This window comes from Mycobacterium sp. NGS15, assembly GCF_059813245.1.
Window position 1 is genome coordinate 1 of the sequence record NZ_JCALEF010000007.1, and the last position, 57,671, is coordinate 57,671.

Sequence of the window (57,671 nt, forward strand, 5' to 3'; positions counted from 1 at the left end):
TCTTCTACACAGACGCATCGCACGCGCGAAGGGGCTCCTCGCGCACACCGCACAGCCCATCACTGAAATCAGTGCAGCACTCGGGTTTCCCAGCGCAGAACACTTCACCACCGCATTCGAACAGCGCGTCGGCACCACCCCCGCCGACTACCGCAGGGGTACCGAAGCTCACGCTTGACCGATGTCCAGCTGTTCGAACGTCCCGCTCTCGCCAGGCACGAAGCGGAAGAACGTACGGAAGTCACCCCACGTATCACTGTGAAACTGTCCTGTGACGGTGCGCCCGTCCTGGCTCACCTTCTCGATCTCCGTGAAGTACTCGTTGCCGATCTCGGCGCTGAACGCGGCGAAATCTCGCGGCGCACCGTCGTCGGTCAGTCCGGGCCGGTCCACGAAAGCCGCCAGCCACCCCGGGCTATCGGCGTGCTGCCAGGCCGCGAGCGCGGCCCGCACCGCGGGATCGGCCACCTGCCCCAAATCGTCTGTAGGTGATGGCATACAACAACCTCCTTTATTGAAATCGATACTCAGTGAACAAAATTCAGCCGCTGGTCAGCGCGTCACGGATGGCTGACTGAGTGTGCGGCAGCCAAATCGCCTGGATGGGTGCCTGCGGCGGGTCGACGATCTCGATGACCATGACCTGACCCGCCAGGCAAGGGCCCGCGGGGGCGGTGACGAATGCGATGCCCTCGTTGTCCAGGACAGCAGTCACCGGCGGCGTGCCCTGGACGGGGTTGATCGTAAACGAGGGCTCAAACCCCGCCGAGCGGCACGTGCCGAGGATGAAGTCGGTGTAGTGGGAGACCCCCGGCGGCGACCAGACGATGATCTGCTCATTGCGCAGATCTCTCATCGAGACTGAATCACGTTCTGCCAGATGATGATCCCGGAGTACCGCAACACGCAAGGGGTGATATCCGATTACCCGTGAGGCGAGGCTCTTGGGTATCTCAATCCCACGCCGCAGCGCAATATCGGCTGAACCACTGAGCACCGTGGGCTCAAGAGCACTCGGGAACATCTGCAACGCAGTAATCGAAACATTGGGCAGTACCGACCGAACAGGCACAAGAAGCTGGTGCACTTCTTCGGCCGTGATCGCCGGGGTGTGTGCGACGACGAACGGCTGCGGCTCCTCGGCAGCGGTGTTCTGAACCTGGCGCACCAAGGTCTGCGCGGCCGCCAGCAGCACAACGGAACCGTCCCGCAGGGTCTCCCCTGCCGGAGTCAACTCGATATGACGTCCGCTGCGGTCGAACAGCCTGGCACCGACCTGTTTTTCGAGGTTTGTCATCGACTGACTGACAGCCTGCTGCGTCAGACGAAGCTGCTGCGCCGCCCGGGTAAAACCCGAATACTCCGCCACGCAAAGGAATTGCTGGAGGCGCCGAAGATCTATCGGGTCGTCCGTGATCTCAGTTGACTGCACAGCCATAAGTAGCACTATATGCCCAAGTAAAAGTTGTGGATCTTGAAGAATTTTTTGTTTCCCACTTGTCGGAAGCGGATCTAGCGTGGAGTCGTCAGTGCTTTACTGACATTCCAGTCGAGAAAAGTGAAAGGGGCATGCATGCCTGAGAAGATCGATGAGGTCGATCAGCTCGTCAAGCAGCTCGCCGAGACGTTTGGACGCCCGATCCGGTCGCCGATCCTGCATTGGCCGGACGAGTACGGTCTGGAGTACGAGTCGGTGTCCTTCCCCTCCGAGGACGGGGTTCCGCTGGATGCCTGGTTCATCCCGTGTAAGGGCTCCAAGAAGATCGCGATCGCCAACCACCCGATCTGGCACAACCGCTACGGGCTGCCCGCGCACCTGGAGCCGTGGAAGCAGATCGGTGCTGCCGGAGGCAATGACTTCGAAGTCAACTTCATGGCCGACTACAAGAACCTGCATGATGCCGGATACAACGTGCTCACCTACGACATGCGTAACTTCGGGCACAGCGGTATCGGCAACGGTGGCGTTGGCAGCAACGGCATCTTCGAGTCCCGTGACGTGATCGGTTCGATCCAGTACGTGCGCTCGCGCCCGGACACCAAGGACATGACCGTTGTGTTGTTCAGCCGCTGCTGCGGTATGAACGCCACCTTCATCGCCCATGACCGTAGGCCTGAGGTTTTCGAAGGCATCCCGGCCATCGTGTCTCCGCAGCCGGTTTCACTACGCCCGTTCTACGAGCGCATCACCGAAATCCTCGGGATCACAGATCGTTTGGACGATATCGAGCGCGAGATCCAGCTGATCACCAGCTTCAAACTCGATGACATGTCGCCGATTCCCTATGCCAAGAGCATGACCATCCCGACCTTCCTGGTCCAGGTCCGCAACGATGCACTGACCCGGGAAAGCGACGTTCAGGCGATCTTCGACAACATCCCGATCAGCGACAAGAAGCTGTTCTGGATCGAGGATTCGACGAGACGGTGGGACGGCTACAACTACTTCCCCAAAAACCCGGAACAACTCATCGACTGGTTCGACACTCACACCTCGTGAGCTCGGTGTGGGGACTGCCTGCCGCCTCACGGCCGGGTGGTCCCCACACCTTCCAAATTTTTGCGTTCGACGGCGGACATTCTCCAGGTGGCGGAAAGGCAGCGCATGGCAATGCGTTTCGACATAAAGACTGCCAATCACAACACCACCTGGCCCGAAATCCTGGCGGTGTGGCGGGAAGCCGACGGTATCGAGAAGTTCCACACCGGTTGGCTGTTCGACCACTTCTATCCGATCACATCCCCCACACAGTCGGCGCCCGATCTCAGTGGGCCCTGCCTAGAGGGCTGGATGATGCTGGCTGCACTTGCACGGGAGACCACCCGGCTGCGTCTGGGAACCCTGGTCACTGGCGTTCACTACCGCCATCCCGCCGTTCTCGCGAACATGGCCGCCACGGCCGATATCATCTCCGGTGGCCGACTCGAGCTGGGCCTCGGAGCGGGCTGGAATGAGGACGAATCAAACGCCTACGGCATAGAACTCGGCTCGCTGACGGAACGGTTCGACCGTTTCGATGAGGCTTGCCGGGTCGTCATTGGTCTGCTGTCCCAGCAGACCACCAGCTTCCGCGGCCAGTACTACACCGTCACCGACGCGTACTGCGAACCCAAGGGGCCACAGCGTCCTCATCCGCCGATTCTCATCGGCGGCAACGGAGAGAAGCGGACGCTGCCTCTTGTCGCGCGGTATGCGCAGCATTGGAACTTCCCCAATGGCACACCCCTTGAGTTCGCGCACAAACGCGACGTGCTGCATGCGCATTGCATGGAGCTGGGGCGCGATCCCGCGGAGATCCTGACCTCGGCCCATGTGTGGCTCACATCGGGTTCTCCTGGCGACATCTCGCGCCTCACCGATGAGATCGCCGCATTCGGCGCGGCCGGCCTGGATGCCGCCGTCATCTACTTACCACTACCGCTGGACCCGTCGGTGCTCACACCTTTGGCAGAGGCGCTATCCGGCATCGACTAGCCCTGTCACCGGGCACTGCTCGATGTCTCACGTTCCGAGGTACTTCACACGTACGAAAGGACTCACCATGGTGAAGATTCCCGATTCGATTCAGACCGTGCAGCCATACCGCCCCACGGAGCGGCCCTTGGCCGGGAAAGTGGCCGTGGTGACCGGCGCCTCTGCGAATATGGGTGCCGCGCTTGCCCGAACGCTCGCCCACGACGGGGCCCGGGTAGTGGTGCACTATCGCAGCGATAACAAGAAGGACAAGGCAGCCGAGGTAGTCAGCCAGATCCAAGAGGCCGGCGGCGAGGCGGTGAGCTATCAGGCCGACCTGGCGGTGCCTGCAAACTGCACCACACTGATCGACTTCACTTTCGAGGCGTTCGGACAATGGGACGTCCTCATCAATACCGCCGGGATGATCGTCCGGAAACCTCTGGCCGACATCACCGAAGATGAATATGACGCCGTCTTCGACACCAACGCCAAGACGGTGTTCTTCATGATGCGCGAGGCCGCGCGCCGCATGGCCGATGACGGCCGGATCCTGAGCTTTATCACCGCGATGGTCGGCGCACTGGCTCCCACGTACAGCGCCTACGCCGGATCCAAGGCCCCCGTCGAACACTTCACCAAGGCACTCGCCAAAGAGGTAGGTGGCCGCGGAATCACCGTCAACTGCATTGCACCCGGCCCCTTGCAGACGAGCTTCTTCTACCCGGCGGAATCCGATGCGAACATCGACTGGCTGCAGTCGATGAGCATCAACGGACAGATCGGGCGAGGTGACGACATCCTGCCCGTAGCAAGACTATTGGTGCTCCCCGAAAGCCGCTGGACAACCGCGCAGACTCTCTATGTCAACGGCGGGATTCTCTCGACCATCAACTAGACCGTGTATAGAGACCACCTTCGTCCGCCACAACAACCAGAAACGAACCGAGCTATTCATGCCCAATGAGACCGTCAAGCATCGTGCACTGATCATCTTGTCGTCCGCACGACAGTTACCGCTGTCTTCTCCCCCATCAACACCGTCCATTCCGATCGGGTTCTTTCACGTCGAGCTGGCGCAGGTGCTCGCCGAGTTTGAGAACGACTACGAGTTCACTCTCGCTACCCCGGACGGTGAAGTGCCGCAGATCGACACCAACGGTTTCTCCATCCCGTGGCACGCCACCGACACGATGACTGATGTCTATGCGGATTCGGTGCAGCAGTTCAACGATCCCAATTTCAACATCGACGCCTACCGGCACAAATATGCCGGCCTGGTCGAACGGCGGGAGCACGAACTACAGCTCCTCGAGCGCCATCTCGGACAGCTGCCCATCACCGATCCACTGCCCTCCACCGACGCCGAAGTCCTAGCGTTCCGCCCCGAGCTGGTACGTCGGGTACAAGCCTTGCAACCTAAGCCATATGCCTCGTTGCCGGAGCTGATCCGCAAACACCGCGACCCCTCCGACGATTTCAGCTTGGCTGATTTCGACTTCATCCACGCTCCGGGGGGCCACGCGCCGATGGTCGACTTTCACAAGAACCGCTGGCTTGGTGAAGTGCTGCACCTGGCGCGGGAGAGCGGCGTGTACATCTCCCTGATCTGCCACGCGCCGATCGCCCTGACCTCGACGAATTGGCGCATCGACGAAACCGGTAGACCAATTCAGGTGCAATACAACCCTTTCCTGGCCGCCGAAGTCACCACCGTCGGCAGAGAAGGTGAAACCGGCATGCTGGACCAGGGATACGTCCACATCCCACCGGGCCCCACCCGGCTGGAGTATTTCGTCGACGAGGGCCTACGCGAAGCCGGGTTTACGGTGCGGACAGCCCCAGTCCCGACCGACCTCATCCTGCTGTCCGATACAGAAGTTGGGCTAGTAACCGGCAACGGACCACAAACAGTCGACATTCAGGCCGCCAACATCCGCGCCGCCGTCACCACATAGGCGGCGCACGCACGGATCATCTGCTGCTATTCCACGGCCGATAGCGACGAGCCCGTCATGGGATCTGCGGACAAGGCGCCACGGCAGCGACTCAAGGTCGCGTGAAGCTGGCGTTGCTGCTCAGGGTCGACATGCTCAGTCATCTGCTCGACAACGGTGGCCACCAGCCTGCGCCCCTCCAGGACGAGCGACGTGGCTGCTTCGGTGAGGACAGTTGCACGCTCGCGGCGAGGCCCGGGTGTCTGGGACCGGACAACCAGCCCGTTCTTCTCCAAACCCTGAAGAAGAACGTTCATGGACTGGCGCGAGACAAACACCCGCCGCGCCAGCTCTGACCCAGTGATGCTGCCGCCCGTGTCGTGCAAAGTCTGCAAACACACGTACTGCGGCACGCTCAGTCCGATCGGGCGCAGCACTTCTTCCATCCGCTGGTGCAGGAGTGCCTGGGTCTGCTTGATCAGGACCCCGAGCTCTTCCGGCAGCGACTGCGGGCGTCGACTATCCATGTCAACAGTTTGACACACGTCTGCATTAGTGTCAGAGTATTGACACTAATGCAGACGTACGAGGAGTGATGAGCATGACCAATGGACCCGACTTTGTGTCCTTTCAAGTCCGTGATCTCGAGGTCTCGGCGGCTTTCTACGGTGAGACCGTTGGGCTGACGCGAATGCCCGCCCCAAACCCAGACGCGGTGGTGTTCTCCACCGGGGGCACAGCATTCGCCGTCCGTAAGCCGCTGCCTGGCGTAGACCTTGATGCAATCGGCCAGCTCGGGGCAGGAGTGGGTGTGTGGTTCCACAATCAGCACGCCATCGGCCTACATGAACGGCTACTCGGCCGGGGTGTTCCGATCGTTCAGGAGCCGTTCGAGGGCCCGTTCGGCACCCAGTTCGCTTTCCGCGACCCCGACGGGTACGTCGTTACCGTCCACGGCAAATCCTGACACCTTGCCGATATACGAAGGGCGGCAAGAAGAGTGGCGGTAAGGGCGAGGCGCGCCTGCACGGAATCTACGACACCGTCGGCCGTGTTTTCCCGAGTTTGCACTTCCGGCCGGATTTACCGGTAGTCTGTCAGGGCGAATGTGTTCTGCATTCGCGAAAGTAAATGAAAGAAGTACAAGAAATATGACGCAAGGAACCGTGAAATGGTTCAACGGGGAAAAGGGCTTCGGCTTCATCTCTCCCGATGACGGCAGTGCGGACGTCTTCGTCCACTACTCCGAGATCCAGGGTGGTGGTTTTCGCTCGCTAGAGGAGAACCAGCGGGTTCAGTTCGAGGTAGGACAGGGCGCCAAGGGCCCCCAGGCCACCGGAGTGACCGCGATCTGATCTTTATCTTTACGGAATCTATGGGTCGGCAAGGGACTATCCTTTGCCGGCCCATAGGTCATTTGCCCTGCTTAACGTTTGCGTAGGCCCCTCCCCGCGACCAGCCGCACCGCAGATTTCTGCGGCGGCGGGAACCCGTCCACGTGCCGGAATCACAGAAGCACACCGGACCGCTTCGCGGATGACGACTCAGCGCTGCTATCGCAGCATGTTCGTAACATCGTTGTTCCAGTCAGCAACTTTCCGGTCGATACGGTCGCACGATGACGTCCCCGGCAACATACGACACATCGGCGCCCGCCCCTGAGGAACAGGGGTACCACAAGGGGCTGAAGAACCGGCAAGTCCAAATGATCGGCATCGGGGGTGCCATCGGCACCGGGCTGTTCATGGGCGCCGGTGGGCGGTTACACAGCGCGGGACCTGGCTTGTTCTTGGTCTATGCGGTCTGCGGCGTGTTCGTGTTCTTCATCCTGCGTGCGCTGGGCGAGCTGATCTTGCACCGGCCGTCCTCCGGGTCCTTCGTGTCGTACGCACGCGAATTCCTGGGCGAGAAGGCGGCATACGTCGCGGGCTGGATGTACTTCTTCAACTGGGCCGCCACGGCCATCGTCGATGTCACCGCCATCGCGCTATACATGCACTACTGGAGCGCCTTCAAAGCCATCCCACAGTGGGCCATCGCGCTCATTGCCCTGATCATCGTGCTCACCATGAACACCATCAGCGTCAAGTTGTTCGGTGAGATGGAGTTCTGGGCCGCCCTGATCAAAGTGGTTGCCATCATGGGGTTCTTGGTCATCGGGACTGTCTTCTTAGCGGGCCGTTTCACGGTGGAGGGCGCCAGCACGGGACCGTCGGTCATTGCGGACAACGGCGGCATGCTGCCCGCCGGCCTGATGGCTTTGGTCATCGTCACCTCGGGGGTGGTCTTCGCGTACTCCGCCGTCGAACTGGTCGGCATAGCCGCCGGCGAGACCGAGAACCCGCATAAGGTGATGCCCCGGGCGATCAACTCGGTCGTGTTCCGGGTCGCGGTCTTCTACGTTGGGTCGCTCATCTTGCTGGCACTGCTGCTGCCCTACGGGACCTATAAGGCCGGTGAGAGCCCGTTCGTCACCTTCTTCTCCCGGATCGGTGTGCCGTACGCCGGCGACGTGATGAACTTCGTGGTGCTGACGGCCGCGCTGTCGAGCCTGAACGCCGGCCTGTACAGCACCGGAAGGATCCTGCGGTCCCTCGCGATGAACGGCAGCGCACCAAAGATCTTGTCACGCATGACTTCCGGTGGCGTACCTTTCATGGGCATCGCGGTCACCGGCGCTCTTACGCTGGTTGGAATATTCATGAACCTGGTCATCCCTGCCGAGGCTTTCGAGACTGCCCTGGATCTGGCGGCATTGGGCATCATCTCGTCCTGGGCCACCATCGTGATCTGTCAGATCCAGCTCTACCGGTGGTCGCAGCGAGGCATCCTGCAGCGGGGCAGTTTCCGGATGCCCGGAGCGCCATATACCGGCTACTTGACGCTCGCATTCCTGGCCGCTGTGGTGGTGCTGATGTGTTACGAGAACTGGTGGAATCTCGTCGCTCTCGTGGTCCTGATCCCGGTGCTGACCGCCGGCTGGTATCTCTGCCGGGGACGCGTGCTGCAGCTCGCGCGCGAGCGTATCGGGCACACCGGCGCCTACCCGGTGATAGCGCACACTCCCCTGCTCGACGACCCACCGGGCGGCCGTGACAGATAGCAGCAACGATCGGGGGCGGTGAGCATCGGCCTGGCCCGGCAGAGTGACTCAGCGACTCCAGGTGTCCTCTAACATTCGGGGCTTGCACGCCTGGAAGGCTCCGATACCGAGCACGGTGATCGCGACAAGCAGGAGGCCGAACGGCGCGTACCAGCCACCGGTCACATCGTGCAGCACGCCGAACAACACCGGGCCCAGACAGGCGACGGCGTAGCCGACCCCCTGGGTAAACCCGGACAGCGCCGCGGAACCCGCGGCCGTGCGGGTACGCAGGTTCACCAGCGTCAGTCCCAGCGGGAAGGTGGACGGCCCGAACCCGAGCATGATCACCCACACCGCGGTGGCGGTCATCGGCAGCCACAACAGACCGGCGAACCCCACAACGAAGCACACCAGGCATGCCACCACCAACGGGAACGGATTGCGCATACGCGCCGCCAACGGCGGAATAGTCAGCGTGCCAATGAATCCCACACCTGAGAAGAGCGCAACCATCACACCGCCGAGCGCGGCGCTACCGCCTGCCGACGTCAGGATGGCCGGGATCCAGGTGAACATCGAATACGTCACCAGGGACGTCATGCCGAACATGCCGGCCATGCCCCACGCCAACGGCGAGCGCCAAACCTGGCCTACCACAGACGAATCCGCATGCGGTTCGGCGGAATGATCAGAGACATCGTGACCGCGGCGCGCAATCACCACCCCGATCCACGGCAGCAGGGCCGCGACCGGAACAAGAACCCAGGCCGCCACTGAGAAGCGCCATCCGTAGGCGTCGGCAAGCGGCACCGCCGTCAATGCCGGAACCGTGGTGCCGATTTGCAAGACTGTGAGATAAGAAGCACTCATCAGCGCCACACGATGCGAGAAGTACCGCTTGACCAACGGTGGGATCACCACGTTGCCGATGCCCATACCGAGCAGCGCCAGGCAGGACAGCACCAGCAGCCCGCCGGTCGAGTTCATCGCCGGCCGGGCGGCCATACCGATAACCGTGGCCACCACCGCGGCCAGCGTCGTGCGCTCCAGACCGAATCGCTCGGTGAGTGCGGGTGTCACCAGCCCCGCGACGGCGAACATGGCCGTCGGCAGCATCCCGAACACGCCGATCACCGCGGAACCGAATCCGATCTCGTGAGAGATCTGGGTCAGCAGTGGGGTCAGCGAGGTGACCGCGGAACGAAGGCACAGCGCGAACAGCAAGATCGCGACCAGCACCATGAGGCGCCCACGGCGCAAGGCGGCAGCCGATACGGCCCGCATCGAATCGTGCGTGCCGGTTCCGGTGTCCTGCGCAGTCGTGGTCAACGTCCATCCCTCTCTATGCCCCGGCAAATCATAGGATGAATGGATGAATAGGTTCAAGGTGATTTCCGCCGCACGCTACGATGAGCCGTCATGCAGCCGGTCCGTCGCCAAACACTGATTGGCCAGGTCACCGAGCAACTCCGCGAGGAGATTCTGTCGGGACGCTGGATTATCGGTGCACGCATTCCCACTGAACCTGAATTGTGCGAGCTCACCGGAACCTCCCGCAACACAATTAGGGAGGCCGTCCAAGCCTTGGTGCACGCCGGGATGCTGGAACGACGCCAGGGCTCCGGCACCTACGTGCTCTCCGTCGGCGGCAGCGGCTCGGCCATCGCCGATTACTTCGCCGCTGCCAAACACCGCGACCTGATCGAACTGCGTCAGACCCTCGAAGTGACCGCCGCCGGACTCGCCGCTCAGCGACGTGACGAGGATGACATCGAGCAACTGCGCGCTCTGCTGCGGCGGCGCAACGAGCTGTGGGCGCCCCGGCATGTCGCGCCCCAGGATGTCGAGGACGCCATCTCCACCGACATCGCGGTACACCGGGCCGTGGTCGCCGCGAGTCATAACGCCCTCTACCTGGAACTTTACGATTCGCTGCTGGGCCTGATGGACCACTACATGCGCGGAAACCCGATTGGTGCGGAGTGCTCGTTCGAGCACGAACACACCACGCTCGTCGAGGGCGTCATCGCCGGCGATATCGAGGCCGCCACGTCCGCCACCGAAAAGCTCTTCACCGAGCTGAGCTTGCGCCGAATACCGCCCGGCCGGAACTTTCGTCACCATCCGCACGACTAGCTGAACGTGAAGATCGTCATCCCGGCAGCAGTCGCGCTGTCATTGCTCGCCGGTTGTTCGGCGCATGAGTCCACGCCTGCCGAGCAGGCCTCCGAGGTCACTATCACCGACCAATGGGCCAAGTCCGCCCCGGACGGTTCCATGACCTCGGTATTCGGCACGGTGCACAACAGCGGTTCCAGCGAGGCGCGCATCGTGTCCGCCACCTCACCGGCCGCCCGATCGGTCGAGCTCCACGAAGTGACCCCCGGTGGACTGATGCGCCCCAAGGAAGGCGGGGTCGCCATTCCCGCCAACGGCGAGCACAAGCTGTCCCCGGGCGGTGATCACGTCATGCTCATGGGGCTGACCGCTCCCCTGCGTCCGGGCCAGGACGTCGTCATCACGCTGGCCTTCCAGGACGGCTCGACCAAACCGCTCACCGCCCAGATCCGCGACTTCGCAGGCGGCAACGAGAACTACCAGCCCTGACCATGACGCGTCGTTCTCTGTCCCGACGGGGACTCATTGTCGGCGGCGGTGCTGCGGCGGCTCTCACGGCGGGCGCCGGGTTATCTGCGTGGTCGGCCCAGTCCCAGGCAGCGCGACCGCAAGGAGCTCCCGCCGTCGAACCGTTCTACGGCGAGCACCAGGCCGGGATCACCACCACACCGCAGTCGCACGCGCTGTTCCTTGCGCTGGATCTGCTCCCCGGCAACAGCACAGACGAACGCACGAGCCGGGAAAACCTGCAGTCCATCCTGCGCCTGTGGACCACCGACTCGGCCAGACTGACCCAGGGCCTGCCCGCACTCGCCGATACCGAGCCGGAATTGGCGACGACGACAGCACGTTTGACGATCACGGCGGGCCTGGGTCCGTCGGTGTTCACCAAGACGGGCCTGACCGACAAATGCCCCTCCTCAGCACGCGATTTCCCGGCGTTCTCCACCGACAAGCTCGACAAGCGCTGGTGCGGAGGCGATCTTCTGCTGCAGATATGCGCGGACGACATGCTTGTGGTGGCACATGCGGCCCGGGTGCTCTTGAAGAACGTGCGCTCGCTGGCCACCGAACGCTGGCGCCAGACCGGATTCCGGACTCCCCGCGCGGAAGATCCGTCGGGAGGCACGATGCGCAATCTCATGGGGCAGGTCGACGGCACTGTGAACCCCAGCGTCCCGGAGCTCGACAGCTTGCTGTGGCACCAAGGTGAGGATCATCAGTGGCTCAGGGGCGGAACACTTCTGGTCCTTCGCCGGATCCGGATGGACCTGGACGGATGGGACCAGCTGGACACCAAGCTGCGTGACCTGGTGATGGGCCGGCGAGCCGACAATGGTGCACCGCTGACGGGCCAGAAGGAGTCCGACGAACCCGACCTCGAGATGACCCGCGGCGGCATCCCGGTCATCCCCGCGACCTCGCATATCGCGCTGGCTCGTCACCGCAATCCGCACGAGAAATTCCTGCGCCGCCCGTACAACTTCGATGACGCACCCCTGCCGGGCACATCGTCGAACTCCGGCCTGATTTTCGCTGCATACCAACGGGATATCGCTGCGCAGTTTGTCCCAGTGCAACGACGGCTGGCCGAACGGGACGAGTTCAACCAGTGGAACACCGCGGTCGGATCGGCCGTTTTCGTCATGCCACCGGGCGCCGCTGAGGGCGGTTATCTCGGACTATCACTGGTGGGTTAGCGCGCCGCGAGTACCTCACGCGCGGCGCGCTCACCGGCCTGCACCGCACCGTTCATGAAGCCCATCCACTCGTCCGCCGTCTCGACCCCCGCCCAGTGAATTGTCCCCACAGGAGCCTTCAGCAGCACCCGCGCCGTGGTCAGTGCCGATGTAGCCAACCCTCCTTCGCAACCGAAGCTGTACGGCTCGTCCCGCCACAATTTCTCCAAATAGTCAATGGGCCGCATGGCTTTCGGCCCGAACAAGGCGGCAAATGATTCGAGTACCTGAACGCGCGGGGCGGCCGCCTCGCCGGTTGTGTAGCACGCCAGTACACCCACTGTTGCATCCGGCGGAGAAGCATCCAGTACACCCGGCGCCGCATCCACATCAGTGAGGGCCGAACCAGACAATCCCGAAGAACGCCAGAACGGCTCGTCATAGATGGCGTTGATCTTGCGCCCGTGTACTGGCCGCCACGCTTCGTGCAGGATCCTTGTCGGTTCTGGGAGTCCGGGGCGAAAGTCGATGTGCTGACAGGCGGCCGGCCCCATGGCGACCACGACCCGACCCGCGTCATACATCGCATCCGTGGTGTGGATTCGGACGCTATCGGCGGCTCGTTCGACCCCAACGACCGCAGATCCCAGCACGACTCTATTCCCCAGCTGCTCTGCCAAGGCGATGGAAAGAGATTGCGCCCCATCGGCAAATCGGAGAACGCCGCCCTGCCCCGACATCAACGGGCCGATGCCGCCCCATGTGTTGAGCAGATGCAAGACGAACAGCAGTGACGTGCTTGAGGGAAAGTACCCGAACAACGATTCGACCACCTGGCGCGCCTGCGCATTGCGCACAGTCTCAGCAAGCCACGAACCAATAGTGCGATGATCCAGGGCAATGGCATCGGATGCGGTCCATGGTGCGCCAATGGGGACCGCCGCTGACAGTTGATCCAATTTTCGCAGCGCCCCTAGCGTTTCCACGACTGCGGCGGGCTCCATCGGTAGAGGTATCCATCGCGATGCCACGGCCAGCAGCCCTTGCAATATCGGCCGCAACGGCCGAGCACCCCAAATTCCGACACCACCGGTCTCGCCAAAATCGAACGCGCCCACCTGCCCACCGAGATAACACAGGAACTTGCCGTCAGCGCCGCTCTCGAACAACCGAACACCGAACCGATCCGCCAGCCTGCGGATATGGCGATGAGAGGGATAGATGAGTGTCGCCCCTTCATCGATAATCGCTGATCCAACTTGACAATTCAGGGTTCTGCCACCCACGCGCGGCTTGGCCTCCAGCACCACAACCGATTCCAGACCTGAGTCGACAAGACTCGTCGCCGTGGTAAGACCCGACAGCCCCGCACCGATCACGATCACGTCGTGTTTCATGTGCGCACACCTCCACTAGCCGTACATTGTACGTTCTACTAGAGCACTGTACGGTGAAAAGATGCAACCCCCTGCTACCGAATCAGTGTGGTTACGCCCAGCCAAGGCGATGCGGGGGCGACCGACGCTCACGCGTGACCAGATCATTTCCGCGGCAGTGCAAATCATGGATTCCGACGGCATCTCCGGCCTCACCATGCGCAAGCTTGCGGCGAAGCTGGAATCAGCGCCGATGACGCTTTACGGACACGTCGCCACCAAAGACGACCTCCTTGAATTCGCCCTCGACGGCGTCTTCGCCGAAGCCCTGCTCGACGGCGGTTCGCGCATCTGGCGGACGCGGCTCGCCGCGATCGCACGCCGCTTGTTCGACACATTCCTGGCCCACCCGTGGGCCCCAGCGCTACTGGGCACCAAACCCCCCATGGGACCAGCAGCGGTGGCTCACTTCGGATCAATACTGGACACCCTGTCGCACGCGGGATTTGAGGGTAAAGCCCTCACCTCAGCGGTCACCGCCGTCTATTACTACGTTCTGGGTGCCGCAACGGCCGAGGCCGCGTGGGTACAGGCGGGCCGGCCGCTGACAGCGTTCACACCAGATGATCTGGAACGACTGGAGTCAGCTGACGGCGGTGACAACGCGGCGATGGTGCAGTTCTATCGCCACCAGACCGCAGCCGAACCGCATAGTCGATTTGATTCGGGCTTACGCCCCGTCCTGGATGGACTGCGCCCGTAGACCGACACCGATCTCGATGAGGCGAGTCGAAATTCCCATGGCCGCGTTACACGGGGCCGTCACATCCGCCTGCCCAGCGCAATCGGCCCCGACCGGACGGCCACACCCAGCCCGCCAGAGGGATCCCTTGCATGTTAGGGTTACCTAAGTTTCAATGGTGAAGTGAGCTTGATGTCAAGACCTGCCGCCACGGAACCCACGGTGAACATCGGCGAGGCGGCGGCCCTCTATGGCCTGGCTCCCTCGACCCTGCGATGGTGGGAGAAGCAGGGCGTCCTGAATTCGCCGATACAACACGGCGGCCGCCGCACGTACACCGAGCGAGATCTGCGGCGCATCGGCATCGCGTACCTCTGCTGCATCACCGGGATGATGCCACTGCGTCAGGCCGCCGTCGTGGTATCACATTCGGCACAACCCGATACCTGGCGCAGCGCAGTCACTGAGCAAGTAACGGACATCTCTGCCCGCATCGAGCAGCTCGGTCGCGCACGCGACTACCTCAACCACTTGCTGTCCTGCCAGAACGAGGACATCGTCGATTGCCCATACCTCGATGGCGAGCTCTGCGTCCGCACTCCCCGCGGCCGGGCCGCCGGCACGAATCTGGTGTCCGCAGCACGCAGCGCCTGTTATGAATCCCCTCCTATCCGTGATGAAAGACCCGCCGAGCTGCGCGGATGTTGCGGTTTCTGCGGCTCCGAACTGACCATCCGCGGAAGGGGACGGCCGCAGCGCTACTGCTCCCCTGCGTGCAAACAGCGCGCCTACCGGCAGCGGCACGGTATGAAATGACGTGTGACCCCGTCCGCGCCTGAATCGCCGGATCCGCTTCCGCAGATCGCCCGGGCCCGCTCCATCCTGTTGTCCGCCCCACCGGCGGGCCGACGCTGGAGCATCGGACTGCGCGCAGGTGCGGCAGTCGCCATTCCTGGCATGCTCGTGGTCGCCGCCGGATATCCACATGCGGCGCTCTATGTCACCTATGGGGCCTTCGCTGTTCTCTACGGAGAAGGGCGCCCGTACCGGGTACGTGCCGCTGTCGTGGCCACTGCCGGGATCGCGCTGCTACTCGTCGCAACGCTCGGCGCCATCGTCGGTGCGCACGCCCCCGGCGGTGTCGCGAACAAGGTGGCAATCATCCTCACCCTGACGGCGGTCGCGGTCCCTGTCGTCTACACCGTGGACGCACTTCGGCTTGGGCCACCGGGCGCTCTGTTCTTCGTCCTGGTGTGTGGCGGCGCCCTCGGCGCGACGGAATGGGGGGTGGATCCGTTCCGGATCCTCGTCTGCGCAAGCTTGGGAGCGGTTGCGGCGGTCATCGTTTCGATGGCGGGCGCCGTGATTGATCGCCACAAACCCGAACGCGTCGCGGTGGAGCGCGCCGTCGATGCGGTCAACAGCTATGCCCAGCCAGGCAACGCGACGGTCGATGCCCGGCATGCCGCGGGACTGGCGATCTCCTCGGCATGGACCGCACTGCACGACGCCGGATTCTCCACGCGCCCGGATTCACCCCTGGTGACAACGATGCTCGATACCCATCGCCGATTCACCGAAACCGCGGTCGGCGCCAAGATGGTGCTCGACCACCTCATCCCGGGCGACCACGTCCTCATGGTCCGACCCAGCATCTGGTACCGGTTACGCCGCTCGGTGCGGTTCCGTTCGCATGCCACCCTCACCGCCGGACGCGTCGGCATTGCCTGCCTCGGCGCCGGAGCCATCAGTGCCGCGGTCGGGCTGACACGGCCACAGTGGGCGATCCTGAGCGCCCTCGTGATCGTCCACATGGGCCCCGACCGGCTGCACGGAACGGTTCGCGGGCTGCAGCGTTTCGCCGGAACGGTGATCGGGCTCGTTCTCTTCGCGGTGCTGTACCAGCTTTCTCTCACCGGATACGCGCTCATCGCCGCCATCGCGACGTTGCAGTTCTGCACCGAGCTGTTCCTGCCACGCAATTACGCCGTCGCCGTCATGTTCGTGACGCCCATCGCACTGCTCTCGGCGGGCGTGGTCACCCTGCAGGGATCGGTCACCTCCATCGTGCGCGACCGCCTGGCGGAGACGTTGATCGGCGTGGCGATCGCTATGGCGTCGATGTACCTGATCGCACCGCATGCCCATCGCCGCACGTTCGCATTTACCGAGGCACGAATCCGACGGGCGGCGCTGGCGCTGGTCACGAGCGCCCGGGCCCGGCCTGCCCATGACGCCGCCTATGCAGAGGCCCGAGACCTGTCCTTTGAACTCGAGGGCGCCATTCGGGCCGGCGTCGATAGCGCACACAATGAGCCCGAATGGCTGCAGTCGCACTGGCCGGCCCACGCCGCACTCATTCACCACGGTTATGACCTGGTGGCCGCCTGTTGGGCCACTCCCCCCGGCGAGATGCTCGCCGATCCCGACCGCTGGGAGCGCTGCTTCGGCAGCAATGGCTGAATGTTGCCCGGCAATCTTGATGCACACTCGTCAAGATCTCGTCAAGTTCTCATGGTCCCACAATAATGTGACGAGCGTCACATCATATGTATACCCTCGGCAAACGCCGGGTGTTGACCCGGATCGCCGGCGCCGGTCCTAGCCATCCGGGTGTCGTTGTGGTTACGGTCGAACGGTACGAAAGCCGATACGAAACCCGAGTTGATACGAAACATGTTGTGGTGATGGTGATTGTTTGTGGTCGATACCGAATTACAGACTGAAAAACGTTGCAGCCCCGTGTGGACCATGAGCCACCCGACACAGTCGGACGCTCGGCACATGTGGCGCATTGCCCGCGATTCCGGCGTGCTGGATGTCAACTCTTCTTACGCATACGTTTTGTGGTGCACCGATTTTCCCTCCACCACTGTCGTCGCACGTATCGGCGGAAAACCCGTCGGATTCGTGACCGGATACCTCAGGCCCTCCGGATCGCTGATGATCTGGCAGGTCGGAGTCGATGAGGCGTACCGCGGAAAGGGTCTGGCCGCCAGCATGCTGGGCTGGCTTGCAGACTCGCTCGCCACGCTACACGGCGAGCCTCTGACCATGGAAACCACTGTCACACAGTCGAATACCGCCTCGCGTGCATTATTCGCCGGATTTGCCCGCCGGCGGGACATGGAACTCACCGAGTCCGCTGGATTCGGTGAGGATCTGTTTCCCGATGCACATGAGGCTGAGCCGCTCCTGCGACTCACTCCGCACGACCTACATAAAGCGCCCAGTAACAGTGCCTAAAGCACTGGGCCGAAAGGGGATACAGAAATGACCGCCACTTTGCCCGCGCAGGAAGCCGGGCTACCGAGGGTCATCAACGAACGCGAATCCGAGGTGCGAAGCTATTGCCGGAGCTGGCCCACCACCTTCGCTTCCGCCTCCGGATCCTGGCTGACCGACACCACCGGTGAGCGTTACCTGGACTTCTTCGCCGGTGCGGGCGCCCTCAACTACGGCCACAACAACCCGGATATCAAGACGGCGCTCATCGACTATCTGACAACCGACGGCGTGGTTCACGGCCTGGACATGGCCACGGTGGCCAAGCAGCATTTCCTCGAGGAATTCGAGCGGACCATCCTGCAACCGCGCGGCATGGACTATAAGGTGCAGTTCCCCGGGCCCACCGGGACCAACGCCGTGGAGGCCGCGCTCAAGCTGGCGCGGAACATCACCGGACGCGAGTCGATCATCAGCTTCACCAATGCGTTCCACGGAATGACATTGGGATCGCTCGCCGTGACCGGTAACTCGATGAAGCGGGCCGGAGCGGGTGTGCCGTTGGTGCACTCCACCCCGATGCCGTACGACAACTACTTCGGTGGTGTCACCGAGGATTTCCAGTGGTTTGAGAAGGTCCTCGACGACGAGGGCGGCGGTCTCAACAAGCCCGCCGCCGTGATCGTCGAGACCGTGCAGGGCGAGGGCGGGGTCAACGTCGCCCGTGCCGAATGGCTGCGCGCGCTATCAAATCTCTGCAGCAAGCGTGAGATCTTCCTGATCGTCGACGACGTCCAGATGGGTTGCGGCCGAACGGGTGCCTTCTTCTCCTTTGAGGACGCGGGCATTCGTCCCGATATCGTGACGCTCTCCAAGTCGATCAGCGGATACGGACTGCCGATGGCGCTGACCCTGATCCGCCCCGATCTGGATCAGTGGGCGCCGGGTGAACACAACGGCACCTTCCGGGGAAACAACCCGGCCTTCGTGACCGCCACCGCGACACTGCAAAAGTATTGGCGTGACGGCACGTTCAGCGAGGATGTACGCCGTAAGGGCGACCGCCTCCATGCCGAGCTGTCCGCATTGGTGGCCGACGACGATTCGGTGACGGTGCGTGGTCGCGGAATGGTCCAGGGCATAGCCTTCGCCGACACCGAGCGTGGCTCGCGTGTCAGCAAGGCCGCATTCCAGCGGGGTCTGCTGGTCGAGACCTCCGGCCCCAAGGACGAAGTGGTCAAACTGCTACCCGCACTGACCACCACCGACGAGCAGCTCGACATCGGCATTGCCACCTTGCGTGAAGCCATCGCCGAGTCCGCCTAGAAGCCGAATCCAACGAGAGAGGAATCACTGTGATCGTCCGTACTACCCAACAGATCACGGGTACCGAACGGGACGTCAGCGGCGAAGGCTGGCATAGCAAACGGATCGTCCTGGCGGACGACGGAGTCGGGTTCTCGTTCCATGAGACCACCATCGACGCGGGAACAGTCCACGTCTTCCACTACCAGCACCACATCGAGGCGGTGTGGCTCACTGCCGGTACCGGCACGCTGACAAACCTCGAGAACGGTGACGTGTTCACATTGGGCCCGGGCAGCATGTATCTGCTCAACGGCAATGAGCGGCATCGACTTTCCGCTGACACCGAGATGCGCATGATGTGCGTGTTCAATCCTCCTGTCACCGGGCAGGAGGTCCACGACGAGTCCGGCGCATACCCGGCGCCCGCACTCTCATGAGCGCCCCCGCGATCACCGATCGCTACCCCAGCCGCCTCGAGACCGAGCAGCCTCCCATCATCAGGACAGAGCCTGTCGTCTGGGGCGCTGCCGATCACGGGCCACTCGCCCCGCCGGCGCTCACTCAGATGTCCGATCAGGGATTCCTGATCCGGCCGAGCACCGTCGACGAGATGACCGTCGCCACCTTGCGCAACGAGATCGACAGAGTCCCCTCACAACTGGGCGATGACCCCAGGATCATCAGGGAAGCCGGATCTCACGAGGTGCGATCCATCTTCGAGGCACACATCCTGAGCTCCGTGGTCATGGACGTCGCGTGTTCGCCGGGAGTACTCGACGTTGCCGAGCAACTATTGGGCGGACCGGTCTACCTCCATCAGTCGCGCATCAATGCGATGCCGGCGTTCAGAGGACGCGGCTTCTATTGGCATTCGGACTTCGAGACCTGGCACACCGAGGACGGGCTTCCCCAGATGCGCACCGTGTCCTGCTCGATCGCGTTGACCGTCAACGTCGCCTACAACGGGACGCTGCAGGTCATGCCGGGCACGCATCGCACCTTCTACCCGTGCGTCGGGGCGACCCCGCACGATAATCATCGGAAATCTTTGGTGGAGCAGGAGATTGGCGTTCCATCCACGCAGACCCTCGCCGAGGCCGCACTCACGAGCGGTATCGAACTGTTCCTCGGGCAGCCGGGCGACGCGCTGTGGTTCGACTGCAACCTCATGCACGGGTCGGGATCGAACATCAGCCCCTATCCGCGCTCGAATGTATTTCTCGTGTTCAACTCGGTGGAAAACGCACCGGAGAGACCCTTCGCCGGGTCGGAGCCACGTCCGGAGTACATCGCGGCGCGGACCTTCACTCCCCTGACCAGCCGCCCGCCGGGCACGCGTTGATGGCGAACGCCGGCCCGCAAGAAGGTGATACGGAACCTCCCCCGGTCCCGCGACCGGACTTCCAGTCACCCGAGGGCCGGCGGATCCTGCACCGGGCCATCGCGGCTTCGGCGATGGGTAACGCCACGGAGTGGTATGACTACGGCGTCTACGCCGCCACCACCACCTTCCTGACGCAGGCCTTCTTCCCCACCCTGGGCACCGCATTCACCATGCTCGGATACGCGATCTCATTCCTGCTGCGGCCCCTGGGCGGAATGATCTGGGGACCGCTGGGTGACAGGCTGGGGCGCAAGAGCGTCATGGCCATCACCATCGTGCTGATGGCGTTGTCCACCACACTCATTGGCGTATTGCCCAGCTGGGCGACAATAGGAATGGCCGCGCCTGCGCTGTTGATCGCACTACGCGTGGTGCAAGGTTTCTCCACAGGTGGGGAATACGGCGGCGCCGCAACGTTTATGGCCGAGTTCGCGCCCGATAAGAAGCGCGGCAAGTACGGCTCCTTCCTCGAGTTCGGCACCTTGGGCGGCTTCGCCACCGGCGCCGCCTTCGTCTTGATCCTCGATGCCACCCTGAGTGCCGAAGCCATGCACTCGTGGGGCTGGCGTGTTCCGTTCCTCGTCGCACTTCCGATGGGCCTCATCGGCTGGTATCTGCGCAGCCGCCTCGATGACCCGCCCTTGTTCAAAGAGATGCAGGAACGGGAGCCCGAGGGCCAAGAGACGGCGTTCGAACGGCTCAGGGATCTGGTGCGCGACTACAAGCGACCCATGATCGTGATGATGCTGCTGGTCATCGCGCTGAATATCACCAACTACACCCTGCTCAGCTATCAGCCCACCTACTTGAAAACCCGGCTCGGGATGACCGAGACGCAGGGCCAAATGGTCATCCTCATCGGCGAGGTCGCCATGATGGCATTCCTGCCCTTCTGCGGCGCGCTGTCGGATCGCGTTGGGCGCAAACCGATGTGGACCTTCTCCCTGACCGGACTGCTGGTGTTCTCGCTGCCCATGTTCTGGCTCATGGGACAGGGATTCGGTTGGGCAATACTAGGTTTTGCGGTTCTCGGATTGCTGTACATACCGCAGCTGTCCACCATCACCGCGACCTTTCCGTGCATGTTTCCCACCCAGGTGCGCTATGCGGGATTCGCAATCTCGTACAACCTGTCCACTGCTGCGTTCGGCGGCACCGCGCCTCTGGTGAACGACCTCATGGTGGACAAGACCGGGTGGGATCTGTTTCCCGCCGCTTATCTCATGCTGGCCTGTGTGGTCGGGCTGTGCGCCCTACCGTTCCTCATCGAGACGGCCGGAGCCTCGATCGCCGGAACGGATATTCCCTGCGCGGATCCCGACGAGGCCGGCCCGGCCCAGCCAGACGACGCCATCGTTCGTGCCTGACCCTGCGAGTACCACTTAGGTTAGGATGGGCTAAGTAACGGCCCGATGTGTCACAACCGGGGCCACGTCGAGCACGAACAAAGGTCAGATCAGCATGGGTAGAGGCTTCCAGGGTGCGGTGCTGCGTGGGCTCGGGGCGCGCGACCACCTGGCCACCGTGGTCGGCACCGCACAGGTCGCGCCGAATTGCGTGCGCATCACCATGTCGGCGCCGACGCTCTTCGACGACCTCTTGCACGCACCCACCGAGTGGCTCCGGTTCTGGTTCCCCGACCCGGCAGGCGAGGCCACCGAACATCAGCGGGCGTACACGATCGTGTCGACGGACACCGACGCGGGCGAGTTCGCCATCGATGTCGTGATCCACGAGCCGGCCGGTCCGGCCTGCCAGTGGGCGACCGCGGTGCAGCCCGGTATGACGATTCCAGTGGTCTCCTTCGGTTCCTCACGCTTCGAAATCCCCGAGGACCTTCCCGCTGGCTTCCTACTCATCGGCGACGCCGCATCCATCCCGGCGATCAACTCCATCCTGGTCGCCTTGCCCGCAGACGTCGACGTCGAGGTGTACCTGGAACGTCACGACCCCAACGATGAACTCATTCCCCTGACCGATCACCCCCGGCGCCGGCTGCACTGGGTGGACCGGGCCGACGAAACGTCGCTGGCCGCCGCCATCGAGGTGCGCGACTGGTCCAACTGGTACGCGTGGGCGGGGCCGGAGGCGGGCTCGCTCAAGCATCTGCGCAAGCGCCTGAAGGAGCAGTTCGGATTCCCGAAGGCCGACGTACACGCCGCGGCGTACTGGACCTTCGGCCGTGCGATGGGAAGTCGCCGGGGAGACACCGCCGCACAACAGGCGCCGATAGCCAACCCCTCCGGCCCACCTCAGGCACCCCAACCCGCGTCCGCTCCGGAAGTCACTGTCCCCCAGGGGCGGTGGCGCTCGCAGGCCGCCGGGGAACTGCTGGCGCCGGTCAAGAAGCAGATGATCGCGAGCGGCGTACTGCAGGCGATCATCACCATGATCGAGCTGGCACCATTCGTCGTTCTGGTGGAACTGACACGGCTACTTCTCGCCGGGGCCGACGAGTCCCGCTTGCGGCACACCGGCATGATCTTCCTGACACTGCTGGTGCTGGGCGCGGCCCTGGGTGCCGCCCTCACTCTCTGGCTGCATGTCGTGGACATACGGTTCAGCGCCGATATCCGGCGTCGTCTCCTGGCGAAACTATCCAGGGTTCCGTTGGGGTGGTTCACTCAGCGCGGATCCGGATCAGTCAAGAAGCTCGTCCAAGACGACACCCTGTCGCTGCACTACTTGATCACCCACGCGATCCCCGACGCCGTGGCCGCCGTGGTCGGCCCGGTGGCGGTGCTCGTTTACCTCTTCGTCGTCGACTGGCGCTTGGCCCTCGTGCTTCTCATTCCCATCCTGGTCCATATCGTCACGACGGCGACCATGATGTTCCAAAGCGGGCCGAAGATCATCGAGGCCTCTCGTTGGAGCGAACGGATGAGCGGAGAATCCGCCGCCTATCTTGAGGGCCAGCCGGTTATCCGAATTTTCGGTGGCGCCGCAGCGTCCTCGTTCAAACGCAAGTTGGACGGGTACCTCACCTTCCTCAACGAATGGCAGCGGCCGTTCATCGGGAAGAAGACATTCATGGACCTGGCCACCCGGCCGACGACCTTCCTCTGGCTCATCGCGGCGGCCGGCACCTTGTTGGTGGTGGCCGGGACCATGGCGCCCACCACCCTGCTGCCGTTCCTGATACTCGGCACCACGTTTGGCACCCGTCTGCTGGGAATCGCGTACGGCCTCGGCGGTATTCGCGGCGGCGTGGAGGCCGCACGGCATATCGCGGTTGCCCTGAGCGAAACCGAACTGACCGAGCAGGCCTCCGAGGGCCGCACCGGGGAGACCTGCGTGTCCTTCGAAGCGGTGACGTTCGGCTACCGACCGGGAGCGCCTGTCATCCACGGCGTCAGCCTGACGCTGCGGCCCGGCACCGTCACCGCCCTCGTCGGCCCGTCCGGCTCCGGAAAGTCGACGCTGGCATCCCTGCTGGCGCGGTTCCACGATGTCGATAACGGCGCGATCCGCATCGACGGCACCGATATCCGTGCGCTCACCGCCGACGAGCTATACGCCAAGGTTGGGTTCGTTTTCCAGGATGTGCAGCTGGTGGCGGGCACCGTCCGCGAGAATATCGCGCTCGCCCGACCCGAAGCCACCGACGACGAGGTCGTATCGGCTGCCCGCGATGCGCAAATCCACGAGCGAATACTGCGTCTGCCCAACGGTTATGACACGGTATTGGATACCAACACCCAGCTCTCCGGGGGCGAGAAGCAGCGGCTGACCATAGCTCGCGCGCTGCTGGCAGACACTCCCATCCTGATTCTGGACGAGGCCACCGCCTTCGCCGATCCCGAATCGGAGTACTTGGTGCAGCAGGCCCTCGGCCGGCTCGTTCACAATCGGACCGTGCTGGTCATCGCGCACCGACTGCACACCATCGCCGATGCCGACCAGATCGTGGTCCTGGACCAGGGCCATGTCGTCGAAACCGGCACTCACGCCCAACTGCTGGCCAACGAGGGACGGTACCGGCGGCTCTGGGACGGTCGCCTCCACGAGCCGTCGACCGTACTCGCCGGGGAGAACATCTGATGCTTGCCAACCTGATCCGACTGATTCCGCCCGGGCATCGCGGCCCCCTCTATGCCTATGCGGTGCTCTCGGTGCTTTCGGTGGCCCTACGCGCGGCGGGCTGTCTGCTCTTGGTCCCGCTGCTCGGCGCCCTGTTCGGCACCACCCCGTCCGCGGCACTGCCGTGGCTCGGCATACTGACCGCAGTCACGGTGGCGGGGTGGATCGTCGACACCGTGCAGGCCCGGATCGGCTACCGCATCGGATTCGCCCTACTGAACGACTCGCAGCACCGGGTGGCCGACCGGCTCACCCATATCCCGCTGGGGTGGTTCACCGCGGATCGCACCGCGATGGCACGCCAGGCGATCTCGTCCGGCGGCCCCGATCTGGTCGGGTTCATCGCAAACCTCCTGACACCTTTGGTGGGCGCGGTGTTACTGCCGGCAGCGATCACCGTCGGGCTGTTCTTCATCTCCTGGAAACTGGGAGTGGCGGCCGCCATCACCCTGCCGCTGCTGCTCGCCGCATTGCTGGCCAGTATCCGCATCGTGCGGGCCGCCGATGCGGCAGATGCCCAGGCGCACAGCGCACTTACCGAACGCATCCTGGAATTCGCGCGCACTCAGGCCGCCCTGCGGGCAAGCCGTCGTGTCAGCCCTGCCCGCAGCCAGGCCGGCGAGGCCGTGGCCGCTGCCCGCGGTGCAACCATGCGGCTCTTGCTGTTCCAGATCCCGGGTCAACTGCTGTTCACCATCGTCAGCCAGATCGCCCTCATCCTGCTGGCAGGAACCGCGACGGTGCTGGCGCTACGCGGTGAGATCGGGGCTCCCGAGGCGGTCGCGCTCATGGTGGTCGTGGTGCGGTTCCTGGAACCGTTCACCGTGCTGGCGGGCCTGGCCGGTGCCGTCGAGAACTCTCGCGGTGTGTTCGAGCGCCTCCACTCGATCATCACCACCGAGGCCGCCGACCGGCCCGGGGACGCCGTCGCGTCCGCCAAGGCCCCGGCCCCACGTATCGAATTCCGCGGTGTCGACTTCCGTTACGACGGCGCACGAGACCAAGTACTCAAGGGCATTGACTTCACCCTGGAGCCGGGGACCACGACCGCAATCGTCGGGCCATCCGGATCCGGGAAGAGCACCATCCTCTCGCTTATCGCCGGACTGCAACAGCCGGAGAGCGGCCACATCCTGGTCGACGGAACCGATGTCGCGACATTGGATACCGCCGCCCGCCGCGCCCTCGTGAGCATGGTGTTCCAGCATCCCTATCTGTTCGATGGACCGATCCGCGACAACGTCCTTGCCGGACACCCGACGGCGACAGACGAGGAGGCGCGCCGGGCCATGGCGCTGGCCCGTGTCGACGAGATCATCGAACGCCTGCCGGATGCCGGGCAATCTCGTGTCGGCGAGGCCGGCACGGCGTTGTCCGGTGGCGAGCGCCAACGGGTCAGCATTGCCCGAGCACTCCTGAAGCCCGCGCCCGTTCTGCTCATCGACGAAGCCACCAGCGCGCTGGATACCGAGAACGAAACCGCAGTCACCGAGGCCATCGGCAGTGACCCGCGTCTTCGCACCCGTGTGATGATCGCCCACCGGCTCAGCGCGATCCGCAACGCCGATCATGTGCTGTTCGTCGACGACGGCCGGATCGTGGAGCAGGGCTCGATCGATGAACTCAGTTCTCTGGGAGGGCGTTTCGCAGAGTTCTGGCGCCAGCAGGAGTCCAGTTCCGGGTGGCGCATCGCCGCGGCCACCAACTAGGTGGTGGCCAACAGAAACTCCTCGGCGGACAATCCGGTGCCGGGCACATAGCGGTCGATGAGTTCACGACCCGATACGTATGAGGCGTCGGGGAAACCACATTCGCGCGCCAGGGAGAGCATCTGGTCCGGAGAAAAGAGGCTGACCCACGGTGTGCCGGATTCGGCCGCATTGGTCATGATCATCTGCCTGACCGGACGCTCCCCTGCCTCGAGAAGCTCCAGCGGCAGCAGGAACGTCATGGCCAATGCCGAACCCGGCGCCAGCGAAGCACATTGACGCAGAGTCGCGACGACGGCATCGCGACTCAGATACATACTGACGCCCGTGGACGCCACGACCGCGGGTTGGCCGGGGTCGAAACCCGCGGCGAGCAATTGATCTCGCCAGGACCCACCCTCCTCGAAGTCGACCGGAACCAGCCGCTGCCAGTCAGGAATCTCGAATCCCATCTCGGTCAAGCGATTTCGTTTCCAAGCTTGAGTGTCGGGCTGGTCCACCTCGAAAACGGTGAGCCGCTCGCCGGCATCGGGATGGCGCTGCACGAAGGTGTCCAACCCCGCACCCAGGATGACGTATTGCCCAACGCCGTACCCCACCCTCTGCTCAACGAGATCCTCGACGAAGCGAGCCCGCGCCACCATGCCCAGCCGGGATGCGGTGGAACCCCGCGGATCCATATCCGGGCGCCCGCGCCAGTCCTCCGGCGGCGCCACCAGTTGCAGACCGATGCGGTCGGTCAGCACATGCGGCGGCGGATCCAGCTCCACATGCAAGGCCCGCCATAGCGCGGTGCGCACGGCAGTGTGATCGGGTTGGCCGGTGCTTAAGCTGTCTGGACCCACCAGATCTTCCTACCAGCTGCTGCTAGCTGCCCGCCATCGCATCGCGCAGGCTCTTGGGCCGCATATCGGTCCAATTGGCCTCGATGTACTCCACACAGTCAGCACGCGGGGCCTCGCCAAAGACCGCGCGCCATTGCGCCGGGATCTCGATGGCCGTAGGCCACAGGCTGTGCTGCTCCTCGTCGTTGACCAGCACGTAAAAGGCGCCGCTCGCGTCATCAAATGGGTTGGTACTCACTTGTTTTCCTTTCACGACGAGCCGACTCGGTGCTGCTGTGTCCACCGAGCACTCGATCGGACAGCAATCCGAGGCAACTGAGATTGGGGAATCCCGGCCCCTGGGTCAGACCCGAGAGCGTCGGAAGGATGAGCTTGGGCGCCAGGCCGTTGACCGATAAGTCGTGGCCAAGAGATTCCTGCAACACGTTACCGTCCACGGGGGCACCCAGCTTGAGCTCCATGAGATCGAGGGCGCTCTGGTCGAACAGGGGTAAGAACCACAATGCGTCCGCACCCGCTCCGTCGATCACCAGATCGAAACCATGAACGGTTTCCGACGGCTCACCCGCGCGGTCGCTGCGCAGCGTCAATCTGATGCGATCTTCCAGAGCGACGGCGTGGGCGACACGACCGCGCAGATGGCGAATACGGTCGTCTGCCAGCAACGATTCCTGGACACGGGCCGAGAACACCCCGCGATCGGTACGGTTCAACGCGTCGCGCCGCTCCTCCATGGTGTGGTGCAGCCAGCCGGTTGGATCGCTGAACAGGGCGTTCTCGAAGTACCCTTCGCCGCGGGTAAACAGTGTGACACCGGGCGAGATGACGGTGATCGTCGAAACCCGGTGTCCGAAAAGCTCGTTGAGTACCGAGGCGGCCGTCTCGCCCCCGCCGATCACGGCGACGCGTTCGGCGGTAAGGCGTGTCGCTCCGGCGCAACGACGCCAGAATTCGGCGATCGACAAGACATTCGGATGCTCGGGCAGCACAGATCGTTCCGGCTGTCCGGGTCCTGTCACCATGACCGCATCCGCGGCGATGGAACAGTCGTTGGTGCCCACCACCCATCTGTCGTCGTCGATGGACAGGCTGGTCACCTCGCCGTGAACGACCCTCATATCGACCGTATTGGCCACCCACGTCAGATAATCGGCCCAACGTTTATGCGTCGGCGCGGGCTTATCGCGGTCAACCCACTCGGCGAATTGGCCGGTGGCGATGAGATACGACTGCCAGCTCAGACGCATCATCCGAGCATCGATCTCGGCGTTACGCCCCGGCACCACGGCGGACCGGTACGGGAAGCCCACATCTTTCTCCGGGCTCGTACCCAGCCGGTGCTGCCCGTCCGTCCAGCCGCCACACGCCTGCCAGTTTGCACCGACCTGCTGTCGTTCGATCGCCACCACATCGGGTACGTCGACACCGCATTCGCGCAACACTGCCGCCTTCGCGGCAACCGCCACCGCCTTGGCGCCCGCGCCTATCACTGCCAATGTGGACGTCACCATAGCTCCTTCGCCAGAATCCCCAGCTGTTCGTGCCAAATCGATTGCAGCTCGGCGACCTCCGAGCGGTCGAGCACCTCCGGGATCGCCCGCCACAACGTTCCGATGGACGGGCCCTCGGTGGTCCCCATGATCAGCACCGCGATGGTGAGTTCGTGACGTACCGCCGAATCTGGCTCGGGCACAGGTGAACCCGATACCGAAAGCAACCCATCGCGACGCAGGAGGTCGCCCTCGAATCCGCGATCGTGCCCGAGGTAGTTCAACAGGATCTGCGGATCGCGGTACCGCCGCAGCACCGCGCTGGTATCGGCACGCAGGTACCGCAACAGCCCGTAGTCGATGGTCCGCCCCGGCATCGCACTGTGCTGCCGTGCGACACGCTCCACCAAACCGCGCGGTCCGATCCCGAGAGGATCGGTGCCACCGACACGCAGCGGATACGCCGTACCCAGTAGACCCACGGTTTCGGCAGTCGTGTTGCCGCGTCCGGGGACCTGTACCGCCAGCAGCGTCTCGACCGCGGCCTGTCCGCGGCGGCGACGCCACTGCGCCACGGTGCGTGTCGCTGCGGCCACCAGCAGTTGCTCCATCGGGATTCCCGAGTTCAGCAGTGCCGTACTGACATCGGCCGGCGCGGACTCGACAGTGACCGCGAGCTCGGCTTCCCTATCGAATTCCGGATCTATTCGGCGCGACCCAATTGGGGGATCCTCACCGTCCAGCTGTGCGATCCAGAACGGCAGGCTGCCCACATCCCGAGCCTCGGCGGCCAGCGCATTGGCCCAACGGCGGTAGCCGCCGCCGGCCTGGCCGGTGGGCGGCGCAGCGCCGGCCACCAGTGACTGCCATCGAGCTTCCAGCTCGTGCATGATGACTCGCCAGGAGGTCGGGTCAGCGGCGAGATGATGCACTGCGAGGATGAGAACTCCGGGTGCGCCTTCCGGGTGCAGCCATACCGCCGAAAGCATCCAGCCCTGTTCGGGATCGAGTCGATCCACCGCACGGCCGATCTCGGCGCCGGCCGCGTCGGACGGATCCTCCGTGAGGATCTCGACCAAACGCAGCGACTGCCGTGTGCGCGGAACCAGCTGCAGGCGCTCACGGTCGAGCCGGCTGCGCAGCACCTCGTGCTCCCCGAGCATCGCGTTGAGGAGTTCCTCCAGCGTGGATCGGGTAATGCCCTCGGGCAGCCAGAAGACGTGGGTCTCGGCGAGCCTGCGCGGGTTTCCATGCTCATAGAGGCGGCGGCCGCTGGGAAGCAACGGGATTGGTTCCCCTTCGCGGTCCTCGTCATCCGTGATGAGGCCGCCACGACGCTGATCGACCAGTCGGGCCAGGCCTTCGACGGTGCCCCGCTCCAAGATCTCGCGGATGTCGACCCTGACTCTGCACTCGGTCAGGATCGCCGCCGACAGCTTGCTCGCCAGCAGCGAATTGCCGCCGAGGTCGACGAATGAGTCGTCCGCACCCACGGTCGCCGCCCCGAGCAGCCGCGCAAAAAGGACTGCCACCTGCCGCTGAGTTGCGGTTTCCGGCTCCCGGCGTCTGGTCACGGACCCGATCTCCGGTGCCGGCAGGGCGTCCCTGTCGATCTTGCCGTGCCGGGTGATAGGCATCTCGTCGAGCACGACATACGCCGCGGGAATCATGAAGTCGGGCAGGGCAGCTGAGATCCTGGCGCGGATTCGGTCCAGGTCGATCACGTGTCCACCGACCGGTGTCAGGTACGCAATGAGACGCTTGCCGACATGCGGCAGCTCATCGACCACCAGGTGCGCCTGACCGACGCTCGGATCCACCTCGATGGCCGAGGCGACCTCGCCGAGTTCGATACGGAACCCCCGGATCTTCACCTGCTCATCGGCGCGACCGACAAACTCGATGTCTCCGTTCGCACGGCGCCGCGCAAGGTCACCGGACCGGTACATCCGCTGCCCGGGAATGAAGGGGTCGGCGATGAAGCGCTGCGCGGTAAGACCGGCGGCACGATGGTATCCGCGCGCCACATGCGTTCCGCCAATGTAAATCTCGCCGATCACTCCCACCGGCACCGGTCGCAGCGCCTGGTCCAGAATGTGAATCTGTGTGTTGATCTTGGGGGTGCCGATCGGAACGGTCCGCGTCCCCTGAATTCCGCGCACCTTGTACCGCGAGGCGTTGATGACGGTCTCGGTGGGGCCATAGAAATTATGGAGCGACGCATCGAAGGTGGCGTGGAACTTATCCGCGACCGGGCCGGGCAACGCCTCGCCGCCCACCGGCACCCGGCGTAGTGACTTCCATTGTGTGACTCCGGGCAGCGACAGCACCAGCCCGAGCAATGAGGGCACCATGTGCATCGAGGTAACGCCCTCGCTGTTCAACAGTTCCGTCAAGTACGCGACATCACCGAGTCCGCCGGGGCGCGGGATGACCAGCCGGCCACCACAACTGAGGATGCCGAAAATCTCGCCCACCGATACGTCGAAGCTCGGCGAGGCGACCTGCAGTACCCGATCGGATCCACTGACCCGATATTCGGCACGGAACCAGTTGAAGTACTCGGTCAGCGGACGATGCGTGACCGTCACACCCTTGGGTAGGCCCGTCGAGCCCGATGTGTAGATGAGATATGCGGCATTGTCGGCGGTCAGCGCCCGCACCCGATCGGCATCGACCGGCTCGCGGGCGTCGAACTGTCCGATACCCGTCACCGGCTCTCTGATGATCAACCCTGGCTGCGCATCGGCGAGAATGTGCGCAATGCGATCCGTGGGGTAGCTCGGATCGACGGGGACATAAACCGCACCCGCCTTGGCGATCGCGAGCGCGGTGATGATCAAATCCGGAGACTTGTCCAGGAGCACTGCGACCCGATCTTCGGGACCGATCCCCTGCCCGATGATCCAGTGCGCCAGCCGGTTCGCCAGTTCGTTGGTTTCCCGGTACGAGTAGTGTCGCCCCTCGTAGACGAGAGCGGTGGCATCCGGCTGTGCGGCCGCACGGGCGGCCACCAGCTCACCGAGCGTGGTCGGCTCCGCCGCAAACCGTTCCCCGGACGACACCTCCCACAGCCATTGGGCCTCCCGGCCATCCATGAGATCCAGTCCGCCCAGCGGGCGATCCGGATCGGCGAGCGCGGAGTCGAGCAAGTTCGCGAAATGGCGGAGTAGCTGCGCGGTCAACCGCTCGTCCAGCACATCCACCAGATACTCGGCCACGACGTCGGCACCGTCGGGTGCGGTCTCGATCCTGAGGCCAAGTGGCACGTACGCCACCTGACCTTCCCACTCGGCACGTTCACAGTGGATTCCGGGCGGGCAGAACCGCGAAGCGGAGTCGGCCTCCATGGCGAAACCGACGCGCGGGATCACGCGGTCCAGGCTGGCCCGCTGGTGCGCAAATCCGTTCAGCGTGGTCAGACGGGCATGCTCCAGAAGGTCCCGGAAGCTTTCACTGCTGCGTGGGCGCATCCGCAGGGCGATGGTGTGCCCGAAGTGCCCGATGCCGCCCAGTGCATCAGCGTCACGAGTGGGTACGGGCGCGGCCACCAGGAAGTCCTCGGCATGGGTATACCGATGCAGCAGTGCCGAATACGCGGCCAACAGCACCACATACGGTGTGGTGTTGGCCTCGCGGGCCAGTTGCTCGACGCGACCCATGACCGATGCGGAAAGGCGCGAAGTAACGCGTGCGGCCTTCCAGTCGGTCCTCGCCACCGAACCGTTGGCTCCCGGAAGCTCCAGCGGTTCAGGAGGATTGGCCAGCTCCTTGCGCCAGTAGTCAAGATCGGCACCGTCGGCCCCATCCTGTCGGGGCCGGCCCGGCAGTGGTGCCGTGATGGCGCCGTGCACATAGGCGGAGGTCAGGTCGGCAAGGAATACCGACCACGAGTCGTCGTCCCACGCGATGCGATGGACGACGACGAGCACGATGTGTTCGGCAGCGCCGGTGCGGATGACCGTGAGACGCAACGGCGATTCCACGGTGAGATCGAACGGGGTCCCGAACTCGCGCTGTGCCAGCACACCCAGCCGGAGCTGCTGTGCGGTGCCCGCGAGCTCGGACACGTCATGCTCGACCCATCGGGCGGGAAGATCGTGGTGCAGCACGGCGACCGGATCGCCATCGGAACCAGCGTGAAACGTCGTGCGCAAGATCTCGTGACGGGCCACGACCGCCGTCACCGCGGCGCGCAGCCTGTGGATATCCACCGCACCGCTGAGCCGGTACGACCGACACAGATTCATCAGCGTGGGCGTCACGCCGTGCGCGAACCATATGCGGTGCTGCCCCGCGGACAGCGGTGGCGCGGCCTCAGGATCGAGGCCTGCCGACGCCCTTTCGCTGGTGACGTCCACCCCGACGTCGCCCTCGCTCACGGTGCGCAACTCGATCTCACCTCGCGTTTTCGCTCTTAGTACAGGCTGCCCTAACTGTGAGGAGGCTACCCTATCTAGACTGCGAGGGGTCACCCACAAGGAGCTGCGATGACTCAGGCCACCTCGACCGCTACCGCTTCGGCCACGAAGAGCCCGACGGACGGTTTCGTACCCTTTCCGCCGCCGCGCGCCGACTCGTACCGCACAGCCGGCTACTGGACCGGAAAGACCGTAGAGTCCCTGCTCCGTACGGCCGCGACCAGACGGGCCGATCACCCTGCCGTAGTCGACGAACGCGGTGCGATGACGTACCGCGAGTTCGATGCGGCTGCCGACCGTGCCGCGCATGCGCTCGTTCGGCTCGGGATAGCCCCGGGCGACCGAGTGCTGCTCCAGCTTCCCAACCGGACATCCTTCGCCGTCGCGTTCTTCGGCCTGATGCGTGCGGGCGCAATACCCATCATGTGCCTGCCGGGACACCGGGCCGCCGAGCTGTCTCACTTCATCGAGGTGTCCGGTGCCATCGCCTTGGTGATCGCCGATTCCGCCGCCGGGTTCGACTACCGCACCATGGCTGTCGAGCTGTCCACAAAGCATGCGTGCCTGCGCCACATCGTGATCGACGGTGAGGTGCCTTCCAGCGACGCGAAACGCTTTATCGCATGGACGACCCTGCTGGAAACCGTTGAGGTTCAAAGCCCCCTACCGGCAGCACAGACCGACACCCCTGCGCTGCTACTGGTCTCGGGTGGCACCACCGCGGCACCCAAGCTCATCCCCCGCACTCACGAGGACTACGTCTACAACGCCACCCGGGCCGCCCAGCTGTGCGGCTTCACCGAGGACGATGTCTATCTCGTCGCGCTACCCGCCGGCCACAACTTTCCACTGGCCTGCCCGGGTCTCATCGGCGCCATCAGCGCCGGTGCCACCACTGTTTTCCTTTCGGACCCGAGCCCGGAGTCGGCGTTTGAGACCATCGCCCGGCATCGAGTGTCCGTGACGGCGCTCGTGCCGTCGCTTGCCCAGCTGTGGGCGCAGGCCACCGCATGGGAACCTGTGCGGCCGGAATCACTCCGACTACTCCAGGTAGGTGGCGCAAAGCTCGGCGCCGAGGATGCGCGCACGGTTCGGGAGTCACTCACTCCGGGGCTGCAACAGGTTTTCGGCATGGCCGAGGGCCTGTTATGCCTCACGCGCCCTGGCGATCCCGCGGACATCCTCGACAACACCCAGGGCCGGCCCATCTGCGACGCCGACGAGGTTCGCATCGTGGATGAGGACGGCGCCGAGGTCGCCGCCGGCGAAGTGGGCGAACTGCTGGTGCGTGGACCGTACACACTCAACGGGTACTACCGCGCCGAAGCGGACAACATGCGTTCTTTCACCTCCGACGGGTTCTATCGCAGCGGTGATCGGGTGCGAGCGCTACCCGACGGCTATCTGGAAGTCACCGGTCGCATCAAAGACGTCATCTTGCGCGGCGGAGAGTCCATCGCAGCGCTGGATCTCGAATCGCACCTGCAAACACACCCCGCCGTCCACGCGGCGGCAGCAATCGGCCTGCCCGATCAGTACTTGGGTGAGATCGTCTGTGCAGCAGTTGTTTTCAATGGCAAGCCGGTGACGGCCGTCGAGCTCAACCAGCACCTACAGGACCGCGGCGCCGCGACGCACTCGCGAGTCGACAAACTGGTGGCGGTTCCGTCACTTCCCCTGACCGCGGTGGGCAAGATCGACAAGCGCGCCCTGCTCGCCTCGATGACGAGCTAGCTCCCCGAAGAGCTATACCTCGCGTTTGACCACGTAGGGGGCGATGCTGCCGAGCTTCTCGCAGGTCTCCTCGAACTCCCGATCGGGTGTCGAGGCCTCGATAATGCCCGCACCCGCGCGCAGCCAGGTGTGCCCGTCCTGCTCGTAGGCCGAACGCAGTGTCAGCGCCGCGTCCAGTCCGCCGTCCGGAGACATCATCACCACCGCACCCGAGTAGAGGCCGCGCGGGTGGTCGTCGAGTCGAAGAATGGCGTCAACGCCCTCTGCCTTCGGGATACCCGAGGCGGTCACCGCCGGGAAAAGCGCCTCCAGCGCATCCATCCGCGTCATCCCGGCACTCAGCTCTCCACTGACGGTCGATCCCAGATGTTGCACGCTGCCGCGCTCACGCACGGTCATGAAGTCGGTCACCTTCGCGCTGCCCGATTCGGCCACCTCGCCGAGTTCGGCAAGTGAGCTCCGCACGGAAATCGCATGCTCCACAATCTCTTTGGCGTTCGATTCGAGATCGTCGCGCGCCACCCGGTCCGCATCCTCGCCCCGGCCGAAGGCACGGGTTCCGGCCAACGGCTGGGTGATGACGGTTCCGTCGGCCTCGACGGCGGCAACGAGTTCGGGGCTGTAGCCGAGGGCACGTATGCCCCCGAGCCGCAGCAGGAATGAGCGGACCGGCGTGTTGTTGTGCCGACCAAGACGGTAGGTGGACGGAAAGTCCATCGCGAACGGCACTTCCACGCGCCGCGACAGAATCACCTTGTGGTACAAGCCCGATCGAATCTCGGCGGTGGCGATGCCGACACGGCCGCGGTAGTCGGATGGGTCCGGAACCAGGTCGATCAACGCCGGTGCCGGCACCGGCGGGGCACCCTGATCGAGCACCCGCCTGATCTCGTCGGCATAACTCTGTTCGCGGACCGACGCTCCGTCGGTGGTAATCACGACCTCCGCACGCGGGGCGAAGACCCGCGCCAGCGGAGTGCCCGGGGTCAGCCGGTGCTGCAGGCCAAAGCGGTAGGTGCCGAACTCGAACGCGACCCATCCGAAGACACGATGTACGCCGTCGGAGATCTCGTTCACAGCTCGTTCAAGGGCGGCCCCGGGATGCCCCGACCATCCGCGCTGCTCCACAGATCCATCGCGGATGATGCGCAGTCCGTCGCTGTCGAGTTCGACGGCGGCCCGGGCGCCGATAGCCAGTACCCACTCCCCGTCACGCTCGTAAACCAGGTACTCGTCGCCGTTGCGCTCGGGGATCTCCTGCGCGAGAACACTGGCAAGGTCAGCCGGTGTAAAACCGTCCGGCAGCCCCTCCTGTACAGAAACCCAGGTCTGGGCGGCGGTATCGGGATCTGCGACCGTACTCATCTTCGACACCCGAGTAAGCCTAGCCTATGCTAAGTGGCCCCGGTACCCGCCCGTAACATGACCTCCGCCACGTTGCCAGGCCCCATCTATTGTGCTTCGGCGCCGCCATCAGCCAACCGCAAGTGCTTGTCGCGCATAGGCTCTCACATCCGCGTCGCCATCTTGCAGTGCACCGGTCAGTGCCTCACGAACGGAAGGTTCCGTCGAGGCCCATTGACTCAGGCTCAGCACCGCCGATTTGCGCACGTCCAGATGCGGATCCTCCAGCGCCCGCGTCAGCGGCGGTACGGCCTGGCCAGGACGCGCCCCGGCCAAGGCGCGCACCGCACCCTGACGGATCTGCCAGGCCGGCGCTTTCAGCGCCTCCTCGACGGCATCGAGAATCTGATCATCGACCCCCAGCGCACCCACGGCCGTCAACGCCGCCGCACGCACCAGCGGATCACGATCGCGTACCAGCGCCTGCACCGTCGCCACACCGGCCGCCAACTTCGCAAGCCCATTGGCAACGGCAATCCGCACCTCGCGGTTCTCATCCGCCGCGGCAGTGGCGATGGACACCGCATCGTCCACCGACACCAGGGCGCGCACAGCTTCGATGCGAACTCGATGATCGGAGTCGCGCACGGACGCCACATAAGCGGCCGGATCGCCAACCTTCCGGGCACTCGCCACGTACAGCGCGGTACTGCGCACCAAAGGATCGGACGCGCTGACATGATCGCGGATCGCGGCGGGGTGCTCGAGGACTTCCACGAGCTCGCGCACCCCCTCGGCGGCGGTGCGACGCACGGTCGCATCGCTGTCCCCCAGCGCATTCAGCAAGGCGTCCTCATAACCCGCGGGTATGTGCTCGGTGAGCGATGCGATTGCGGTACGACGCACACCCGGGTCGTCATCGGTGAGGTATTGCAGCAATTCCTCAACGGTGGGAGCCTCCAGCGATAGCACTGCGGCGATGCGCGGGGACGGCGGCTGCTCGGCCTCCACGGCGATGACATTCGCGACCCGGGGGGTCGGCGCTTTCCCGCCCATCAGCTCGGGCTGATGCACCGGGATCGGGTCGGCCTCCCCCGATGGCAGGTCGTCGAGACCGGGAACCGGAACGAAATACGGTGCGACGGGGCGTTTCACGAAGTCCATGCCACCGTTGACAGCCTTGTACAGGTTCAGGTGATAACGCCAATTCGCATCGTCACGGTCCGGCAGGTCGGCCCTATCGTGGTAAAGACCCCACCGCGATTCCGTACGGGTCAATGACGAACGTGCCGCCATCTCCGCGCAGTCTCTGATGAACGACACCTCGGCCGCCCGCATCAGCTCATGGGGGGTACGCGCGCCGATCTGACCCACCTCTTCGGCCATCCGCTCGAATGTCTGCACGGCCAGTGACAGCTTGGCCGCCGTCTTCGGCGGGGCCACATAGTCGTTGACAAACCGGCGAAGCTTGTACTCGACCTGAGGCTGCGGCGGACCGTCCGGATGGCGGAGCGGGCGGTAGATCAGCTCGTGCGCCTCCTTGACCTGATCAACGGGAAACTCCGGCGGCGCGGGTGTTTCCGAGAGTGTCGAGGCCGCGTGCTCGCCGGCCAGATCGCCATATACAAAAGCGCCGATCATATAGTTGTGCGGCACGCAGGCCAGGTCCCCGGCGGCGTAGAGGCCGGGCACCGTGGTGCGGGCGTGCTCATCCACCCACACTCCCGATGCTGAATGACCGCTGCACAGGCCGATCTCAGAGATATGCATCTCGATATCGTGGGTGCGGTAGTCATGCCCGCGATTGGCGTGGAACGTGCCACGGGTGGGCCGCTCGGTGGTGTGCAGGATGCTCTCCAGCGCCGACAACGTCTCATCCGGCAGGTGAGTCACCTTGAGATAGATGGGGCCGCGCGCGGACTCGATTTCGTTTTTGACCTCCGACATCATCTGGCCGGACCAGTAGTCCGAGTCGACGAAACGCTCCCCTTGCGCATTCACCTGGTAGCCACCGAAGGGGTTGGCCACGTAGGCGCACGCGGGGCCGTTGTAATCCTTGATCAGCGGGTTGATCTGGAAGCACTCGATCCCCGACAGTTCGGCCCCGGCGTGGTATGCCATCGCGTACCCGTCCCCCGCGTTGGTCGGGTTCTCGTAAGTGCCATACAGATAGCCGGATGCCGGCAGACCCAGGCGACCACACGGCCCGGTTGCCAAAATCACGGCCTTCGCACCGACCGTGACGAACTCGCCGGTGCGGGTGTTGAAACCGGCGGCGCCAATCGCTCGGTGCGTCGATATCCCGCCGGTTCCCTCGCCAAGGTCTTCGGTGAGAATACGCACGGGCATGACACGGTTTTCGATGCGGATCTTCTCTCGCATCGATTTCTGCCGCAGCACGCGGTAGAGCGCCTTTTTCACGTCTTTACCCTCGGGCATCGGCAATACATAGGCGCCCGATCGATGCACACGCCGCACCGCGTACTCGCCGTGCTCGTCCTTCTCGAACTTGACTCCGTAGCGTTCGAGGCGCTGCACCATCGCGAAACCGCGTGTCGCCGTTTGATACACAGTGCGCTGGTTCACGATGCCGTCGTTGGCGCGGGTGATCTCCGCGACGTAATCCTCGGGTTCGGCCTTGCCGGGTATGACGGCATTATTTACACCGTCCATACCCATTGCCAGCGCACCGGAGTGCCGTACATGCGCCTTCTCCAGAAGAATCACCTGGGCGCCGTTCTCGGCCGCCGTCAGGGCCGCCATGGTCCCGGCGGTTCCGCCGCCGATCACCAGGACGTCACAGTCCAGCCGGACGGCACTATCGAGTTCAGGAATCTGCATCAGGCAACAAGCTCCGTATGATTCAGTGCGGCAAGGATTTCAGTACGCAGTGCGCTCCGATCGCCCTCGGGCTCGCGAGGATTGGGAACGTCCAGCAGTGCGCGCAGCGGGTGGCCGGCCCGTCCCAGGACTGCGATTCGGTCTCCGAGCAGTAACGCCTCGTCGACATCGTGTGTCACGAATACCACCGTGGTGGGATGACTGCGCCAGGTATCGACCAACAGGCGCTGCATGCTGGCACGAGTCTGGGCATCGAGCGCTCCAAATGGCTCGTCCATCATCACCGCGCGCGGAGCACCCGCCAAACCACGCGCCAATTGGACGCGTTGGCGCATGCCGCCCGAAAGGCTCTTGGGCAGGTAATCCTCGAAACCTGTCAGGCCCACGTCATCGATCCAGGTCTGCGCCGCCGTACGCCGCCCGGCACGAGGCACACCGCCCAGCTTGAGCGCCAGCTGGATATTCGATTGCACAGTGCGCCACGGCAACAACGCATTGTCCTGAAAAACCATGGCCCGGTCGCGCGAGGTGGTGACAACCCTCTCGCCATCCGCACGGATGGTGCCGGAATCCGGCAGGAGCAGCCCCGCCAGCGCGCGCAGCACGGTGGACTTCCCGCAGCCCGAGGGCCCGGTGAGGACCAGGATCTCGGCGGGACGCACGGTCAAGCTGAGGCGGTCTACCACGGTACGCCCGCCATACCCGAGGGTGACCCCGTCGAGAACAAGGGTTGAGGCGCTCATGAGCGCGCCTCCTCGGCACGGGGCAGCCACCGTGTCACACGGCGCCCGACCAGCTCGACGGCCGCCGATGTCAGGAATCCGAGAACGCCGATGGTGATGATCCCGACGAACACATCCGGGTAGGCCAGCACCGTGTACGACTGCCAGGTCCGATATCCGACCCCCAAACGGCCCGAGATCATTTCGGCGGATATCACACATATCCAGGCAACGCCGATGCCGACAGACAGCCCTCCGAACACGCCGGGAAGGCTGCCTGGCAGCACCACCCGCAACAGCACATCCCAGCGGTCGCCGCCCAGCGTGCGGACCGATTCCTCCCACAGCGTGGGCAGAGCGCGCACCGCGTGGCGAGTGCTCACCATGATGGGGAAATAGGCCGCCAGAAAGGTGATGAACACAATCCCGGCCTCGTCGCTGGGAAACAACAGGATGGCCACCGGCACGATCGCAATCGCAGGAATCGGGCGGGCCAGTTCGGTGAGCGGGCCAAAGATGTTCGCGAACAGCGGGGAGCGCCCCAGCCAGATACCGGTGATGACACCGAGTACCGCTGCCAGGCCGAACCCGGTGAGAATCCGGATGGTGGACTGGCCGAGATCCAACCAATATTGCTCAGTACCAATGTGCTTGGCGAGCGCGGAGACGATATCGGTGACCGTGGGCAGGGTGTCGAATCGCAACCCGAAGCGCACCTTGTTGACCGTTAAGAGCTGCCAGAGCAGCACGGCAGTGGCCACGGACGACGCCCGGATGCTCCAGGCGAGATATCTCGAAACCTGTCGCCGGGGATTCACAACCTCGTCGGCCTGACTCTCTGCGGCGACCGCGACCGTGCGCGGTCGCGCCTCCAGGATCGGCAGACTGCTCATGATGCCGCCGCCAGTGCCTGCGCGTAATCCAGGGACGTGGCGCCGGCGTGGGCGGAGACGTATCGGGCAGCGCCCGCATCCGTGGTGAACGGGTGCAGCCCAGCCGAATCCCGGACCCACCGGGCGTGGTCGGCGAACCACCGGGTGCCCAATTCGGCATCGGCGACGTATGCGGCCCGCACTTTTTGGCCCGCTATGCCGGCGGCGTTGACGGCCTTCAACAGCTCCTGCGCGGTGGAATACACCTGCGTGGAATCCGCACCGTCGAACCAGATCTCGGCGGCACGGCCCGGGTCTGCCCCGTCGGCCGGGTGCAGCACCAGCGGATTGACCGTGGCAGCCAACTCGGTCTCGTAATTCTTCGCACGCGTCGTGTAGGCCTGGCGCAACGGACCATCCTGGACAAACTCGTCGATATTGAGATCGGCGAAGTCCCCGATCGATTTCAGGTAGGGCACATCGCTTCTGAATGCCTCGATGAGTGAGGGCTTGAGCGTGGTGTCGAACGACGTGCCGCCCGGCCCGTTGTAGAGGTACACCACCTCTTGGGGCAGGCCGCTGCCCTCGGCCACGATGCGCGCCGCCTCGAGAGGTTTTTCGTGGATGAAATCAGTGGCGTCGAGCTGAGCCTGCAGGAAGGCGTCGAGCACCTCCGGATGCTGCTTGGCATAGTCGCGGCGCACCACCACACCATGGAAGGTCGGAACATTCAGCTCAGCGCCGTCATAGAGGAGCTTGGCCTTCTTCTGAAAGACCAGCAGACCCGGCCAGGCCACGAACTGTGACAGCGCCTGCACCTGACCGGACTCCAGCGCCGAGGCACCAACCTGTGGCTGCTGGTTCAGTACCTCGACATCCTTGGTCGCGTCCAGGCCGTCGTTGCGCAGCGCGCGCACCAACGTGCCATGCCCCGCCGATCCCACACTCGCGGACACTTTCTTGCCCTTCAATTCGGGAAGCGTGGTGATGGGCGAATTCGGCGGCACCACAACCATGTTGAGTGCGCCCCTGGCGTTGTAGCCGGTGATCGACACCAACTCGGTGCGCGCCTTCTCATTGCCCTGGGTCTTGGACCCGTTGATCAACAGCGGGTAATCGCCCATCGAGCCGATGTCGATCTTCTCAGCGAGCATCTGTGCGGTGATCGGCGCACCGGTGTCGTAGTCCTGCCACTGCACGGTGTACTTGTTTCCGGTGCGCGCACCGGCCTCCGCGAGCCGCTTCTCCAGGTACCCCTGAGCGCGCAGCAGCGTGCCGGCGGTCACCGTATTGATGGTCTTCGACTGATATCCGACAACAACAGTCACCTCGTTGGCCGAACCGGACCCCGAATCCAGGGAGCAACCGGTGACGACGGTGAGGAGCAGCGCCGTGACAATGGAGACAATGGAACTGAGAAGGACTGTTCTCTTCATGGGTGTCCTGACTTAACGGAGTAGATAGGGCATGTTGACGGTGACGGCCCCGGTGGGGCAGCGAGCCGCGCACGGCCCGCAGTACCAGCACTCGTCGACGTGCATGAAGGCCTTGCCGTTTTCTGGATTGATCGCCAGCGAATCCAATGGACAGATGTCCACGCACAGCGTGCAGCCTTCGATGCACAGCGACTCGTCGATGGTGACTGGAACGTCGATACGGTTGTTAATCAATGTCATCAGAAGCCTCAGATATCCCTTAACAGATTGCTGCGCAGTGTGATTCGATCACCGCGCATCCGGATGTACTCGAGATCGACGGGGGTCCCGTCGTCGAGGTGGGTCAGCCGCTCCAACAGCAGCAGGGGCGCGCTATCGGGCACTTGCAATGTCGCGGCCGAATGCGAATCTGCCGCAACGGCTTCCAGCGCCAGATTGGCCGACCCCAACCGGCGCCCGGTCACCCGCTCGATCAGGGCGAACACGTCATTGGTCTCGAGCCGGTGCTCGATGACCGCCTCCCCTATGTCGGAGGTGAGATACGTCTTGTCCAGGCTCAGCGGCAGATCACCGAGGTAGCGCAGCCGCTCGACGAAGATGACGCGTGCGCCGGGCTCTAGCCGCAACCTGTGCGCGACCGCAGGGGGTGCGTTCACCTCCTGGATGACGCGGACCTCGTTCCAGACCTCGCCATACCCCTTGAACGTCTCCTTGAGCCCGAGCAGCGCATCCAATCCGTGCTCGTACTTGCGTAACGCAACGTGGGTACCGGTTCGAGGTCCACGCTCGATGAGGCCTTCTTCTTTCAGCGTCGTCAGCGCCTCCCGCACCGTATTGCGGGACACGAAGAACTCCGCGGCCAGTTCCTGTTCGCTCGGCAGACCGCCGTCGGTGTATCCCCCGGCGTGGATTTGGTGGCGCAGCACGTCGGCGACCAACCGCGCTTGATCGGCGCGTGGACGGCGCAATGGCGTGGGCTCGGCAGCGGCCACAAGTTCTCCTGACGTGAGACAACCTCGCCAACACGCTAAAGGCCAGCTCAGCGGCCGTCCGGCGGATGAAATCGATATCTGTCAGGTCTGCTTCATTGCGCCGGTCCCCACCCACCCCTACCTGCTACGCATCGTCGGATGCGCACCATTGCGCCACCGCCGCACGCGGCGCCGGATTGGATTCAGGTTGATCGGAACGGCCGTCAGAGAACGGCCCGGGCCCGTTCCAGGAAGGTGCGGGCCGCAGGACCGACCGGGCCACCGAGGCGCCACGCCAGTGCGAGCCGTCCCCGCAATGCCGGTTGGATATCCAATGCCACCACGCCTGGCCGCGTCCGCAGATATGGAGCGGGCACCACGGCCACACCAAGCCCCTGTTCGACGAGGGTCAGTAGCGACCGCGGTGAGCTCGCTTCAAACGCCACATTCGGAGTGAGCCCTGCGGCCTGGCACGCGGTTTCCAGAATCGACCGAATACCGCTGCCGGTCGGCAGGCAGATCAGGATGCGCTCACAGAGTTTCTCCAGCGTGACCGTGCGCCGTTTCGCCAAAGGATCTGCGGTCGCGACCGCAGCCACCAGAGGTTGATCATCGATGATGCGCAGCCCCACCCCCTCCGGCTCTCCCGCACCCAGGGCGAGGATGGCGCCGTCCAGCCGACCCTCACGCAGCCCGGTGATGAGCTCGTCGGACCGGGCTTCGGCAAGGGTGATGCTGATCGCGGGGTGATCGCGATGGAACGCCGAGAGCAGCGTGGGCAGATCGGCGCCGTGCGAGGTGACGGTGCCGAATGCGATATGTCCGCGCAGCAGTCCCCCGATCTCGTCCGCGGCTTCACGGATGCCGTCGATCGCGGCGAGAGCGGTCCGCGCATAGGGGATTACCGCCTCACCCGCATCGGTAGGCCGGACCTGGCGCCCCGACCGGTCAAACAGTTCTTGCCCCAATTCGCGTTCCAGAAGGCGGATTTGGGCGCTTACCCCCGGTTGGGCGACGTGAAGGGAGGCGGCCGCCTTGGTGAAACTCGCCGCGTCCGCCACCGCCAGCAGATATCGGAGCTGATGAATCTCCATAAGCATTGATTATAGAATATGGAATATATAGATCTTGGACTTCTGAAAGTCGCCGGCCGATGCTGGATGCCATGAGCGAGAACAAAACACCCGTGGTGATTGCCGGAGCCGGTATCGGTGGGCTTACCGCGGCCCTGACCCTGCATGCCGCGGGCTTCAACGTCGTGGTGCTGGAGAGCGCACGCGAGGTCAAACCCCTGGGCGTCGGTATCAACATGCTTCCGCACGCCGTGGGCGTCCTCACTGAACTCGGACTGGGCGACGAGCTTGCGCACATGGGCATCGCCACCAGCGAGATCCGATTTTGCGATAAGCATGGCACCGTCCTGTACACCGAGCCGCGGGGACTCGCGGGCGGCTACCCGTATCCACAGATCTCGGTCCACCGAGGTCGTCTGCAACTCATGCTGCTCGATGCGGTGCGGGAACGCGTTGGATCACAAGCGATTCGGACAGACTGTCGGGTTCTCCAATTTGAGAGCGACGAGACGGGTGTCCGCGCGCGCACCGCCGACAGTGAATTTGCGGCAGCTGTTCTGGTGGGCGCCGACGGCGTGAACTCAGCGATACGCGCACAACTGCATCCGGTGGACCCATTGCGCTGGTCGGGCGTGCGAATGTGGCGCGGTGCAGCCGATATCGGCAGCTTTCTCACCGGGAAGACTATGATCGCCGCGCATGACGATACCGATCACGAACTCATCGCCTATCCGATCAGTGCGAACACCGTGAACTGGGTGGCGCTCGCACGCACCGATCCCGCCGGGGAACTCCCCGCCGGCGCACGGTGGAATGACCCCGCCACCGCCGATGAGGTGCTGGACCACTTCCCCGGCTGGGACTTCGGGTGGCTGGACATCGGCACGATGCTGCGCAGCACCCGACAGATCGTCGAATACCCCATGGTGGACCGCGACCCGCTGTCCTCGTGGGGCCGGGGCCGCGTCACGCTGCTGGGCGATGCCGCGCATCCCATGTATCCGCTGGGGGCCAACGGTGGATCCCAGTCTGTCGTCGACGCCCGGGTGTTGGCGCACGCGCTGTCGGAATCACCCGAGGATCTCGTGCGTGGGCTATCGGCCTATGAGGCCCAGCGGATCGAGGCGACACGCGAGGTGGTGCTGGCCAACCGCGCGATGCTGCGGTCTTGGGGCGAGAAGTCCGCAACAGGGCTGGAAAAAGTGGCGCGGTCGTATCGGCAGCGCACGAAGGCCTGACACGCAACTCGGCGTGAATGGAACCAACGACGGAGGTCATCCAACCAATCCACATGGCGCTCACATCCGGAGTCCAGGAATCGCTGGCTCAATAGGAACATGCACCACAACGCAACCTCCGGCGCCGACGGCTCGGCACCCGATGTCGTCGTCGTCCTCAATGCCGATGACCCCAGTGGGCGTGAGATCGTCCGGATCCTGGTGCGCAACGGGCATCGGGTCGTCGTCTGCGGCAGACACGCCACCGATCTGACGAGAATGCTCCACGGCTACGGGACAGATCAGGTCATGGCCATCGCCGCCGACGCCACCGACCCGCGGCAGCTGCGCGAACTCTGCCGACGCGCGACGGACCGGTTCGGCACCGTCACCACGATCCTGGATGCTGCGGGTAGGCAGATGCCGCGATTGCGGCTCGCCTCGTAGCTGCGATCAGGCCGTTCCTCTCGGTCCGTTGCCCTTAGGCCATCCAATACGCCTGGGCCTTGATCGATCTGCGCGGGATGCCGTAGTGGTCCTTGAGGACGCGCGACACCTCGCGAGTGGTCCGGGTGTCACATGCCACCCAACCGAAGAATTCGGAGGCATCGAACGCCGCCTCGCGGACGACATCGGCGAGCGACCGTTCGCCATGACGATCCACCCACACCGCATCCACGCCCACCGGCAGTGTTTTATCGCTCTCGTGCGCGGCCTCCAAAAACACCCTGGCCGGCCTGTCACCGATCGCCGCCAGCAGGGAGTTGATCGCCGGCAGGGATGCGGTGTCGCCGACAATGACGTATCCAGGCGGAGCCGGATCCGGGAGCTCGAAATGACTGCCTAGCACCGTTGCCTCGATCGTGTCGCCGACCAGGGCCGCCTGTGCCCAGCGAGCCGCCAGCCCGTCGTGCAGCGCGAATTCAATATCGACGGTATCGGCCTGCGGATCCGGGTTGACCAGTGTGTATCCACGCTGGTGAAGCTTCTCTCCATCCGAGAACCACAACCGGATCCACATAGTCGGATGGACGTCACGGCCCTGCAGCAGACCGCCCGCCGAGAAGCTGAGCCTCAGATAGTGGTCGGTCATCTCGCGCCGACCGGTCAGTGTTAGCTGAAAATCACCGGCCCGGAACAATTTGAGAACCCTGCCCTGCCATCCGCGTGTCGGTTGCGTCACTGTGCTCGGCATTACACCCCTCCTCGATTCACTGAGCGCACTATTAGCTTAGGCTAGCCTAACCATCCTGACCTGCACAAGGACCGGGTTAGCTATCGACACTTAGGTAAGGGAATGCTAATCTCTTGCCGAGCAAGCAACGGTGCATGAATAAAGGCGGTAGATGAGTACTCGCGAACGAGTTGGTCAACTCGAACGCCCGGTTGTGGCGGCAGTCACACCAGCGCGCATAGATCCCGAATTAGAGAGCCGGTTCGCAACCTGTTGCCGGGCTCTTGGTCTCTCTGTCAATGACAGGCGACGTCCCGCAGATTTGCCAGCAGCGCGTTACGGCTTCACCTCGCTGTGCCGGTCCGCTCAAGAACACTGCGATGTCTGGGTCGGGCTGGCGGCTGCCGGAGGCGCCACCATCGACGTCCTGGAAGCCATCTCGGAGACCTCGGCCACTGCCGGGCACCTTCAGCACGCGGTGAACCTGAACCCGGGTGATCTCACCTTTACCTATGACACCGGGCTCTACCTCGAGTTCCGTACCGGCGGGCCCGACGACTATCACCTCGCTTACGCGGCGGCCCTCGTGGACAAGGGTGACTTCGTCAAGGCCGCCGAGCTGATCGCCGACGTGACCGAGCGACGTCCCGGATGGTTCAACGCCCGCTGGGCCGCTGTCGCCATGCAGAACCGGGCTGAACGCTGGGCCGATGTCGTCTCACTGCTGACCCCAGTTGTCACCGACGCGTCACTGGACGCCACCACCTCGCACGCCGTACGGATCACCTTGGGTATCGCGCTGGCCAAGCTCGGCATGGTGAATCCCGCCTTGTCCTACCTCGAAGACCCCAGTGGTCCCATCGAAGTGGCCGCCACCGACGGTGCACTGGCGAAGGCGCTTAACCTGCGCCACCATGGTGACGAAGAGACCGCGACCGAGGTGCTTCAAGACCTGTACGCGGCCAATCCGGAGAACACCGAGATCGAGCACGCGCTGACCGATCCGAGCGTTGGCCTGCACACCACGACCTCCGCACGCATCGCCGCCCGCACCGATCCCTGGGATCCCGAAACCGAGCCCACCGAAGAGGATTTCATCGATCCTGAGGCTCACGAGCGCAAGGCCATCCTGCTGGCCGAGGCCGAGCAGCAGCTCAGCGAATTCATCGGCCTCGAGCAGGTGAAAGACCAGGTCTCGCGGCTCAAGAGCTCCGTGGCGATGGCACTGCGACGCCAGGACCGCGGACTGGCCGTCGGCCACCGCACCCACCACCTGGTGTTCGCAGGCCCTCCCGGTACCGGTAAGACCACAATTGCCCGTGTGGTCGCCAAAATCTATTGCGGCTTGGGACTTCTCAAGCGCGAGAACGTCCGCGAGGTGCACCGTGCCGACCTCATCGGTCAGCACATCGGCGAGACCGAGGCCAAGACAAACGCCGTCATCGACAGCGCGCTCGACGGCGTGCTGTTCCTCGACGAGGCCTACGCGCTGGTGTCCACCGGCGCCAAGAACGACTTCGGCCTGGTTGCCATCGACACCCTGCTGGCCCGGATGGAAAACGACCGTGATCGCTTGGTCGTGATCGTCGCCGGGTACCGCGCCGAGCTGGACCAGTTCCTCGACACCAACGAGGGTCTGCGCTCACGTTTCACTCGGTCTATCGAATTTCCTTCGTACGCACCGTCCGAGCTCGTCGAAATCGCATCGGCGATGGCATCTGTGCGCGACAGCAAGTTCGATGAAGGTGCCGCCACCGCGCTGCTCACTGCCTTCTCGGCGATGTGCGCGGCAGAGGCTCCCGATACCCGTGGTATCGCACGCCGCAGCATCGACGTCGCCGGCAACGGCCGCTTCGTCCGTAACGTCGTCGAACGCTCCGAGGAGGAACGTGAACACCGCCTTGATAACTCGGGCACCGAAGAGTTCACTGACGACGACCTCATGACCGTCACTGTCGAAGACGTGCAGGCATCGGTGGAGGCCATCGTTGCCGGCCTCGGACTGTCTGCTCCGGGGGCGTCGGTCCAGAAATGAGCGATAACCGAGAGAACAACAACGCCAACTCCGAGCGCCGGGCCTTCGCGTCACGCACCCCGGCCAGCGAGAGCCCCGAACCGCTGAAGTACCGCCGCGGCTTCGTCACCGGGCACCAGGTCACCGGATGGCGATTTGTCATGCGGCGCATCGCGTCCGGCGTGGCGCTGCACGACGCCCGCATGCTGGTGGACCCACTGCGCACCCAATCCCGCGCATTCAGCATGGGTGCCGTCATCGTCGTCACCGGCCTCGTCGGGTGCTTCGTCTTCAGCCTGCTGCGGCCCTCCGGTATCGCCGGGACCGATCCGGTGCTCGCCGACCGGTCGACCGCCGCGCTTTATGTCCGGGTGGGAGACAACCTGCACCCAGTGCTCAACCTCACCTCGGCCCGTCTCATCGCGGGCAAGGCCGTGGACCCTACGATGGTCAAAAGCACTCAGCTTGACCAGTTTCCGCGTGGAAACCTGATCGGTATCCCGGGCGCACCGGAGCGCATGGTGCAGGCCAAGAGCACCGACGCCGCCTGGGCGGTGTGCGAGTCCGGCCAAACCAGCACCGATAATCGCGCCGTCACCGTGATCGCCGGATCCTTGGACACCAGCGGCGACAAGGCCACCGAGCTCACTCGTGACCGCGCCGCCGTGGTGTCCTCCGACTCAGGCACCTGGCTGCTCTGGGACGGGCACCGCAGTGCGCTCAACCTCGGAGATGTCGCCGTCACGAGCGCCCTGGGCTTCACCACCCCGCCTGCCGTGCGACCCGTGACTACTAGCCTGCTCAACGCCATTCCCGAGGCTCCGGCACTAGTGGTTCCCGCTATCCAGGGAGCCGGAGCGCCCACCGCATACCCGTTACCCGTCACGGCGCCCATCGGCTCGGTGCTGGTGAGCTCCTCCAACGACAACACACCGATGTACTACGCAGTGCTGGCCGATGGCGTACAACAGGTTTCACCCGTAATCGCCTCGGCGCTGCGCAATGCGAACTCCTACGGTCTGGAGCAGCCGCCACGGCTGACCGCCGATCAGATCGCGCGCCTGCAGACATCGTCCGCGATCGACACCAGGGTGTTCCCCAACGCCGCCGTCAAGCCGCTAGCCGCCAACGAGGATCCGGTGCTGTGCACACGATTCACCAAAACGGCCGATGCTGCCTCGGATTCGTGGTCGCTGCTCGCGGGCTCGATACTGCCCCTTTCTGATTCGGTGCACACCGTGCAGTTGATCTCCCCCACCGCAACCCCCACCCGGGTCGCCATCACCCCCGGCATCGGATACCTGGTGCAACCGGGCGGCCGTGGCGGGTACCAGTGGATATCCGATACCGGTGTGCGTTACGGCATCGACACCGAGGCCGAGGGTGACAAGACTCTAGAGGCGCTCGGTCTGCACAAGCCCGCACTCACCATCCCTTCGTCGATTCTGGATCTTTTCGCGTCCGGGCCGTCGCTCTCACGCGCCGACGCCCTGCTGTCGCACGACAGCCTGACCCCGAGCGATCGGCCGACCACGCGCATCCAGACCGACAACCCATCTGCTCAGGCACAGGAGTCCCGTTGAGCCGTCTCATTTTCGAACCCCATCGGCGTGTAACGCCTCCGGCGACACCCGATGCGACGGTGACGGTCGAAGCACCGCCGCAACTGCCCCGGGTGGTGCCGCCGTCGTTCCTGCGGCGCGCCATGCCGGTCGTGATCGTGATTCTGATCGTCGGCATGGTGGTTGCGCTGGTCGCCTCGGGAATCCGACTCATCTCCCCGCAGACCCTGTTCTTCCCGTTCGTGCTGCTGCTGGCCGCCACCGCGTTGTTCCGGGGTGGCAGTGACAAGGTCCGTACCGAAGAGGTCGACGCCGAGCGCGCCGACTATCTGCGGTACCTGTCGGTGGTACGCGAAAATCTGCGCACCCACGCCACACAGCAGCGCAAGGCCCTGGAATGGTCGCATCCGGATCCCGAGGAGCTGACCACCCTTCCCGGCACACGTCGTCAATGGGAGCGAGACCCCGGCGATGACGACTACCTGGTGGTACGCGCCGGGCGCCATGATGTCCCGCTGGCCAGCCCCGTGCGGGTCAAGGACATCGCTGACGAGATCGATCTGGAACCGGTGAGCCACAGCGCTTTGCGCGGGTTACTGGACACCCAACGCACGGTGCGCAGCGCACCGCTGGGCATCGACCTGAACAAGGTTTCGCGCATCACGGTGCTCGGTGATGACGACGTGGCCCGCGCCTCCATCCGGTCGTGGGTGACTCAAGCTGCCACGTTCCACGATCCCACGCTGCTGACCGTGGCGATGGCCGGCCCCGGCGCCGAAGATGCCGACTGGTCCTGGCTCAAATGGCTTCCGCACGTGGACATCAGCGGTGAGGTCGACGGTGTCGGCCCGGCACGTTACCTGCGCCGCACAGGTGCCGAACTCTTCGAGGCACTGAAACCTGCTCTGTCCGACCGTGCACTGTTCGGGGCCGAATCCGGTGCCCATAAGCACCTGCTGATCATCCTCGATGATCCGACATACGATCTGGGCGGCGTGAATTCGCCCGTCCCGGCAACCGGACTCGACGGCGTCACCGTTATCCAGCGGCTCGACAGCCAGGAAAATTCGGGCGCTTCGGCGGGATCCTTTACGCTTCCGGAGTACCTCAACCCAGAACGTCCTGTGCTGCAGGTCAGCCGGAATGGTGTGAGCGCACGTATCGCGCGCTGGAATGGCAACGATTGGCAGCCGTACATCGACGAGGCCGATCAGCTCACGGTGGGAACCGCCTCACACGTGTCACGTCGCCTCTCCCGTTGGGACTCAAACCCGACGCATCCGGGGCTGCGGTCGGCGGCGACCGGCGGCGCGACATTCACCGCGCTGCTCGGCATCGAAGACGCCTCCCAGTTGGATGTTCCTGCCCTGTGGTCAACGCGTACGCGTGACGAGGAACTGCGCGTGCCGATCGGTGTGACTTCCTCCGGCGAACCGCTGATGTTCGACCTCAAGGACGAGGCCGAGGGCGGTATGGGACCACACGGTCTGATGATCGGTATGACGGGCTCCGGCAAGTCCCAGAGTCTGATGTCGATCCTGTTGTCGCTCTTGACGACCCATTCAGCCGACCGCCTGATCGTGATCTATGCGGACTTCAAGGGCGAAGCGGGCGCCGATATCTTCCGTGACTTCCCGCAGGTTGTCGCCGTGATCTCGAACATGGCCGAGAAGCGTTCGCTGGCAGATCGCTTCGCCGACACTCTGCGTGGCGAGGTCGCCCGGCGCGAGAACCTGCTGAAGCAAGCCGGTCGTGACGTGCAGGGTAGCGCCTTCAACTCGGTCCGCGAGTATGAAGAGGCGATCGCCGCCGGTCACGATCTGCCACCTATCCCCACGCTGTTCGTGGTGGCCGACGAGTTCACCCTGATGCTTCAGGATCACCCCGAGTATGCCGAGCTGTTCGACTATGTCGCGCGTAAGGGCCGCTCGTTCCGGATTCACATCCTGTTCGCGTCACAGACCCTCGACGTCGGCAAGATCAAGGACATCGATAAGAACACCTCGTACCGGATCGGTCTGAAGGTGGCCAGTCCCAGCGCATCCCGGCAAATCATCGGTACCGAGGACGCGTATCACATCGAATCGGGCAAGGACCACAAGGGCGTTGGTTTCCTGGTGCCCGCACCAGGGGCCGTACCCATCAAGTTCCGCAGCACCTATGTCGACGGTGTTTACCAGCCGCCGTCGACAACCACCACCGTGGAGATCCACGCCACCCCGCAACCCAGGCAGTTCACCGCGCTGCCAGTAGCCTCCGATCCCACCACGGTGATCGTCAAGGGTGGCTCCGACCGGCCACAGCAGCCGGCGCGCAAGCTGATCACAACGGTCGGCGGCCAGCTCGCCAAGGTGGGTCCGCGGGCACCGCAGCTGTGGCTGCCGCCGCTGGACACCACGATTCCGCTGGCGGATGTGCTGAGCCAGACCGGGATCCCGGCACGCCAGCTGCGCTGGCCGCTCGGCGAGATCGACAAGCCGTTCCAGATGCGCCGCGATCCGCTGATCTTCGATGCGACGTCGGCGGCCGGAAACGTGATCATTCACGGTGGCCCGAAGTCCGGGAAATCGACAGCTCTGCAGACGTTCATGCTGTCGGCCGCCGCATTGCACTCCCCTCGCGATGTCACGTTCTACTGCATCGACTACGGCGGCGGACAACTGCATGCGCTCGATGGGCTGGCGCATGTCGGCAGTGTGGCCAGTGCCTTGGAGCCCGAACGCATCCGACGCACCTTCGGTGAGCTCGAGCAGCTTCTGGCGTATCGCCAGCGTCTGTTCCGCGATCGTGGCATCGCCTCAGTGAGTCAACTGCGCGCGCTGCGCGACGGCGATCGTTCGCTGGACGACGGTTACGGCGAGACATTCCTGCTCGTGGACAACCTGTATGCGTTCAGCCGCGACAACACCGACCAGTTCAATACCCGAAACCCATTGCTGGCCAGGCTCACAGAGCTTGCCAACGCCGGGCTGTCGTACGGCATCCATGTCGTGATCACGACACCGAACTGGATCGAGGTGCCGCTGGCGATGCGCGATTCCCTCGGGCTGCGCCTCGAGCTGAAGCTGCACGACTCCGCAGACAGCAATGTGCGGGTGCCCGGTGCGCTGCGCCGCCCCGCCGAGAGCGTGCCGCACGATCAGCCGGGCCGCGGCCTGACCATGCAGGCAGAGCATTTCCTGTTCGCAGCCTCCGATGCCACGACCGTGGAGTCGGTCAACGCCGACTACCCCGGTGTCAAGGCTCCCGCCGTCCGCCTGCTGCCGGCAGACCTGGCGCCGAACGCCATCGGCCCGCTGTACCCGGGACACGAACAGGTGGTCATCGGCCAGCGCGAGCAAGATCTGGCACCGGTGGCGCTCGACTTCGCGCACAACCCACTCCTGATGGTGTTGGGCGATACCGGGTCTGGCAAGACAACGCTCTTGCGGCACGTCATCCGCACCGTCCGGGAGCACTCGGCACCCGACGAGGTGGCGTTCACGGTTCTGGACCGGCGTCTGCATCTTGTCGACGAGCCGCTGTTCCCCGACAACGAGTACACCCCCAATATCGACCGGATCACCCCGGCGATGATGGGCCTCGGCGCCCTCCTGGAAAAGCGGCGGCCACCCGCAGGGTTGTCGCCCGAGGAACTGCACACCTGGGCGTCACGCGGAGTGACAGCACAGCGGCACTACCTCATCATCGATGACGTCGACCAGATTCCCGATGCGCCGGCCGTCAGCGGTCCCTACATCGGGCAGCGACCCTGGAATCCGATCACGGGTCTGCTCGCCGAGGCGCGTGAGCTCGGGCTGCGGGTGATCATCACCGCGCGGGCCACCGGTTCGGGTCACATCCTGATGACCAACCCCATGTTGCGTCGCTTCCACGAGCTGCAGGCCAACACCCTGATGCTCAGCGGTAGCCCGCAGGACGGGGGCCGTATCCGTGGACATCGTTTCGAGCGTCTGCCTGCGGGCCGCGGAGTCCTGTTGTCGGATAGTGATGTCCCGACATATGTACAGACCATCAATCCACTCGTCAATGAGCATGCTGCTCAAGGAAGGGAGTACCCGCGATGAATCTCAATGTCGTTCCGGAAGGTCTGACCGCCACGAGTGCGGCCGTGGAAGCACTGACCGCACGGTTGGCGGCCGCTCATGCCGCGGCCGCTCCGGTGATCGGTGCCGTGGTTCCGCCCGCGGCCGACCCGGTGTCGTTGGAGACCGCGGCCGGCTTCAGCGCCCGCGGAATCGAGCACACCGGTGTGGCCCTGCAGGCGGTCGAGGAATTGGGGCGGGCCGGGCTGGGTGTCTCGGAGTCCGCGGCCAGTTACACCACCGGTGATATGCAGGCCGCCGCCACGTACATGATCGCGCGAGGCTAGCTCCGGTGAGCGCCCCCATCTGGATGGCATTTCCCCCCGAGGTGCATTCGGCGCTGTTGAGCGCCGGTCCCGGGCCGGGACCACTGTTGGCGGCTGCCGCCCAGTGGCAGGCGCTCTCTGTGCAATACACCACTGCGGCAACGGAGTTGACGCAGCTACTCGCTGCTACCAGCGCCGGATCATGGCAGGGTCCCAGCGCCACCCAGTATGTCGTCAGCCACACCCCTTACCTGGCGTGGCTGACCCAGCAGAGCGCGATGAGCGCCACCAACGCGGTGTTGCAGGAGACCGCTGCGGCCGGCTACACCACCGCGCTGGCCGCCATGCCCACGCTGGCCGAGCTGGCCGCCAACCACATGATCCACGGTGTGCTGATGGCCACCAATTTCTTTGGTATCAACACGATTCCGATCGCGCTGAATGAGGCCGACTACATCCGGATGTGGGTCCAGGCCGCCACCACCATGGGCATCTACCAGGGCGTCTCCACCGCCGCCGTGACTTCGGTCCCGCCGACGCAGCCCTCGCCCATGATCATGGCTCCCGGCGGCGAAATGTCCCGGATGGCCGCCGATATGTCCGGCATGGCGGCGCAGGCACAGGCAGCCGAATCCGGCACCGCGCTGGACGACAGCGAGAGCTTCTTCGAGAAGCTGATGCGACAGATTCAGGAGTTCTTCACCGACCCGCTGGGCACCTTGCAGAGGATCTTGCAAGACTTCATGCGTAATCCGCTGGAGGCGCTGGTGGCCTGGGGTCCGCTGTTGTTCTTCATCGCCTACGAAGCGTTTTTCATCCCCTTCGGCTTCACCTTCTGGGGCGTCATGTTGTCCGCGCCGCTGTGGCTCCCCCTGCTTCTGGTCGGACTGGCCCAGCTGATCAACCCGGTGCCGGTCGACGCCGACGCACCCGCAGAGGAACCGGCGCGGGAAGCCGCCCAGATCACACGCAATTCGCCTCAGCAGCAACCTTTTGCGATGGGCGGAATGCCCGGAGGCGGCGGTGCGCCACTGTCATCCGGTTCGAGTGCAACCTCAGCGCCGAGCGCACCGGCCTCGCCCGCTGCGGCGGCTGCGACTCCGGCGTACATGGTGTATGCGGTGCGTGAGGATCCGCCTCCGGTGCGGTTTGGGCCGACGCTCAATGAGGGTGCCGGGGCGAAGGCGCCGGCGGCGGGGATTTCGGCGGCGGCCGCGGCGGCCGCGTCGGCGCGCTCGCGGGCCCGCCGCAAGCGGGGTGCCCGGATCAAGGATCCGGCCCCGCAGTTCATGGACATGAATTCGACGGTGGAACCGGACTTCTCGGAGCCGGCCGCACGCCAGCCGGTCGGGGCGGGAGCCTCGGCGCGCGGCGCCGGTCAACTCGGTTTTGCCGGCACGGCGCCCAGGACCACCTCCACGACCACCGCGGCCGGTCTGATCGAACGCGAAGCCGCCGCCGATGCCATGGACGGCACCCGCACCACACCGATGCTGCCCACCACCTGGGGCACCGATACAAACCTGGACCCCAAGGACAGCGACGACAGCGAGGGCAGCGCTGAAGGGGGGCCAGCACCTGATCGGCCATAGACAACCAGAAACCACTGACAACACAACACGATTGAGGAGATGAATAATGAGTTTGCTTGATGCACACATTCCGGCTTTGGTGGCCGCTGAGGGCACGTTCGGTGCCAAGACCGCGTTGATGCGTTCGACGATTTCGCAGGCCGAGCAGGCCGCGATGTCGGCGCAGGCCTTCCATGTCGGGGAGTCCTCGGTGGCCTTCCAGGCCGCGCACGCCCGGTTCGTGGAAGTGGCCGCCAAGGTCAACGCGCTACTGGATATCGCCCAGATCAACCTCGGTGATGCCGCCGCCACCTACGTGGCCGAGGACGCCGCCGCCGCCAGCCGCTACATCGGCGTCTAACCCACCCCACTCGACGGAAAGGACAAAACCAAAGATGTCGCAGATCACGTTCAACTACCCCGCGATGCTCGCCCACGCCGGCGAGATGAACACCTACTCCGGTGTATTGACCGCCCTGGGCGCCGACCTGGCCGCCCAGCAGGCCTCTCTGCAGGCCGCCTGGCACGGCGATACCTCCATGAGCCAAGCCGCCTGGCAGGCCCAATGGAACACCGCCATGGAAGAACTCATCCGCGCCTACCGCGCCATGGGCACCACCCACGAAACCAACACCCTGTCCATGAACGCCCGCGACATGGCCGAAGGAGCCAAATGGGGCGCATAAACGCCCTTGGTGCTTCTGCACCTGATCGTGCGATGAACCAGGCCACCCGGTCACCGGACGCCGTCGAGCTGACGGTCGACCAGGCCTGGTTCCTCGCAGATACGTTGAGCGCCGGTACCTTTCCCTGGGTGCTGGCGATCACGGTCCCCTTCCGGGATGAGGCACAACGCTCGGGATTCAACGCCCAGCGCGTCCAGGAGCTCACCCGAGCCGGTGTCCTTAACGCCGAGGGTGCGGTGGATCCCGCCGTGGCGGGATGGATCCGTACCGTGTGCCGCCCCGACCGTTGGCTCGAACTGCGATACGTCGCGGCGGGTTCGGAGAATCCGGACGTGATGCGCGGCATCGTCGCGCACCGGCAATCGCAGGGCCGCCCGCAGACCGTGGTGTCCTTGCGTAATGCCCACCTGATCACCTTCACCGCGGTCGACGCCGACGACTCCTCGGCACTTGTCCCCAGTGTGGTTGCCGGACTGCGATGGCGCGCACCCGCGCGGTTTCCCGAATTCACACTGCCCACCCACGTGGGGGCAAAGGCAGACGAGCAGCTGCGTTCCGGCGCCTCGCTGGCCGATGTCGTGGGATACCTAGGTGTCCCGCCCGCTGCACAGGCCGTGGTGGAATCGGCGTTCATCGGTAACCGCAACTATGTCGAAGTAGTTGCTGGGCAACGTGATAACGCAACCCAACAGACCTCCGAGGTGGGCATCAGCGTGGTGGACACCAGCGCCGGGCGCATCCTCGTCAGCCCGCACCGCGCAGGGGACGGCACCTGGCTGTCAACCTTTGCTCCCGGAGCCCCATTCGCGATCGCAGTGGCCGTCGAGCAGTTGATGGCCACGCTCCCGAACGGGCACTGGTTCCCGGATGCCCGGCTGACCCGAGACTTCGACTGATGCTGTCGCTCTATTAGTTCCCCACTGTGCTCCACCCCCCTATCGAGAGAGTCAAACGAAACACCATGTCTGACAACGCCGTGATGCCCATCGTCCGGGTAGCCGTGCTCGGTGAAGAAAAGCTGACCGAGGTCGCTCTGCCGACCCAGCTGCCGATGCGCGACATCATTCCCGCGGTACACCGGATGGTGGCCCCCGATGCCACCGAGGCCACACCCCAGCGGCTGAGCCTGGCCCCGGTCAACGGTGCACCGTTCAGTGCCGATGCGACCCTGGACACCGTGGGGGTCGTCGACGGCGACCTGCTGACGTTGCGTCCGACGCCCGTGGGCCCCGCCGCACCCGGCATCGTCG

The 57,671-nt window shown here is 64.4% G+C and carries 51 protein-coding genes (1 of these 51 running past the window's edge); 33 read left to right on the forward strand and 18 right to left on the reverse strand.

Going from position 1 to position 57,671, the window contains the following annotated elements:
* Positions 1-16: 16 nt before the first annotated feature.
* Positions 17-178, forward strand: a complete 162-nt coding sequence (locus tag AC5Y5C_RS20940; protein ID WP_499976727.1) for a helix-turn-helix domain-containing protein — start codon at positions 17-19, stop codon at positions 176-178.
* On the opposite strand, the gene AC5Y5C_RS20945 is transcribed toward AC5Y5C_RS20940, so the two are convergent.
* Positions 169-498, reverse strand: a complete 330-nt coding sequence (locus AC5Y5C_RS20945) for a hypothetical protein (RefSeq protein ID WP_499976133.1) — start codon at positions 496-498, stop codon at positions 169-171. The genes AC5Y5C_RS20940 and AC5Y5C_RS20945 overlap by 10 nt on opposite strands.
* Before the next feature lie 43 nt (positions 499-541).
* Positions 542-1,438 (reverse strand): LysR family transcriptional regulator, encoded by an 897-nt coding sequence (locus AC5Y5C_RS20950; RefSeq protein ID WP_499976135.1) that lies wholly within the window; start codon positions 1,436-1,438, stop codon positions 542-544.
* 135 nt (positions 1,439-1,573) lie between these two features.
* Here AC5Y5C_RS20950 and AC5Y5C_RS20955 point away from each other — a divergent pair, with 135 nt between their 5' ends.
* The 4 genes from AC5Y5C_RS20955 to AC5Y5C_RS20970 all read left to right on the forward strand — a co-directional run bounded on the left by AC5Y5C_RS20955 (position 1,574) and on the right by AC5Y5C_RS20970 (position 5,412).
* Positions 1,574-2,500, forward strand: a complete 927-nt coding sequence (locus AC5Y5C_RS20955) for an alpha/beta hydrolase family protein (protein WP_499976137.1) — start codon at positions 1,574-1,576, stop codon at positions 2,498-2,500.
* Between the two features lie 111 nt (positions 2,501-2,611).
* Positions 2,612-3,475, forward strand: a complete 864-nt coding sequence (locus tag AC5Y5C_RS20960) for an LLM class F420-dependent oxidoreductase (RefSeq protein WP_499976141.1) — start codon at positions 2,612-2,614, stop codon at positions 3,473-3,475.
* A 67-nt stretch (positions 3,476-3,542) separates the two neighbouring features.
* Positions 3,543-4,352, forward strand: a complete 810-nt coding sequence (locus AC5Y5C_RS20965) for an SDR family oxidoreductase (RefSeq protein ID WP_499976143.1) — start codon at positions 3,543-3,545, stop codon at positions 4,350-4,352.
* Positions 4,353-4,410: 58 nt separating this feature from the next.
* Positions 4,411-5,412: a type 1 glutamine amidotransferase family protein gene (locus tag AC5Y5C_RS20970; protein ID WP_499976144.1), complete on the forward strand. Its 1,002-nt coding sequence runs from the start codon at positions 4,411-4,413 to the stop codon at positions 5,410-5,412.
* Between the two features lie 26 nt (positions 5,413-5,438).
* On the opposite strand, the gene AC5Y5C_RS20975 is transcribed toward AC5Y5C_RS20970, so the two are convergent.
* Positions 5,439-5,918 carry a MarR family winged helix-turn-helix transcriptional regulator gene (locus tag AC5Y5C_RS20975; RefSeq protein WP_499976146.1) on the reverse strand — a complete coding sequence of 160 codons (480 nt, stop codon included), beginning with the start codon at positions 5,916-5,918 and terminating at the stop codon, positions 5,439-5,441.
* A gap of 74 nt (positions 5,919-5,992) precedes the next feature.
* Between AC5Y5C_RS20975 and AC5Y5C_RS20980 the strand changes: the two genes are divergently transcribed.
* The 3 genes from AC5Y5C_RS20980 (at position 5,993) to AC5Y5C_RS20990 (ending at position 8,494) form a co-directional block, all read left to right on the forward strand.
* Positions 5,993-6,358, forward strand: coding sequence for a VOC family protein (locus AC5Y5C_RS20980; RefSeq protein ID WP_499976151.1), 366 nt, complete (start codon positions 5,993-5,995; stop codon positions 6,356-6,358).
* A gap of 184 nt (positions 6,359-6,542) precedes the next feature.
* Entirely contained in the window at positions 6,543-6,746 is a 204-nt protein-coding gene (locus tag AC5Y5C_RS20985) for a cold-shock protein (protein ID WP_078296271.1), read from the forward strand.
* A 263-nt stretch (positions 6,747-7,009) separates the two neighbouring features.
* Positions 7,010-8,494 (forward strand): amino acid permease, encoded by a 1,485-nt coding sequence (locus AC5Y5C_RS20990; protein ID WP_499976154.1) that lies wholly within the window; start codon positions 7,010-7,012, stop codon positions 8,492-8,494.
* Between the two features lie 48 nt (positions 8,495-8,542).
* On the opposite strand, the gene AC5Y5C_RS20995 is transcribed toward AC5Y5C_RS20990, so the two are convergent.
* Entirely contained in the window at positions 8,543-9,760 is a 1,218-nt protein-coding gene (locus AC5Y5C_RS20995) for a CynX/NimT family MFS transporter (RefSeq protein WP_499976729.1), read from the reverse strand.
* A 135-nt stretch (positions 9,761-9,895) separates the two neighbouring features.
* Here AC5Y5C_RS20995 and AC5Y5C_RS21000 point away from each other — a divergent pair, with 135 nt between their 5' ends.
* From AC5Y5C_RS21000 to AC5Y5C_RS21010, 3 genes are read left to right on the forward strand one after another with little or no spacing between them, the layout of a single operon-like run.
* On the forward strand, positions 9,896-10,612 hold the full coding sequence (locus AC5Y5C_RS21000) for a FadR/GntR family transcriptional regulator (RefSeq protein WP_499976156.1): 717 nt from the start codon (positions 9,896-9,898) through the stop codon (positions 10,610-10,612).
* 6 nt (positions 10,613-10,618) lie between these two features.
* A complete protein-coding gene (locus tag AC5Y5C_RS21005) occupies positions 10,619-11,083 on the forward strand; it encodes a copper chaperone PCu(A)C (protein ID WP_499976159.1) in 465 nt (154 codons plus the stop codon).
* Positions 11,084-11,085: 2 nt separating this feature from the next.
* Complete coding sequence (locus AC5Y5C_RS21010) at positions 11,086-12,294, forward strand: Dyp-type peroxidase (protein ID WP_499976161.1); 1,209 nt, start codon at positions 11,086-11,088, stop codon at positions 12,292-12,294.
* Here AC5Y5C_RS21010 and AC5Y5C_RS21015 read toward each other — a convergent pair.
* Positions 12,291-13,670: a flavin monoamine oxidase family protein gene (locus tag AC5Y5C_RS21015; protein WP_499976166.1), complete on the reverse strand. Its 1,380-nt coding sequence runs from the start codon at positions 13,668-13,670 to the stop codon at positions 12,291-12,293. The genes AC5Y5C_RS21010 and AC5Y5C_RS21015 overlap by 4 nt on opposite strands.
* Before the next feature lie 61 nt (positions 13,671-13,731).
* Here AC5Y5C_RS21015 and AC5Y5C_RS21020 point away from each other — a divergent pair, with 61 nt between their 5' ends.
* From AC5Y5C_RS21020 to AC5Y5C_RS21065, 10 genes are all read left to right on the forward strand, one after another.
* Positions 13,732-14,412: a TetR/AcrR family transcriptional regulator gene (locus AC5Y5C_RS21020; RefSeq protein WP_499976168.1), complete on the forward strand. Its 681-nt coding sequence runs from the start codon at positions 13,732-13,734 to the stop codon at positions 14,410-14,412.
* Between the two features lie 171 nt (positions 14,413-14,583).
* Positions 14,584-15,207: a MerR family transcriptional regulator gene (locus tag AC5Y5C_RS21025; RefSeq protein WP_499976730.1), complete on the forward strand. Its 624-nt coding sequence runs from the start codon at positions 14,584-14,586 to the stop codon at positions 15,205-15,207.
* Positions 15,208-15,210: 3 nt separating this feature from the next.
* On the forward strand, positions 15,211-16,854 hold the full coding sequence (locus AC5Y5C_RS21030) for an FUSC family protein (protein WP_499976170.1): 1,644 nt from the start codon (positions 15,211-15,213) through the stop codon (positions 16,852-16,854).
* 288 nt (positions 16,855-17,142) lie between these two features.
* Complete coding sequence (ectA, locus tag AC5Y5C_RS21035) at positions 17,143-17,637, forward strand: diaminobutyrate acetyltransferase (RefSeq protein ID WP_499976172.1); 495 nt, start codon at positions 17,143-17,145, stop codon at positions 17,635-17,637.
* A gap of 27 nt (positions 17,638-17,664) precedes the next feature.
* Positions 17,665-18,942 carry a diaminobutyrate--2-oxoglutarate transaminase gene (gene ectB, locus AC5Y5C_RS21040; protein WP_499976174.1) on the forward strand — a complete coding sequence of 426 codons (1,278 nt, stop codon included), beginning with the start codon at positions 17,665-17,667 and terminating at the stop codon, positions 18,940-18,942.
* A 29-nt stretch (positions 18,943-18,971) separates the two neighbouring features.
* A complete protein-coding gene (locus AC5Y5C_RS21045; protein WP_499976176.1) occupies positions 18,972-19,361 on the forward strand; it encodes an ectoine synthase in 390 nt (129 codons plus the stop codon).
* Entirely contained in the window at positions 19,358-20,266 is a 909-nt protein-coding gene (thpD, locus tag AC5Y5C_RS21050; protein ID WP_499976178.1) for an ectoine hydroxylase, read from the forward strand. The genes AC5Y5C_RS21045 and thpD overlap by 4 nt, the downstream gene beginning before the upstream one ends.
* Before the next feature lie 113 nt (positions 20,267-20,379).
* Positions 20,380-21,675, forward strand: coding sequence for an MFS transporter (locus tag AC5Y5C_RS21055; protein ID WP_499976731.1), 1,296 nt, complete (start codon positions 20,380-20,382; stop codon positions 21,673-21,675).
* A 94-nt stretch (positions 21,676-21,769) separates the two neighbouring features.
* Positions 21,770-24,349, forward strand: coding sequence for an ABC transporter ATP-binding protein/permease (locus AC5Y5C_RS21060; RefSeq protein WP_499976180.1), 2,580 nt, complete (start codon positions 21,770-21,772; stop codon positions 24,347-24,349).
* Positions 24,349-26,097 carry an ABC transporter ATP-binding protein gene (locus AC5Y5C_RS21065; RefSeq protein WP_499976181.1) on the forward strand — a complete coding sequence of 583 codons (1,749 nt, stop codon included), beginning with the start codon at positions 24,349-24,351 and terminating at the stop codon, positions 26,095-26,097. The genes AC5Y5C_RS21060 and AC5Y5C_RS21065 overlap by 1 nt, the downstream gene beginning before the upstream one ends.
* On the opposite strand, the gene AC5Y5C_RS21070 is transcribed toward AC5Y5C_RS21065, so the two are convergent.
* The 4 genes from AC5Y5C_RS21070 to AC5Y5C_RS21085 form a co-directional block, all read right to left on the reverse strand.
* Positions 26,094-26,897, reverse strand: a complete 804-nt coding sequence (locus tag AC5Y5C_RS21070; RefSeq protein ID WP_499976733.1) for a class I SAM-dependent methyltransferase — start codon at positions 26,895-26,897, stop codon at positions 26,094-26,096. The two genes, AC5Y5C_RS21065 and AC5Y5C_RS21070, sit on opposite strands and share 4 nt — an antisense overlap.
* Before the next feature lie 67 nt (positions 26,898-26,964).
* Positions 26,965-27,180, reverse strand: coding sequence for an MbtH family protein (locus AC5Y5C_RS21075; protein ID WP_499976183.1), 216 nt, complete (start codon positions 27,178-27,180; stop codon positions 26,965-26,967).
* Complete coding sequence (gene mbtG, locus AC5Y5C_RS21080; protein WP_499976186.1) at positions 27,161-28,450, reverse strand: NADPH-dependent L-lysine N(6)-monooxygenase MbtG; 1,290 nt, start codon at positions 28,448-28,450, stop codon at positions 27,161-27,163. Before mbtG ends, AC5Y5C_RS21075 begins: the two co-directional genes overlap by 20 nt.
* Positions 28,447-32,823, reverse strand: coding sequence for an amino acid adenylation domain-containing protein (locus AC5Y5C_RS21085; protein ID WP_499976188.1), 4,377 nt, complete (start codon positions 32,821-32,823; stop codon positions 28,447-28,449). The genes mbtG and AC5Y5C_RS21085 overlap by 4 nt, the downstream gene beginning before the upstream one ends.
* Positions 32,824-32,922: 99 nt before the next feature.
* Here AC5Y5C_RS21085 and AC5Y5C_RS21090 point away from each other — a divergent pair, with 99 nt between their 5' ends.
* Positions 32,923-34,587, forward strand: coding sequence for a (2,3-dihydroxybenzoyl)adenylate synthase (locus AC5Y5C_RS21090; protein ID WP_499976190.1), 1,665 nt, complete (start codon positions 32,923-32,925; stop codon positions 34,585-34,587).
* 12 nt (positions 34,588-34,599) lie between these two features.
* On the opposite strand, the gene AC5Y5C_RS21095 is transcribed toward AC5Y5C_RS21090, so the two are convergent.
* The 8 genes from AC5Y5C_RS21095 to AC5Y5C_RS21130 all read right to left on the reverse strand — a co-directional run bounded on the left by AC5Y5C_RS21095 (position 34,600) and on the right by AC5Y5C_RS21130 (position 43,867).
* Positions 34,600-35,952 carry a salicylate synthase gene (locus tag AC5Y5C_RS21095; protein ID WP_499976192.1) on the reverse strand — a complete coding sequence of 451 codons (1,353 nt, stop codon included), beginning with the start codon at positions 35,950-35,952 and terminating at the stop codon, positions 34,600-34,602.
* A gap of 108 nt (positions 35,953-36,060) precedes the next feature.
* A complete protein-coding gene (locus AC5Y5C_RS21100) occupies positions 36,061-38,772 on the reverse strand; it encodes a fumarate reductase/succinate dehydrogenase flavoprotein subunit (protein WP_499976194.1) in 2,712 nt (903 codons plus the stop codon).
* Positions 38,772-39,515 carry an ABC transporter ATP-binding protein gene (locus AC5Y5C_RS21105; RefSeq protein ID WP_499976199.1) on the reverse strand — a complete coding sequence of 248 codons (744 nt, stop codon included), beginning with the start codon at positions 39,513-39,515 and terminating at the stop codon, positions 38,772-38,774. The genes AC5Y5C_RS21100 and AC5Y5C_RS21105 overlap by 1 nt, the downstream gene beginning before the upstream one ends.
* Entirely contained in the window at positions 39,512-40,387 is an 876-nt protein-coding gene (locus tag AC5Y5C_RS21110; RefSeq protein ID WP_499976201.1) for an ABC transporter permease, read from the reverse strand. Before AC5Y5C_RS21110 ends, AC5Y5C_RS21105 begins: the two co-directional genes overlap by 4 nt.
* Entirely contained in the window at positions 40,384-41,802 is a 1,419-nt protein-coding gene (locus tag AC5Y5C_RS21115) for an ABC transporter substrate-binding protein (RefSeq protein ID WP_499976203.1), read from the reverse strand. The genes AC5Y5C_RS21110 and AC5Y5C_RS21115 overlap by 4 nt, the downstream gene beginning before the upstream one ends.
* A gap of 12 nt (positions 41,803-41,814) precedes the next feature.
* A complete protein-coding gene (locus tag AC5Y5C_RS21120; protein ID WP_499976205.1) occupies positions 41,815-42,042 on the reverse strand; it encodes a 4Fe-4S dicluster domain-containing protein in 228 nt (75 codons plus the stop codon).
* Between the two features lie 8 nt (positions 42,043-42,050).
* Positions 42,051-42,794 (reverse strand): GntR family transcriptional regulator, encoded by a 744-nt coding sequence (locus AC5Y5C_RS21125; protein ID WP_499976207.1) that lies wholly within the window; start codon positions 42,792-42,794, stop codon positions 42,051-42,053.
* A gap of 203 nt (positions 42,795-42,997) precedes the next feature.
* Positions 42,998-43,867: a LysR family transcriptional regulator gene (locus tag AC5Y5C_RS21130; RefSeq protein ID WP_499976209.1), complete on the reverse strand. Its 870-nt coding sequence runs from the start codon at positions 43,865-43,867 to the stop codon at positions 42,998-43,000.
* Between the two features lie 59 nt (positions 43,868-43,926).
* On the opposite strand from AC5Y5C_RS21130, the gene AC5Y5C_RS21135 reads away from it, so the two are divergent.
* Entirely contained in the window at positions 43,927-45,084 is a 1,158-nt protein-coding gene (locus AC5Y5C_RS21135; protein ID WP_499976211.1) for a flavin-dependent oxidoreductase, read from the forward strand.
* Positions 45,085-45,183: 99 nt separating this feature from the next.
* Positions 45,184-45,510 (forward strand): SDR family NAD(P)-dependent oxidoreductase, encoded by a 327-nt coding sequence (locus AC5Y5C_RS21140; RefSeq protein WP_499976213.1) that lies wholly within the window; start codon positions 45,184-45,186, stop codon positions 45,508-45,510.
* A 34-nt stretch (positions 45,511-45,544) separates the two neighbouring features.
* On the opposite strand, the gene AC5Y5C_RS21145 is transcribed toward AC5Y5C_RS21140, so the two are convergent.
* Positions 45,545-46,258 carry a siderophore-interacting protein gene (locus AC5Y5C_RS21145; RefSeq protein WP_499976215.1) on the reverse strand — a complete coding sequence of 238 codons (714 nt, stop codon included), beginning with the start codon at positions 46,256-46,258 and terminating at the stop codon, positions 45,545-45,547.
* Positions 46,259-46,409: 151 nt separating this feature from the next.
* Between AC5Y5C_RS21145 and eccA the strand changes: the two genes are divergently transcribed.
* From eccA to eccD, 9 genes are all read left to right on the forward strand, one after another.
* Positions 46,410-48,272, forward strand: coding sequence for a type VII secretion AAA-ATPase EccA (eccA, locus tag AC5Y5C_RS21150; protein WP_499976217.1), 1,863 nt, complete (start codon positions 46,410-46,412; stop codon positions 48,270-48,272).
* Positions 48,269-49,834, forward strand: a complete 1,566-nt coding sequence (gene eccB, locus AC5Y5C_RS21155; protein ID WP_499976219.1) for a type VII secretion protein EccB — start codon at positions 48,269-48,271, stop codon at positions 49,832-49,834. Before eccA ends, eccB begins: the two co-directional genes overlap by 4 nt.
* Entirely contained in the window at positions 49,831-53,880 is a 4,050-nt protein-coding gene (gene eccCa, locus AC5Y5C_RS21160) for a type VII secretion protein EccCa (protein ID WP_499976221.1), read from the forward strand. Before eccB ends, eccCa begins: the two co-directional genes overlap by 4 nt.
* A complete protein-coding gene (locus AC5Y5C_RS21165; RefSeq protein ID WP_499976223.1) occupies positions 53,877-54,185 on the forward strand; it encodes a PE family protein in 309 nt (102 codons plus the stop codon). The genes eccCa and AC5Y5C_RS21165 overlap by 4 nt, the downstream gene beginning before the upstream one ends.
* A gap of 5 nt (positions 54,186-54,190) precedes the next feature.
* Positions 54,191-55,756 (forward strand): PPE family protein, encoded by a 1,566-nt coding sequence (locus tag AC5Y5C_RS21170; RefSeq protein ID WP_499976225.1) that lies wholly within the window; start codon positions 54,191-54,193, stop codon positions 55,754-55,756.
* A 46-nt stretch (positions 55,757-55,802) separates the two neighbouring features.
* Positions 55,803-56,096, forward strand: coding sequence for a type VII secretion protein EsxS (locus AC5Y5C_RS21175; RefSeq protein ID WP_078324150.1), 294 nt, complete (start codon positions 55,803-55,805; stop codon positions 56,094-56,096).
* Between the two features lie 34 nt (positions 56,097-56,130).
* Entirely contained in the window at positions 56,131-56,421 is a 291-nt protein-coding gene (locus AC5Y5C_RS21180) for a WXG100 family type VII secretion target (RefSeq protein ID WP_030095673.1), read from the forward strand.
* A 32-nt stretch (positions 56,422-56,453) separates the two neighbouring features.
* Entirely contained in the window at positions 56,454-57,317 is an 864-nt protein-coding gene (locus tag AC5Y5C_RS21185) for an ESX secretion-associated protein EspG (protein ID WP_499976734.1), read from the forward strand.
* Positions 57,318-57,382: 65 nt separating this feature from the next.
* Positions 57,383-57,671: the 5' portion of a type VII secretion integral membrane protein EccD gene (gene eccD, locus AC5Y5C_RS21190; protein WP_499976228.1), read on the forward strand. Its footprint extends 1,097 nt past the window's final position; only the first 289 of its 1,386 coding nucleotides appear in the window; its start codon is at positions 57,383-57,385; its stop codon lies off the right edge, out of view.

Excerpts from the sequence above, each read along its gene's own strand:
- AC5Y5C_RS21060 (WP_499976180.1), top strand. The coding sequence starts at position 21,770 with ATGGGTAGAGGCTTCCAGGGTGCGGTGCTGCGTGGGCTCGGGGCGCGC.
- AC5Y5C_RS20995 (WP_499976729.1), bottom strand. The coding sequence starts at position 9,760 with ATGCGGGCCGTATCGGCTGCCGCCTTGCGCCGTGGGCGCCTCATGGTG.
- AC5Y5C_RS21180 (WP_030095673.1), top strand. The coding sequence starts at position 56,131 with ATGTCGCAGATCACGTTCAACTACCCCGCGATGCTCGCCCACGCCGGC.
- AC5Y5C_RS21015 (WP_499976166.1), bottom strand. The coding sequence starts at position 13,670 with ATGAAACACGACGTGATCGTGATCGGTGCGGGGCTGTCGGGTCTTACC.
- AC5Y5C_RS21165 (WP_499976223.1), top strand. The coding sequence starts at position 53,877 with ATGAATCTCAATGTCGTTCCGGAAGGTCTGACCGCCACGAGTGCGGCC.
- AC5Y5C_RS20970 (WP_499976144.1), top strand. The coding sequence starts at position 4,411 with ATGCCCAATGAGACCGTCAAGCATCGTGCACTGATCATCTTGTCGTCC.
- AC5Y5C_RS20980 (WP_499976151.1), top strand. The coding sequence starts at position 5,993 with ATGACCAATGGACCCGACTTTGTGTCCTTTCAAGTCCGTGATCTCGAG.
- AC5Y5C_RS20950 (WP_499976135.1), bottom strand. The coding sequence starts at position 1,438 with ATGGCTGTGCAGTCAACTGAGATCACGGACGACCCGATAGATCTTCGG.
- AC5Y5C_RS21100 (WP_499976194.1), bottom strand. The coding sequence starts at position 38,772 with ATGCAGATTCCTGAACTCGATAGTGCCGTCCGGCTGGACTGTGACGTC.
- AC5Y5C_RS21175 (WP_078324150.1), top strand. The coding sequence starts at position 55,803 with ATGAGTTTGCTTGATGCACACATTCCGGCTTTGGTGGCCGCTGAGGGC.
- eccA (WP_499976217.1), top strand. The coding sequence starts at position 46,410 with ATGAGTACTCGCGAACGAGTTGGTCAACTCGAACGCCCGGTTGTGGCG.
- AC5Y5C_RS20960 (WP_499976141.1), top strand. The coding sequence starts at position 2,612 with ATGCGTTTCGACATAAAGACTGCCAATCACAACACCACCTGGCCCGAA.
- AC5Y5C_RS21135 (WP_499976211.1), top strand. The coding sequence starts at position 43,927 with ATGCTGGATGCCATGAGCGAGAACAAAACACCCGTGGTGATTGCCGGA.
- AC5Y5C_RS21185 (WP_499976734.1), top strand. The coding sequence starts at position 56,454 with ATGAACCAGGCCACCCGGTCACCGGACGCCGTCGAGCTGACGGTCGAC.
- AC5Y5C_RS21120 (WP_499976205.1), bottom strand. The coding sequence starts at position 42,042 with ATGACATTGATTAACAACCGTATCGACGTTCCAGTCACCATCGACGAG.
- thpD (WP_499976178.1), top strand. The coding sequence starts at position 19,358 with ATGAGCGCCCCCGCGATCACCGATCGCTACCCCAGCCGCCTCGAGACC.
- AC5Y5C_RS20945 (WP_499976133.1), bottom strand. The coding sequence starts at position 498 with ATGCCATCACCTACAGACGATTTGGGGCAGGTGGCCGATCCCGCGGTG.
- ectB (WP_499976174.1), top strand. The coding sequence starts at position 17,665 with ATGACCGCCACTTTGCCCGCGCAGGAAGCCGGGCTACCGAGGGTCATC.
- AC5Y5C_RS20965 (WP_499976143.1), top strand. The coding sequence starts at position 3,543 with ATGGTGAAGATTCCCGATTCGATTCAGACCGTGCAGCCATACCGCCCC.
- AC5Y5C_RS21020 (WP_499976168.1), top strand. The coding sequence starts at position 13,732 with ATGCAACCCCCTGCTACCGAATCAGTGTGGTTACGCCCAGCCAAGGCG.
- AC5Y5C_RS21090 (WP_499976190.1), top strand. The coding sequence starts at position 32,923 with ATGACTCAGGCCACCTCGACCGCTACCGCTTCGGCCACGAAGAGCCCG.
- AC5Y5C_RS21115 (WP_499976203.1), bottom strand. The coding sequence starts at position 41,802 with ATGAAGAGAACAGTCCTTCTCAGTTCCATTGTCTCCATTGTCACGGCG.
- AC5Y5C_RS20990 (WP_499976154.1), top strand. The coding sequence starts at position 7,010 with ATGACGTCCCCGGCAACATACGACACATCGGCGCCCGCCCCTGAGGAA.
- AC5Y5C_RS21065 (WP_499976181.1), top strand. The coding sequence starts at position 24,349 with ATGCTTGCCAACCTGATCCGACTGATTCCGCCCGGGCATCGCGGCCCC.
- AC5Y5C_RS21105 (WP_499976199.1), bottom strand. The coding sequence starts at position 39,515 with ATGAGCGCCTCAACCCTTGTTCTCGACGGGGTCACCCTCGGGTATGGC.
- AC5Y5C_RS20955 (WP_499976137.1), top strand. The coding sequence starts at position 1,574 with ATGCCTGAGAAGATCGATGAGGTCGATCAGCTCGTCAAGCAGCTCGCC.
- ectA (WP_499976172.1), top strand. The coding sequence starts at position 17,143 with ATGAGCCACCCGACACAGTCGGACGCTCGGCACATGTGGCGCATTGCC.
- AC5Y5C_RS20975 (WP_499976146.1), bottom strand. The coding sequence starts at position 5,918 with ATGGATAGTCGACGCCCGCAGTCGCTGCCGGAAGAGCTCGGGGTCCTG.
- AC5Y5C_RS21130 (WP_499976209.1), bottom strand. The coding sequence starts at position 43,867 with ATGGAGATTCATCAGCTCCGATATCTGCTGGCGGTGGCGGACGCGGCG.
- AC5Y5C_RS21145 (WP_499976215.1), bottom strand. The coding sequence starts at position 46,258 with ATGCCGAGCACAGTGACGCAACCGACACGCGGATGGCAGGGCAGGGTT.
- AC5Y5C_RS21000 (WP_499976156.1), top strand. The coding sequence starts at position 9,896 with ATGCAGCCGGTCCGTCGCCAAACACTGATTGGCCAGGTCACCGAGCAA.
- AC5Y5C_RS21010 (WP_499976161.1), top strand. The coding sequence starts at position 11,086 with ATGACGCGTCGTTCTCTGTCCCGACGGGGACTCATTGTCGGCGGCGGT.
- AC5Y5C_RS21025 (WP_499976730.1), top strand. The coding sequence starts at position 14,584 with ATGTCAAGACCTGCCGCCACGGAACCCACGGTGAACATCGGCGAGGCG.
- AC5Y5C_RS21095 (WP_499976192.1), bottom strand. The coding sequence starts at position 35,952 with ATGAGTACGGTCGCAGATCCCGATACCGCCGCCCAGACCTGGGTTTCT.
- AC5Y5C_RS20985 (WP_078296271.1), top strand. The coding sequence starts at position 6,543 with ATGACGCAAGGAACCGTGAAATGGTTCAACGGGGAAAAGGGCTTCGGC.
- eccB (WP_499976219.1), top strand. The coding sequence starts at position 48,269 with ATGAGCGATAACCGAGAGAACAACAACGCCAACTCCGAGCGCCGGGCC.
- AC5Y5C_RS21140 (WP_499976213.1), top strand. The coding sequence starts at position 45,184 with ATGCACCACAACGCAACCTCCGGCGCCGACGGCTCGGCACCCGATGTC.
- AC5Y5C_RS21110 (WP_499976201.1), bottom strand. The coding sequence starts at position 40,387 with ATGAGCAGTCTGCCGATCCTGGAGGCGCGACCGCGCACGGTCGCGGTC.
- AC5Y5C_RS21055 (WP_499976731.1), top strand. The coding sequence starts at position 20,380 with ATGGGTAACGCCACGGAGTGGTATGACTACGGCGTCTACGCCGCCACC.